We start from the raw sequence: 56167 nt of genomic DNA on the forward strand, positions 1-56167 counted from the left end.
GCTTCGCTCCTACAGAAGCAGATTGCGGTGAATGAATCTTGCGGGCACAAAAAAGCCCCTGCAGTGAGGGGCTTTTTTCGAGCGCTGTCAGCCAGCCATTATCAGGTCATCTGAATAATGGTCTGCATGATGGTGCTCTGGGTGGAGATGGTCTTGGCGTTCGCCTGGTAGTTGCTCTGGGCCTTGATCAGGTCCACCAGCTCGTTGGTCAGGTTGACGTTCGACTCTTCCAGGGAGTTGGACACAATCGAACCCAGGGTGCCGGTTTCAGGAGCATCGTAACCCGGTACGCCCGAGGCGTAGGTTTCTCTCCAGCTGGTGCCGCCTACCGGCTGCAAACCTTGTTCATTGGTGAAGCTGGCCAGGGATATCTGGCCGATGGCCTTATTCTGGCTGTTGCTGAAGTTAGCGAACAGGGTACCGGTGCCGTCGATGGTCAGGTTGGTGATCTGGCCAGTGGCGTAGCCGTCCTGCACCGGCAGCGAACGCGCGGTATCGGCGTTGAACTGCGTGGTGCTGGTCATGGAGATGGTTACGCCGCCGGGATTGGCGCTGGCACCGTTGGCCTTCCACGTACCGTTGGTCACAGTGCCAGGCACCCAACCCGCCAGGGTCAGGTTGTTGCCCGGATTAGGTGTAGTGGCAGGCGGAGTGATGACCGAAACCAGTTTGCCAGCGGAGTCGAAATTCATGGTCGATGCGACTGGAGCCGTAGCGCCGGTGGTGGTCGGAGCGGAGCCATCGAGGTTACGACCATCGACCAGGGTGTAGGTCTTCCAGGTGTTGGCACCGGTTTTCACCATGTACTGGTCCAGCTTGTGCTCGTTGCCCTGGCTGTCATAGATCGGTGTGCTGAACTGCTTGGTGTAGGTTTCCACCTTGGTCGGATCGAAGGCAAAACCTGTCACGCTCTGGTCAATGACCGGCGCGGTGGAGTTCAGGTTGATGGTCGAGGACACCGAGCTGGTGGCCTTCGGCGACAGGTTCGAGGTGTCGATACGCAAGTCGGTCAGCACGCCGTTGACGATCTTGCCATTGGCATCGACCGCATAGCCTTGCAGGCGGGCAGTGCCATCGGTGTTGGTGATGTAGCCGTCCTTGTCGGTCTTGAAGGTACCGGCGCGGGTGTAGGTCAGCGAGCCGTTGTCGCTCAGCACGAAGAAACCTGAACCCTGGATACCCATGTCCAGTACGTTGCCGGTGTTGTTCACGTCGCCCTGGCCGAACTGCTGGGAAACGTTGGCCAGGCGCACGCCATTACCTATGGTCTTGCTACCGGTGCCCAATTTGGTGGCCGAGTAGACGTCGGCGAACTCGGCACGGGACGATTTGAAGCCGGTGGTTGCCACGTTGGCGATGTTGTTGCCGGTCACGTCCAGTTGCTTGTTGGCAGCATAGAGACCGCTAAGGCCGATATTAAAAGACATATTCCACTCCTTGTGCCGCGTTAGTCGGCTCTAGATACCAATGGTTTGAACTTTGGAGAGCGCCACGGGGCTGCTCAGTCCCGCGAGGTTCAACATCAGCTCACCGCCGGTCTGGCTGATGGTGACGCTGTTGACCGTCGCCGGCAGGTAGGTGACCAGGTCGGTCGCCTTGCCATCGATCTTTGTGCTGGCCTTGAAGGTGTAATTGCCCGGATCGGCCTTGGTGCCGTCGGTCTTGGTGCCGTCCCAGACAAAGCTGGTACTGCCGGCCTTCTGGCTTCCCAGGTCGAGGGTCTTGACCGTCTTGCCATCCTTGTCGGTGATGGTCACGGTGACGCCGCTGACTCCGGTAGGCACTGTCACCGAACCGGTCATGCTCTTGGTGGTGTCGACCTGAGTGGTACCGGTCTGGACGATCACCGAACGCCCCACCAGGGACGAAGCCTGCAGGGCCTGGGACGACTTGTAGTTGCCAGTGATGGAGTTCACCGAGGTATTGAGGGTGGTGATCCCTTCCAGGGTGGAGAACTGCGCCAACTGGGCAACGAACGCGCTGTTGTCCTGAGGGTCCAGCGGGTTCTGGTTTTTCAGCTGGGTCACCAGCAACTTCAGGAACGCGTCCTTGCCCAGCTCATTTTTCCCCTTGACGCTATTGGTGGCCGCGGCCAAGCCGTCATTGCTGGTGGTCGGGGTTTTCTTCGAGGAGTTCGCAAGGATCTCCTTGAGCGTCAGGCTACTGGTGGTATCGGTAACACTCATCTGAGTCGCCCCTTATCACTGACCGAGGGTCAGGACCTTCTGCATCATGGTTTTGGCGGTGTTCATCATTTCCGCGTTGGTCTGGAACGAGCGGCTGGCGGAAATCATGTCGGCCATTTCTTCCACCACGTTGACGTTGGGGTAGTAGACATACCCCTTGGCGTCGGCGGCCGGATGGTTAGGCTCGTAACGCGCTTCTAGGTTGCTCTGGTCCTCGACCACACCCAGCACCTGAACGCCCTGACCGGCCGCGTCCTGATTCTGGAACAGCGACTCGCTGCCGCCGCTTTGCGCGCCCTGGAACATGGTGGCGAACACCGGGTGGCGCGCACGGTAGGTCTGGTCGATGCTCGAGGAGACTGTCTCGGCGTTGGCGATGTTACTGGCGACGGTGTTCAAGCGAGTGGTCTGGGCACTCATGCCACTACCGGCAATATTGAAAACACTGGCGAGGGACATGGATTACTCTCCGCGCAGGGCTGACACCAGCCCTTTGAATTTGCTGTTGAGCAGCGTGAAGCTGGCCTGGAAGTTCACCGAGTTCTCGGCGTAGTTCGACTGTTCCAGTTGGGCATCCACGGTGTTCTGGTCGATCGACGGCTGCATCGGTGTGCGGTACAGCAGCGACTCGTCACCGCTGCCCAGGCCTTCAGCTTCGATGTGCCGACTGTTGGTCATGTTCAGGGCAAAGGTGCCGTTCTTGGCTTTCTCGTTCTGCTCGGCGAGCACGGCAGAGAAGTCCAGATCCCGAGCCTTGTAGTTCGGGGTGTCGGCGTTGGCGATGTTGTTGGCCAGCACCTCGGCACGCTTGGCGCGAAAACCAAGAGCCTGCTCATGAATGCCGAGCGCTTTATCGAAGCTGATGCTCATGTCGGGAAACCTTCGACCAGATTTTTCGTAAACGGGATATAGCAAGCCGCGTGCCAAGTGCTAAAAGCCCGTAAATCAAGGCTTTGCCGGCAGCGGCAAAGCGGCAATGCCAGAAAAGCGGCAAGGCATTTCCGCGAAACGTCAGCAAAGCGGCAATGCGGCCATTGCCGCCCCTCCTGCACTGGCGCAATTGCGGGCACAAAAAAAGAGGCCCGAAGGCCTCTCTTTTTCAACAACGACAATCTTACTTCGCCTGGTAAATGATCCCAGGGCTGCACTGAACCATCTGGTAGTGGTCGGGCAATCCATTGAGCGCCTCGGAAGCCCCGAGAAACAGGTAACCACCCGGCTTCAGGGTGCTGTGAATGCGCATCAGGATGTCCTTCTTCACCTCGGCGGAGAAGTAGATCAACACATTGCGGCAGAACACGACATCGAATTTGCCCAGGCTGGCATAGCTGTCCAGCAGGTTGAACGAGCGGAACTCGACCCGGCTCTTGATCGGCGCCTTGACCACCCAGCGCCCCGGCCCCTTGGGGTCGAAATAGCGCTGCAAGCGATCGGCCGACAAACCGCGACCGATCGCCAGGCTGTCGTACTCGCCGGTCTTGCAGTTGTTCAGCATGGTCCCGGACAGGTCGGTGGCAACGATCTGCACCCCCATCTTCAATTGCCCCATGTTGGTCTTCTCGAACTCGTCGATCGACATGGACAACGAATAGGGTTCCTGCCCCGAGGAACAGGCCGCCGACCAGATGCGCAAGCGCTGGTTGGGGCTGGCCTTGATCGCCTCCGGCAAGACCTTGTTCTTCAACACCTCGAATGGATAGGTATCGCGAAACCACAGGGTTTCGTTGGTGGTCATGGCGTCGACCACCATCTCTCGCAAACCGCTGCGCGGCTGGGACTGAATGCGCTGAACCAGCTCCCCGAGGGACTTGATGCCTTGCTGTTCCATCAGTTTGTTGAGACGGCTCGACACCAGATATTGCTTGTTCTCACCCAGCAAGATCCCACAGGCTTTTTCCAGGAACACCCGGAACTGTTCGAAATCCAAATTACCCGTAGACAATGATGCCGCCTCTTAAATCGTGTGACCGCCAGGGATGGATATCCCTAGCTGTTATCTGCTGCTTTGATCCGGTCGACAACCCGGGATGCCAGGTCATCAGGACGAAACTTGGCAAGGAAGTCATCGGCACCGACCTTCTTCACCATCGCCTGATTGAATACACCTGACAACGAAGTATGCAGGATGATATGCAGCTTTTGCATGCGTGGATCGTTGCGTATTTCAGCCGTGAGGGTGTAGCCGTCCATCTCCGGCATCTCGATGTCGGAGATCATCATCAGAAACTCTTCTTCAGGTTTCTTGCCCTCGTCGACCAGCTTGCGCAGGTAATCCAGCGCCTGTCGGCCGTCGTTCAAGGCCACCACCTCGACCCCCACTGTCTGCAGGCAACGCGTGACCTGCTTGCGCGCCACCGACGAGTCATCGACCGTCAGTACCCGCAGTGAAACAGCCTTGTGCTGAGTCTCGACATCCACCACGCCGACCGAAATGGTCTCGGGCGTCGGCGCGACCTCGGCCAGCACCTTCTCGACGTCGATGATTTCCACCAACTGATTGTCGACCCGCGTCACCGCTGTCAGGTAGTGATCGCGCCCCGTCCCCTTGGGTGGCGGATGGATCTCCTCCCAGTTCATGTTGACGATGCGCTCGACCGACCGCACCAGAAACCCCTGGGTCTTGGTGTTGTACTCAGTGATGATGACAAAGGGGTTGCTCAGATCCTGCAACCCGCCTGAACCGGTGGCCATCGCCAGGTCCAGGATCGGAATGGTCGCCCCTCGAATATTCGCGACACCGCACACCACAGGACTGGATTTGGGCATCAACGTCAGTTTGGGGCATTGCAGCACCTCCCGAACCTTGAACACGTTGATCCCATAGAGCTGCTGCCCGTCGAGACGGAACAACAACAGCTCAAGGCGATTCTGCCCTACCAGTTGCGTGCGCTGGTTCACCGAATCCATTACACCAGCCATGCCCAGACTCCCCAAAGCTTAAGTTCCGACGCGCGCTCATCGCTAAACGGCACGGCGCTTGCTTTTTAACTGTTATGAACGCCAAAACGACATTTTCCCGACGCCTGACATCAAACTACCGCAGATTGCTGTACGGGCTGTCGGCTTTGTTTTTTTTAAACCCTGGCCATCCTGCCGTTGCTGACTCGGTAACCCTGCCTGATCTACTTATCGGCGTCACTCAGGGGTTTCTTGAATTCACCGTAGAAGACTATTTAGCCACCAGTCAAACGCCTGGGCGCTACGAGATCCAAGTCAATCAACTCGACCCGCGGCTGCGCATGCCGCACTGCGACAAGGAATTGACAGCGACCCTGGAAAGCCCGGCGCAACCGCTGGGACGCGTGACCGTTCGCGTCCGTTGCGACGGCGCCTCGCCCTGGACCGTATTCGTGCCCGCCCAGGTCAAGCTGTTCCGCGAGGTGGTGACCACCACGCGGCCACTCAAGCGCGCCGGCATCATCAGCCCCGAAGACGTGATGCTGCGCGAGCGCGATATCGGCCAGATCAACCAGGGCTATCTGACTTCAGTGGACCAGGCCATTGGGCAGAAGCTTGTCCGACCAATGGTCGCCGACCAGCTCGTCACCCTGGTTCACCTGGAACAGGCGGAAGTGGTACGCAAGGGCGATCAGGTGGTGATCTCTGCCCGTAGCGGCACGCTGAACGTGAAAATGCCTGGCGAAGCCTTGTCCAATGGCGGCATGAGCGAGCAGATACGGGTCAAGAACCTCAATTCACAACGGGTCATCAAAGCGCGGATCACCGCGCCGGGACAGGTGGAAGTCGCCATGTAGACGACTGGCGCTGTGCACTGTTGCCCCCTAAACTGTGGCCCATGCAGGGCAACAGCGGCGCGTGCGGGCTTATCGATATTTGAGCCTAAAGTTTTCCGGCGTATTGCCGAAAACAAGTCAAGCGTCCAAATACCCAGAGGTTTTTTTACCATGGTCATCGATTTCAGCCGTTTAAACAGCTCTCCCTCACTCACCGGCAGCACGCGCACCAGCGCCAGCAAGGAAACCGGCGACGCCGACAAATCCGCGCCGCTGAACGCTCCGGCCGAACAGGCCAGCACCAGCGGGGAGTCGGTACACCTCAGTAATGAGGCTCAACAGTTGCAGAAGATCACTGACAAGCTGCGCGACCAGCCTGCCGTCGACAACGCCCGCGTGGCCGAGCTGAAGCAAGCGATTGCCGATGGCAGCTATAAAGTCGACAGCAACCGTGTAGCCAGCAAACTGCTTAATTTCGAAGCCCAGCGCTAGCCAATAAGGCCTGCGCCAGTTTTTTGGACGCTTAAAACCCAAGGCCATACATGCACGACACTAATTTGCTGCAACTGATCACCGACGACTTTGCTCCAGCTCAACAATTGCTGGAATTGCTGCGCACCGAATCCCTAGCCCTGCACGGTCGCGACATGCCGCTGCTGGAAGAGATTCTCGCACAGAAGCAAGCCCTGATCATTTTGCTCGAGCAGCATGGCCGCAAACGCAGCGAACTCCTCGCCAGCCTGAACCTTCCTGCCAGCCGCGCCGGCTTGGAACAGTTGGCCAGCCACTCCTCGATCGGCGACCAGTTACTGGCCCAGAGTGACGTGCTGACCCAAATGCTTGCCGATTGCCAGGCGGCGAACGAACTCAACGGTCGCTCGATCCAGGTTCAACAGGCCACCACCGCCAATCAATTGAAAATCCTCACCGGTGGCGAGCCTCCAGCCCTCTATGATGCCCGTGGCTCAACCGCCAAGCTTGCTAAGCCTCGCCCGCTTAGCCAGGCTTGACCCCAGAGATGAGCGCGCCCTATCAAGTCGCGGAACATGCTGGCAAAATGCTGGCTCTTGCGTGTAGTCGTATTTTGTCTGGAGATTGATGAACCGTGTTCAATGCCGTAAACGCAGAAGATGCGCCGCAGCCACCCAAGGTGCTGACCACCCCCTTGGAAATCAACTCCACGCTGCGCTTGCTGCAAGACAGCCATGACCCGCTGATCATCACTTTCCATGAACGCAGCCAGCGCTTTCAAAGCTATCTGGTCGAGGTCGATCGTGACAGCAACATGATTGCCCTGGACGAAATGATCCCCCGCGATGGCGAACGCTTCATGCTCGCCGGCGAACCGTTTCGCGTCGAAGGCTTTCACGAAGGCGTGCGCATCGCCTGGGAAAGCAATGGCATCCCGACTATCGACGAATCCAATGGTGGGCGATGCTACCGCGGCACCCTGCCAGACGAAGTGGTCTATCACCAGCGCCGCAATGCCTTTCGCGCAGCCCTGAAGCTGGCCCAACTGGTCAACATCGAACTGGGTGGCGAAAAACTCAAGGCACCGATCGCCGGCAAGCTGCTGGATATCTCCGCCACCGGCTGCAAGCTGCGCTTCGAGGGCGACATCTCCGGCCGCCTGCAACTGGGCCAGGTCTACGAGCGTTTTATCGCCGCCCTGCCCTTCGGCAGCATGACTGCGCCAGTGGAACTGCGTTACCTGCACCACGAAGAGAAGATCGACACGACTTTCGCCGGTGTGCGCTTTCACAACATGAGCGGCCTGGTTCAACGCCAGGTCGAGCGCTTTGTCTATCAGTTGCAACGCGAAGCCCGGCGCTTCGACAAAGACGACCTCTGAGATTCGAGCGTCGATAAAAAACGGGCAGTCCCTTGCGGGGCTGCCCGTTTTGCGTTTCTAGGGCCTGGCCCCACTGAACTGATCCGGCCCAGGCTCATCCGGCTTCACTACCGGCTCCTCAGCCTCAACCTCATCCGTGGCTGGCGTCTCGACCGGAGGCTCGGCTTCCGGTGCGCTGGTCTGTTGCATCTGATCTTGCACCACTTGCTCATCGACCCGCGGATCGAGCGCGGCCACCAATGGCGAACTGGACATGCTGTCCGGCATCGCCACGTGATGCAGCGGCGCATCATCGACCTGATGCAGGTTGGTCACGGCTTTCGGCCGGATGCGCCAGACCAGTACCAGGGCAAAGAAACTGAAGAACGCATAGAGCATCTGGCTGCCGAACAACTTCATCAGCACCCCCGCCACCAAAGGCCCGACACTGGCCCCGACGCCATAGGTCACCAGCAGCATCGCGGTCAGCGAAACCCGCCGATCGCCTTCGACATGGTCGTTGGAGAACGCCACCGCCAGCGGGTACAGGCAGAACTGCACCAGCGAACAGAGGAACCCCAGGGCGAACAGCACCTCCAGTGGCACCTGGGGCAGAATCGCCAACGGCAAGGCCACGACCGCCAGGAAGCAGGCAAAGCAGCGAATCAGCAGGGCCCGGTCATAACGGTCGGACAGCCATCCCAATGGCCACTGCACCACCAGCCCGGCAAAAATGCAGCTCCCCATGAACAGGCCGACCTGCTCGGTACTCAAGCCCTGCTGGGAGGCATACAGCGGTGCCAGACCATAGAACGAACCGACAATCAGCCCCGACCCGAGCACCGTGCTCAGCGACTGCGGAACGCGCTTGATAAAGAAGCGCGGTTCCATGGGCGCCGGATGCAAAGGCGCCGGGTGAATACGCCGGGTCATGGCCACCGGTACCAGGCACAGGGCAAAACACAGGGCCACCAGCATCAGCAACTCAAGCCCGAGGGCCGGATGCATGACCAGAATCAACTGCCCCAGGACCAGCCCCAGATACGAGGCGATCATGTAGCCGCTGAACACCAGCCCGCGCTGCTTGGCATCGGCCTGCTCGTTGAGCCAGCTTTCGATGACCATGTACTGGCACATCATGCCCAGGCCGACGATCATCCGCAGCACCAGCCAGGCCGGCAACCAGTCCACCAGGCCATGCCCCAGCACCGCCGCACCGACGATCCCGGCACAGGTGGCGTACGCACGGATATGGCCGACCCGGGCAATCAGGCGGTGGCCGATTTTCCCGCCCAGCACCAGACCGAAATAGTTGGCCGCCATCAAGGCCCCCACCCATAACCCGTCGACATGATCGGCGGCCAGGCGCAACGCCAGGTAGGTACTGAGTAAGCCCGAACCGATCAACATCATCAGCGAGGCGAAATAAAGCGCTCGAAAGGATTTCCAGATTTGGCGCATCGGCGTTCCGAGCGGCTCCTTGAATTGAGTGTCGGGCCATCTGGACGATAGCCCGACTGCGATGGTTCGGTTAAGCCTGGGCCGCTAAGACGCGCCGCTCCCAGGGAGTTATTTCATCAAAGAAACTGGTCAACTCCATGGTCTTCGAAGCGACGTAACCTTCGACGAACTCATTGCCGAACAATTCCTTGGCCAACTGGCTACGTTTCAGACGCTCAAGAGCGGCATGCAAGGTACAAGGCAGAGATAAACTGTCCGGCACGGCAAACTCACCCTGAATCGCCGGCGTCGGTTCCAGCTCGTTTTCGATACCGTGCAAACCTGCCGCCAGGCTCGCGGCGATCGCCAGATACGGGTTGGCATCGGCGCCCGGCAAGCGATTCTCGACCCGCCGCGCCACCGGCGAACTGGCCGGAATACGCAGGCCTGCCGCCCGATTGTCATGGGACCAGCAGGCATTGTTCGGCGAAGCGTAAGGATGGCACAGGCGCTGGTAGGAATTGACGTTCGGTGCGAACAGCGCAGTGAAATCCGCCATCCCCGCCTGCAGCCCGCCAATGAAGTGGCGGAACATCGCGGTCGGTTCTCCGGCCTCATCACTGAACACGTTACGGCCGCTGGCCGACTCCACCAGGCTCTGGTGAATATGCATCGAACTGCCCGGCGTGTGCGCCAGCGGCTTGGCCATGCACACCACGGTCAGGCCATGCTTGAGCGCCACTTCCTTGAGCAGGTGCTTGAACAGGAATGTCTGATCGGCCAGCAACAGCGGATCGCCGTGCAGCAGATTGATCTCGAACTGGCTGACGCCCATTTCATGCATGAAGGTATCGCGCGGCAAGCCCAATGCCGCCATGCAGGCATAGACCTCACTGAAGAACGGCCGCAAACCGTTGTTGGAACTGACGCTGAACGCCGAATGCCCATCCTCGCGACGACCGTCCAGGCCAAGGGGCGGCTGGAAGGGTTGGGTCGGATCGGTATTGGGTGCAAACACGAAGAACTCCAGCTCGGTCGCCACCACTGGCGCCAGGCCGCGAGCGGCGTACCGCGCGATGACCTCTTTGAGCTGGCCCCGGGTGGAAAGACGCGAGCTTTCACCGCTCAACTCGTCCGCATCGCAAATCGCCAGCGCACGTGGCTGCGAACTCCAGGGTAGGCGATGAATCTGTTGCGGGTCGGCAGTGAGCGCCAGGTCGCCGTCGTCACTGCCGTAAAAACGCGCGGGTGGATAGCCACCCATGATGCATTGCAACAGCACCCCACGGGCCATCTGCAGACGCCGCCCTTCGAGGAAACCCTCGGCGGTCATCACCTTGCCCCGTGGCACGCCGTTCAGATCCGGAGTGACACATTCAATCTCGTCAATGCCCGTCAATCGCTGAGCGAGTGAACTGCGGCCATCGGTTGTCATGACTCAATCCTTGTTGTTGTACGAGCCGAGAACGGCGACCCGTACAAAATAGGCTCCGGCTGTTCGGAATATCAAGCAGGGACACTCGAAATACCCGGATAGACAACCATCATCCGGCATGCCTTCGCAAGGAACGCTCTCAAGGAACTTGTCACAAAACACAAGCCAGCTTGCCGAGCTGATGATTTATCGGCCCGCCACTCCCGCCCTATGATTTTTTCGCCCCGCCAACTCGCTTGGCCGGGCTCGGCTGGTGAGGCATGCGTAAGGCCCCTGCTGACCAACCCGGTCGCCGCGCCGCCCATCGAAACCCATTGACAGCGCTTACCCAGGGAGCAGCCACATGCCGCTCCCATTCGCCACAGGAGCTCCACCATGCCCAATGATTTTCCCCAACCCGTGGACGCAGCGCTGGTGCCACGCTTCGCCGGGATTCCGAGCTTCATGCGCCTGCCGGTCTTTGATGACCCGGCCCAGGTGCAGATCGCCCTGGTCGGAGTGCCCTGGGACGGCGGCACCACCAACCGCGCCGGCGCCAGGCATGGCCCGCGAGAAGTGCGCAACCTCTCCAGCCTGATGCGCAAGGTGCACCATGTCAGCCGTATCGCCCCCTATGACCTGGTGCGCATCGGCGATCACGGCGACGCTCCCGTCAACCCCATCGACCTGCTGGACTCGCTGTCGCGCATAGAAGCCTTTTTCCGCGACTTGCACGAAGCCGGTGCCGTGCCCCTGGCCGTTGGCGGCGACCATCTGGTGACCTTGCCGATCTTTCGCGCCCTCGCCCGCCAGCGGCCAATCGGCATGGTGCATTTCGACGCTCACTCCGATACCAACGACCGCTATTTCGGCAACAATCCCTACACCCACGGCACACCGTTCCGGCGTGCCGTGGAGGAAGGCCTGCTGGACCCGCGACGCACCGTGCAGATCGGTATCCGTGGCTCGGTCTATTCGGCCGATGACGAGGCCTTCGCTGCCGAGACCGGCATCCGCGTGATCCATATGGAAGAGTTTGCCGAGATCGGCGTCGCCGCCACCCTGGCCGAGGTCCGACGCGTGGTCGGTGACGGCCCGACCTATGTCAGCTTCGATGTCGACGTGCTGGATCCGGCCTTCGCCCCCGGCACCGGTACCCCGGAAATAGGCGGTATGACCACCCTGGAGGCCCAGCAGTTGATCCGTGGCCTGCGCGGCCTGAACCTGATCGGAGCCGATGTGGTGGAAGTGTCGCCGCCCTTCGACGTCGGCGGCGCCACGGCGCTGGTAGGGGCGACCATGATGTTCGAGCTGATGTGCCTGCTGGCCGAATCCATCGCCTCTCGCCGCTGACTCGGAGATCCGCACCGGTGTAGGCTTTGCCCATCCCCTTGCCGCGCCTGATGGAGGCCAATGTGCTGGGCAGCCTATCCGATATCGACCTGCGCATGCTGCGGGTCTTTTGCACCATAGTCGACGCCGGCGGCTTCACCGCGGCCCAGGCCAGGCTCAATACCAGCCTGTCGCGCCTGAGCGTGGTGGTACGCGATCTCGAGGAGCGCCTGGGCTGCTCGCTGTGCCGACGTGGTAGCAGTGGCTTCCAATTGACCGAGGAAGGCCTGGAACTGTTCGATGCTGCGCAGTTGCTGTTTCGCGACATCGAGCGCTTTCGGCAGCAGGCCAACCAACTCGGCGGGCCGGCACGCGACCATCTGCAGATCGGTAATGTCGACAGCATGCTCAGCCTGTCCTATGCGCCATTGCCCCTGGCCATCAACCTGTTCCGCCAGCGCCTGCCGGAAGTCCGCCTGGGCCTGCACATACTGCGTCCCGACGAGCTTGAACAGGCCGTGCTCGACGAGCGCCTGCACCTGGCCATCGGAGCCTTCCACCACCAGCTCTCCGGGCTGCGCTACCAGCCGCTGTTCGAGGAGGAACAAAACCTCTATTGCGCTGCTGGGCACCCGCTGTTTCAACGCAGCGACACTGACCTGACCCTGGAAGAAATATGCAACACACCCTATGTCGGCCGTGGCTACATGGCTGAAAACCAACGCCCCCATGGCCTGTATTTTTTGCAGAGCGCCACCGTCTACACCATGGAAGCGATTGCCACCCTGGTGTTTTCCGACAGCTATCTGGGTTACCTGCCCAGCCACTATGCCGCCAACTGGGTGGCCAGGGGCCAAATGCGCGCCCTGTTACCGCAGCGCCTGGCCTATCGTTCGACCTTTCACTGCATCACCCGTCAGGGCCAGGAGCCGAAAGCCGCCCTGACCTGCTTTCTACAGGCCCTGGAGCAAGCGCAACAGCAGCTGGCTCAGGGCAGGTAGAGACTGAACACACCGCCGCCCAAAGGCCCGCCGTTGCGAATCTCGGTACGTCCGCAGACACCGTTGCGCTGATGCAGCGCGGCAATGCGCCCGGCGAAGTACAACCCCAGGCCGGTGCTGCCGCTGCTGTGATTGATGCCTTGCACGTAGTCGGCCTGGTTATCGATCATCGGCTGCGGATAACCCTCGCCATCGTCATTGATCGTCAGCACCGTCTGCCCGCCTTCATCGTGCACGCTGACCAGCAACGCATGGCGCGCATAACGAATGGCGTTGTTGATGCAGTTGTCCAGCACCGAGGCGATCAATTCCCGATCGAAGAACCCCAGGGGGGTCAAGGGATCGACTTCATAGGTCGCGGCAATGCCACGACTGGCGAACACATCCTGATGGCTGACCAGTTGCGCCTCGATGAAGTCATCCAGTTCGTGGTAACCCGGCTGCACCGGCAACTGGTTGACCCCCAGTTTGTAGAGCCCCAGCAGTTGCACCAGCATGCCGTTGAGATGGGCAAACTCGAACTCCATCACGCCCTGCTCCGGCGTGCCCTGGTGCGCCTGCGGCAGTGCCGCCAGCCACTGGGCATGGGCCTGCATGAGCAGGGTCAGGGAGTTCTTCATGTCGTGCACGGTAGAGGCGATCACCGTGGAAAAGTCGAGAGCCTGTTCGTGGGTATTCATTCGCCAAACGCCTTGCTTCGCAGCTTCTGATAACGCGGATAACGCGCGTCGGTATCGGGCATCAGGCCGACCATTTTCAGGCAGGTCCGGCACTCATCCAGCAGTGCCGTGTCCTGGGTGATGTCGGTGCCGTGCAATAGCGACTGCGCCATGTTCAGGGCAATACTGATGTTCTTCGGTTGCATGGCCAGGGCCCGACGGAACAGATCCCGGGCTTCGCCCAACGCGCCGGCCTTGTAGCTGCGCACGCCTTGACGGTTCATGTCCGCCGCCGCGTTGGCAGAGTTGAGGATCGCCGGGTCATCGGTGAGCTTGGCAATGCCCTCCATCACCTTCGGGTCGTCGCCGTAGATTTCCGCACAGTTTTTCAGCATCGATGCACCGGCATCGGCCTGTCCCAGCATCTGCAGTTGCTTGGCCACCAGCAACGCCGCTTCCGGGCTCATGAACTGCTCCATCCCGTCCAGACGCAGCATCGCCTGCTCGGTGAGTTTTTCCGCCGTTTCAGCATCGTTGAGCAACAGGCTGGTGGCCTTCATCAGGCGCGCGCGAATCTGCAGCCCCGGATCGCTGGGGTTTTCCTTGGCCACCGCACTCAGGGTGCTGTTGATTTCCAGGCGCGTACGGGTATCCAGGCCCCTCTCGCTGCCCTTGCTGATCAACGCATGGGCCAGGCCAAGATTGCTTTCCGGATCCTTGAAGCGCGATTGCGCGCCTTGCGACACCGCCTGGCGATAGGCCTTGGATGCGGTCTCGAAGTCTTCGTTGGTCATCGCCAGCTTGCCCAGCAGCGCTTGCCGGCGCACGGCCAGCGGCGACAGGCGCACCGCCTCCTCCAGCACACTCTGGGCGCGCTTGGAATCACCCTCGGCGAGCAGCACATCGGCCATGCCATCGTAGAGCGCCGGCATCATCGGAAACGCCTTCAAGGCCTTTTCATAGATGGCCTTGGCCTGGGTCACCTGGCCACGCTTGAACAGCAGACGCCCCAGGCCGACATAGGCCCACGGCAACGGGCGATCCGCCAGGATGCTCTCGTACAACCGCTCCAGCGCCTCGTTCTGATTCATGTCACGCAAGGCATCGGCCCGGTAGCGCAGGCACAACGGCGCATAACGCGGATCCTGCTTGCACAGGGCGATGCAGGCATTGAGCACCTCGAGTGGCTTGCCGCGATCGAGCGCCTGCAGGATCGGCTTGAGCAACGACTTGCGCTGCTGCAGCCGCTCCAGCCGCTGAGCCAGACTGGAGCGGTTGAAAGGCTTGGTCAGATAGGCGTCCGGCTCGTGCTCGAGGGCGCTGAGCACCATTGACTGGCTGGTCTCGGCGGTGACCATGAGAAACACGCTTTCATGGCTGATCAGCTTGTCGGTCATCAGGTCTTCGAGCACCTGCTGACCATTCTTCTTGCCGTCGCCCAGGTGGTAATCCTGCAGGATGAAGTCATAACGCTTTTGCGCGCACATGCGCAGCGCCTGCTCGCCTGTATCGGCAGTGTCTACGTCCTTGACGCCCAGCTCACGCAGCATGGACCGGACAGAACTGCGGAAATCCGAGAAATCATCGACGATCAAAAAGCTTTTTTGGTGGTACGCCAGCATCGAAGATTCCAGACCCGTAAAAAGATGAAGCCCGCGGCAACAGCAGGACACGCTCAAGGTCGTCACCCTTGTTGCCCCCGGACAACGACAATGGCCACAGGCCATCAGTGCATTCTACATCAAGCCACAATGGCGCCCGCCCGCTCTCGCCGGACACTCGGTCCATGGCCCCGCCATTTGACCTGCAACAACATCCATGGGGTTATCGGCCGATTCTGGCGTTCCCTTATAGATAGTTGCCAAAAGCATTCGATATCCTTGCTCGCGCCGCCCGCCAGCTCCGGTTGCGGCAAACTCCATCGGGAATATCAGCCGCGCGGCATCAACTTTAAGCCAGCCACGCCGATACCTTGCAGACAGACAGCAACAGTCAAAACGAGCGCAACATGCAAACCTGTATCCAAAACCTCATCGACCAGGGCGCCCATATCTTCGGCGAGATCCTGGACGCTGACCGCACGCAGGCGCTGTACCGCGAAATGATCGCCGCACGGGCCTTCGGGGCCGGGCTGTTCATGGACGAGGCTGAATACCTGGCCCAGGAAAACCACCTCAACGCCAACCCGAACAAGACCTTCAACTTCCTCAATGGCTTCGAGTCGCAATTGCAGTTCATCGAGCAGGATCCGCGCCTCACTGCGGTCCTCGATGAAGTGCTAGGCGCCGACTATGAGGTGGTGATCAAGAAAGCGGTGTGCGGCGTACCGGATTCGTGGCTGCCGGACTGGGTGCGGGAAAAGATCCGCGATGTGAATGTGGCGAACCTGGGGCCCTATATCAAAAAACCCTTTCGCGACATCACCTACTTTCGCGGGATCGACTTCCACCAGGACATCATCGATTGGCCCCAGGGCCGGGTGGAACTCGACCCCTCGACCTTTCTGACCCTGTATGTTTACCTGCACGACGTCACCGAAAACGACTCGCCCCTGCACCTGATGCCCGGCACTCACCGCTTTGGCGCCACGCTGTTCCCGCATCGACTGGAACATCAGGAGCACGATCAATGGACCTACGCCGACGATCATGGACAGCAGATGCCCTGCCAGGATTACCGGCTGACCGGCGGGCCGGGTTACGTCGGGCTCTGGCATAACTGCACCTTGCATGGCACACGGCCGGTGGCCAACGAGTCGGAGCAGTTCCGCCTGTCGCTGCGTTATCTGCTGGGCAAGTCCCGAGGCAATACCGGCAAGACCGCGATCGACACCATCAACGGTGCGATCCAGGGTGAGTTGCAACCGGTAAGGACCCGACGCGACCTGAACGCCAAGGGTATCGCCCAGATCAAGGGCAACATCATCAATAACAATGGCTAGCATCACCGTTTGAAACGAACGGGCGAACCGCTCGGGTGACGATTTACCAGCGGCTGCACCAGTAAGACGAGGTCAATGTGTCGACAGGGTTTGGACAAAAAGCGCGGGTGCTGATATTCGGCACCGGCGCCGGCGGCATCAATTTCTACAAGTACAACCGCCGCCGCTACCGGGTGATCGGCTTCGTCGATAACAACCAGCAGAAGCAGGGCCAGCGCCTGTTCGGCAAGTTGATTCACGCCCCTCAACAATTGAGTTCGCTGGCTTTCGACAAGATCATCATCGCCAGTGATTACTACCGCGAGATCCATCCGCAGCTCACTGAGAAACTGGCCATCAACGAGCAAAAAGTCGAAGTGTTCCATGGCGCGCAGATCAGCTCGCAGCTCCCATGGTTCCAGCGTATTGGCAAACGCCTCGAGCAACTGGGCTATGAACGACTGTGCAGAAAGCCGGGACTGATCAGCGACCTGCTGTATCGACTGTTTTTTCGACGCCAGGATACCCGGCGCCTGGCCTTGCGCTGGCTGGATGAAAGCGCCGAGCACAAGGTCCATGTGTTTCGCCCGAGCCAACCGGGCACCAGCCAGCCCCCACGGTTCGTCCATCAATCGACACAGGCGATCACCCTGGAATTACCCGAGGTCGCCCTCTACCACTTCCGTCATGGACAGGTCTGTTCGGTGTCCCGTTCGGTGATACTGCCAAATGGGCAATTGGTGCTGGAGCGAGTGCCCACGGCAAAATCCTCGCAGGCCGACTATAGTGCTGCGCACCTGCTCTACCACGGCCAGCGCCTGGCCCTGGTCAGGACCGGCAAACCTGTAGAGCTGGAAAAAGGCCTGCTGATCAGCGGCTGCAACGAGCAGAACTATTACCACTGGACGGTAGAAGTCTTGTCGCAACTGCAATTCGTGGCCGAACTGCCGCCGCAATATGCGGACTATCCTCTGCTGATCTCCAAGAGCAGCCAGAACATTCCTTCGATCAAGGCCCTGATCGAGGCGATTGGCGTTGACCGCCCGCTGGTACTCCTGGACAACATCACCAGCTATCAGGTGGCCGACCTGCTGCTGATCAGCGCGCCCAACAACATGATCCCGAACTTCAAAGGCGTGGCACAGAACAGTGCCAGCAGCGGCTTCGCACGCCCGGAATCGATCAATTTCCTGCGGGAAAAAGCCCTGTGCCTGGCCCATGACATCCCCACCGGCGAACTCCCCAAGCGAGTATTCCTGGCCCGCAAAGGTTTTCTCCGGCACTACAACCAGGCCGAAATCCTCAAGCTGCTGGAACCCTATGGGTTTACCTGCGTGTACATGGAGGAACAGGACATCAGCCATCAGGTGGCGATCATGGCCAATGCCGAAGTCATAGTCGGCCCCACCGGCGCGGCCTGGACCAATCTGATTTTCGCCTCGAAAAACGCCCGCGCGCTGTGCTGGATGGCCGAGGAATATGGGCAGCTGTCGTGTTTTTCCAACCTGGCGGCGATCGTCGGCGTGGAAATGGACTACATCGCTTACCGGGTGGGCTCGACCGACTCCCGAGAACTGTATTACCGAAATTATCGGGTCGACGCCAAGAGCGTTGAAAACTGGCTGCAACAGCATTTGTCGAAACGGCTCGAAGAGGAGACGCGATGAAGATTCACATTCTGCCGCTGCAGACCCACGGCGATGACCGTGGTTCGCTGATCGCCCTGGAAGAAGGGAAAAACATCCCCTTCCCGGTGAAGCGGGTGTACTACATGTTCAATACCGGTGAAGGGGTTCGCCGCGGCTACCACGCCCATAAGACCCTCAAGCAGGTGGCCATCGCCGTACGCGGCTCGTGCCGTTTCCTGCTGGACGACGGTCGGGAAAAAATCGACATCACCCTGGACAATCCTTGCCAGGGCCTGCTGATCGAATCCTTTATCTGGCGTGAGATGTATGACTTCTCTCCAGACTGTGTGCTGATGGTCCTGGCCGATCAACTCTACGAAGAAGGCGACTATGTTCGAGACTATGCCCAGTTCATGGACATGGTCGGACAATGACCCAAATGATGAATATTCCGTTTCTGGATTTGAAAGGCATCAATCACGAATATGCTGATCAGCTCAAAGCCGCTTGTAGCCGTGTGATCGACTCCGGCTGGTACCTGATGGGGCGTGAGCTTGAGCAATTCGAGGCCGCGTTCGCCGATTACTGCGGCAGCCGGCATGCCATCGGCGTCGCTAACGGCCTGGATGCCCTGACCCTGATCCTGCGCGCCTGGAAAGAGCAAGGCCGGCTGCAGGCCGGTGATGAAGTGATAGTGCAGAGCAACACCTTTATCGCCACCATCTCGGCCATTCTGGAAAACGATCTGGCGCCGATCCTGGTGGATGTGGACCCGACTACCCACAATCTGGAAGTCGAAGCCGTCGAACGGGCCATCTCGGAAAAAACCCGGGTGATCCTGCCGGTGCATCTTTATGGGCAGCTGTCGCCGATGCCGCAGATCATGGCGCTGGCCCACAAGCATGGCCTGCTGGTGCTCGAAGATGCCGCTCAGGCCCATGGCGCCGAGCTGGCCGGGCGCAAGGCCGGCAACTGGGGCGATGCCGCGGCGTTCAGCTTCTACCCCGGGAAGAACCTCGGAGCCCTGGGCGACGGCGGAGCCATCACTACCAACGACGCCGAGCTGGCAACCCTGGTCCGGGCGCTGGGCAACTACGGTTCGCGCGTCAAATACCAGCACGATCATCAGGGGGTGAACAGCCGCCTCGATGAAATCCAGGCCGCGATGCTGGGAGTGAAGCTGGCGCATCTGGACAACGATACTGCCCGTCGACGCAGCATCGCCCACTACTACGGCGAACACATCCGGCACCCGGGAATCACCCTGCCCTCGGTGACGACTGCGAGCGCCCATGTCTGGCACCTGTATGTCATTACCTGCCCATGGCGCGATCAGCTGAAGGCGCATCTGGCCGAGCGTGGCATCCAATGCCTGGTTCACTACCCACTGGCGATCACCGAGCAGCGGGCCTACCGCGATCTGGCCAGGACCTCCCAGGCATCCCGGGCGCCGCTGCATGACTCGATCCTGTCATTGCCGATCTACCCGACATTGGACCTGGAACAACAGCAACACATTGTCACCGCCATCAACCAGTTCACCGCCCACTGATGCGCCTGTTGCGAGGTGCCTAGAAAGCACCTCGCAACTGAGCAAACTGCTCGTCAGTCACATAGTCGGCGAGTGCCCGACCGCAATGGTCGGCAGCCTCCAGCCTAGCGCCCTTGCGCAACAACAACGGAAAGGTTCTACGACAACGCCCGGCCAGGTAGGCATCCTTGGCATACATCAAGGGCGTCGTGCCTTTGTTGTTGGACCGCTCCGGGTCGGCACCTTGCTGCAACAGCCAGTCAACCACCTCATAGGCACCCGCATAACTGGCGACGATCAGCGGCGTCCAGCCTTGCGGGTTGGCATCGTTGTAACCGGCAATATTGGCCTGCAGTGCCACCACCGCCTCCAGATCGCCTCGTTCACAAGCCTTGAGCATCTCCGGCAACCGATCAAAATTCAGCCGGACGTCATAGTCGATGGTGCAGAGCTCGACATAATCGTCAGTTGTGCTGATCAGGGTCCCGGCCTTGAATTGCGAACGCCCAGGCAGAATCGTCGCCGAGACCACCGGTTTCCCATCCCAGCGCAAGAATTGATATTCACGAAAGGCGAACGCCCTGATCTGGTTGCGTAGCGCCCAGGCCGTCGACAGCGGATCGATCTTCAACGCCCCATAGTCGATGGCGTCCTTTGAAAAGTAGCTGGATCCCACCGCACTCTGTGGCTGCGCTCTGACGCCATCATCGACCAACCTGGCAAACCACTGCTCCAGCAACTGGCCGGCATGCTGATTAAAGGCGAAATAGAGATCGCGGCAGGTCCACCAGGATGGGATCGGGAATACCTGTTGCGCGACGATGTCCCCGGTATCGATACCCCGGTCAATGAAATGCAGGGTCACGCCCGCCTCGGCCCTGGACTCCAGCAACGGCCAGACCGAGGTAAACATACCCTTGTATTCGGGCAGCCTTGAGAAATGAATGTTGAACACACGACTGATGGAGAAGCGCCCAGGCACGACGATCCGGTCGAACTCCAGGGAAATGAACGCGATGGACGCTACTTCATAAGCCGCCTCCAGGCTGATCTCACGCACACCATACTTTTGCGCGGCCGCCCGCAACGAACGTTGCCAACCATCGACGCCCGTATCGTTACGGTTGCAGACCACGGCAATTTCGTCGGGCGAAAATTGTCGCAGAGCCCGTTCCAGGCCAAATACCGAAATATTGTTTTTTCCAGCAATGACAATCATGGGTGACTCCACAGCATCGAGAACTGCGTGTACCAAACGTAGCCGTTACCAGGAAATAAAGACGAAAACCACGTTTGGCCTGAAAGCCCGGAAATAGATGGTGTCCCAGGGCAGGTTCGAACTGCCAACCTTCCCCTTAGGAGGGGGATGCTCTATCCAATTGAGCTACTGGGACAAATTGACCACCGCGTGTACTGCCGCGGCGCAAAGGACGGCGTGCATGTTAACGGTCAGCCCTGCTTTTGTCATGTTGTGAGTAGGGCTTTTTAACCGGTGGCGGCCTCTGATCATCAGGCAACTTGCCAGAGCTGCCGTGCAAATTGCATCACTGCAAAAAGCCATCATTGCAGAATGCAATCCGCCATCGTCTAAAAATCCTATCAAATCATTGTTTTTAAAGGGTTTATTAGAGGTTAGACTCTTGGCATGAGCGCTGCTTCCTCTCTATGAAAGAACAATGGAGATCAAGCCCATGAACAGCGCCCTTCTTCTATCGAATACCATTGCCATCGCCGTACTGGTGATCTTCCACTTTCAGCCTGATGGCCGCGCGGATCAGAGCCCCCAGTACAGGGCCCACTACGCGCAACACCAGGCCCCGCAATTGGCTGTGATGAGCAGCGCATCGGAGAATCCTGGCATGGCACAGGTCGCCGATGCCCCAGAAGCCGTTGTTCTACCTGCCAATCCAAGACCCGAAAGCTGGGTATTTTGAATATCACCCCATCAGGAGCCTGTTAATGTCCCGACTTGCCAAAGGCCTTCTCATCCTGGCAATACTCAGTGCCACACTGGGTTGCTTCACCACTGAAAATACTCTGGGTGATGCGCCCCTGGTTGCCTGTGGTGTTTTTTCCGGCCTGTTCCTGCTGGCGCTGGTGTTGGGACGTAAAATCAAATTCGACCCTGTATTGCGCTGATCCCCTGCGACCTCAATAGCTTCAGAAAACGCTCAAGCGTCACGGACAGCTCGCTCGAGTTGTCCAGAAAAAACACGGACTCTCCCAGCACAGGCCCGCCCTCAGCAGAAAAAAGAGCACTTCTCTTGAGTCTCGCCTCGATCTGCGCCGCACTTTCGCGACCGCGGTTCATCAGTCTTTGCCGCAGCACGTCGATGTCCACCGTTAACAGAATCGCCAAAAGCTCCGGATAACGCTGGCGAGCCTGATCCAGGTGAGCCCTGGAGCCATTGATCAGGACATGACGCCCACTGGCCAGCCATTCGTCGATCTGCACGGGAATTCCGTAGGCCAGGCCATTGGCCCGCCAGCACAAGGCAAAGGCGCCCTGCAGCTCAAGACGCTCGAACTCGTCAGCACTTACCCCATGGGCCGCTTCCCCCACGGATTCCGCGGAACGGGTGATCACCCGCCGCACCACATCACAGCCGAGTTGCGCCAGAGGACGGCGCGCAGCCTCGATCAGGCTGTCCTTTCCCGATCCGGAAGGCCCCATCAAATAAATCAATCTGCCTGGCATTCGAAGACTCCATGGCACTCGCAGCCTAGTAAATCGGCAATTTGCCACTATCCTGTAGAAGGTAGGAAACAATGATCGGATCCGCATGCATGCCCGTCTGGCGACGCACAAGCGCACTACCATCGGACATCAGGACGCGGGCAGATAGGCGGACCAGGCAATCTTTTCAAACCAGTCCGCATTTCTGATAATTGGTGCTGGCATAACGCCTTTACCCAGTTCAATATTTGTCACAGAATTGACGCCAAGGATCTGGCTATTTTGAGGCATGATGCGGGCCTCTTAACAATTCAGGTTGAACATTTGGCAGCAACGCTTGTCCTAACTGACATCCCGCGGCCAATTCCGAGAACCGCTCCCCTGAACTAACCGGTTAAATATATGCGCCCATTGAAACAGGCAATTTATTCCAGCCGTACGGCTGACAAGTTCGTCGTACGTCTACCCGACGGGATGCGTGAACGCATTGCCGAGGTGGCTCGCAATCATCACCGCAGCATGAACTCCGAAATCATCGCGCGCCTGGAACAGAGTCTTATTCAGGAAGGCGCCTTGGGTGAAGAGTTGAGCATGCGCCTGGACAGCCCAGAACTCTCCTTGCATGAACGCGAACTGCTTCAACGTTTCCGTCAACTTTCCCACCGCCAGCAGAACGCTCTTGTTTCGCTGATCGCCCATGACGCCGAAATGGCCGCAGACGCTTCCTGATTCGACCTCGAAAGCTAGAGCCAGCCTTGTGCTGGCTTTTTTTTGCGCGAAATTTGCTGCTCGAACGCTACAAACACAGAAGCCTGGATGGCAAGGGGCTGGAGAAAACGATACAGCCCCATTAGAGGGGCCGTATGCGGGATCAAAGCAGGAAGATGGTGGCCAGCCCAAGGAAGATAAAGAAGCCGCCACTGTCGGTCATGGCCGTGATCATGACGCTGGCTCCCATGGCCGGGTCGCGCCCCAGGCGCGCCAGCGTCATCGGAATCAGAACCCCCATCAGCGCCGCCAGCAACAGGTTGAGCGTCATGGCCGCCGTCATCACCACACCCAACGACCAGCTGCCGTAGAGCAGGTAAGCCACCACACCGATGACTCCGCCCCAGACCAGGCCGTTGATCAACGCCACCGCCAATTCCTTGCGCATCAGACGCGAGGTATTGCCGGTGCTGACCTGGTCCAGCGCCATGGCGCGAACGATCATGGTGATGGTCTGGTTACCCGAGTTGCCGCCAATACCCGCCACGATCGGCATCAGGGCCGCCAGGGCCACCAGCTTTTCGATGGAGCCTTCAAACAGACCGATCACTCGCGAAGCGACAAATGCGGTGATCAGGTTGATTGCCAGCCAGGCCCAGCGGTTGCGCAGGGAACGCCAGACCGAGGCAAAAATATCTTCTTCTTCACGCAGACCGGCCATGTTGAGGACTTCGGTCTCGCTCTCCTCACGAATCAGGTCGACCATTTCATCGATGGTCAGACGGCCGATCAATTTGCCGTTCTTGTCGACCACCGGCGCCGAAATCAAGTCGTAGCGCTCGAATGCCTGCGCAGCGTCGTAGGCATCTTCGTCCGGATGGAAACTTACCGGGTCGCTGGCCATGACTTCCGAAACCTGTTTCTCCGGATCATTCACCAGCAACCGCTTGATGGGCAGCACACCTTTGAGCACGCCGTCATAGTCGACGACGAACAACTTGTCGGTATGGCCTGGCAACTCTTTGAGGCGGCGCAGATAACGCAGAACCACTTCAAGGCTGACATCCTCACGGATGGTCACCATCTCGAAGTCCATCAACGCACCGACCTGCTCCTCGTCATACGACAAGGCGGAGCGAACGCGCTCCCGCTGCTGGCCGTCCAACGCTTCCATCAGCTCATGGACAACGTCTCGCGGCAGCTCGGGAGCCAGGTCAGCAAGTTCGTCGGCGTCCATCTCCTTGGCAGCAGCCAGGAGCTCATGATCGTCCATGTCGGCGATCAGGGTTTCACGTACGGAATCGGATACTTCGAGCAGGATGTCGCCGTCACGCTCGGCCTTGACCAACTGCCAGACAGTCAGACGCTCGTCGAGCGGCAAGGCTTCAAGGATGTAGGCAACGTCGGCAGAGTGCAGATCGTCGAGCTTGCGTTGCAGCTCGACAAGGTTTTGCCGGTGGACCAGGTTCTCGACCCGATCCTGATGATGACCTTCCTGACGATGAGTCAGGTCTTCGACCACCCGTTGGCGCTGCAGCAGCTCAACGACTTGAGCGAGGCGATCCTGCAGGCTGTCTTGTGTTTTCTTTACTTCTACTTCGGTCATAGGCGAACTCCACTCCCAGCAGAGGAGCACGCCGGAAGGATCAATCAGTCAATTCATGATTGTAAAAACGGGATACTGAGTAACTACTGGGTAAGTCCATGGAGGTATTCCACAAGCCCCGGCGGGGCTGACGGGCGCAATCATACACCGCTTGACGGCTTTAAACGTTAAAAAATCATGGCAAGAACAAGCGCTTGCGGCGCAAAGCTGAAGAAGCGCTGAATCTATAAAGCTGCGACGCACCGTCCGAAAAAGAAAACACACCCCAGACGAAAAAACTGCGCCCGGAACTCGCTCCCGTTATCGATTCACAATTGCCGGGAGCTTTCGAAAGGCCACATCAAAAGGACAGGCACACGCTGAATACGACGCCAGAATGATCGCGACGTTCAAACAGAGGAACCAATAAAGAAGGGAGAAAACCCAAACGGCAGAAAGCAAAAAGCCCGCAATAAATGCGGGCTTCTTGGTATATGGTGCACTCGACAGGATTCGAACCTGTGACCGCTCGGTTCGTAGCCGAGTACTCTATCCAGCTGAGCTACGAGTGCAATTTGTGTTTTTAGACCAGGCCACAACTGGCTGAAGCCAAGTTATTCACATTACTGCAAACAACCCTTAAATGGTGCACTCGACAGGATTCGAACCTGTGACCGCTCGGTTCGTAGCCGAGTACTCTATCCAGCTGAGCTACGAGTGCATTTGTTGCCGCGCATTATAGGCCGTTAAATCTTTTTGTAAAGCACTTTTTCTAGTATTTTCAACAACTTACAGAAGAAGCCAGATTACAACGAACTAAGTAAATAATGGCGGAGAACGGGGGATTCGAACCCCCGACACCCTTTTGAGGTGTACTCCCTTAGCAGGGGAGCGCCTTCGGCCACTCGGCCAGCTCTCCGCAACACGGGGCGTATATTAACCAGCTTTCTCCCCGTTTGCAAACAAAAAAAACGATAAAAATTAATGGCTTGGTTCTTCGTCCTTCTCTTTCTTTATCCGCAGGTAAATTTCTTCCCGGTGCACCGCTACCTCTTTAGGGGCGTTGACACCGATACGCACTTGATTTCCTTTGACGCCAAGCACGGTCACGGTGATTTCGCCATCACCAATAATCAGGCTTTCTGCGCACCGACGAGTCAGAATCAGCATACCTTTCTCCTCACGCATTTCATTTCAGGGACAACAGTCTGCAAAAAAAAGGGTATCGACCTACAACCAGGACGGCCGTAGCCCTACACGCCTAAGTATTGACTAGCGCGAGCAAAAGAACAGTTTTCTGTCACGCCGATCAAAAAAACAAAGGGCGCGGTAAACCGCGCCCTTCGGGCAACGCATCACTCGCCCTGTCGGGCCGGAGCGTCCAGTTCGAAAGCCGTGTGCAGAGCGCGCACAGCCAGTTCCAGGTACTTCTCTTCGATCACCACGGAAACCTTGATTTCCGAGGTCGAGATCATCTGGATGTTGATGCTTTCCTTGGCCAGTGCTTCGAACATGCGGCTGGCAACACCCGCGTGGGAACGCATGCCGACGCCAACGATCGAGACCTTGGCGATCTTGGTATCGCCTACCACTTCCCGGGCGCCGATTTCACGGGCAGTGTTTTCCAGCACTTGCTGGGCTGCCAGGTAATCGTTGCGGTGCACGGTGAAGGTGAAGTCGGTGGTGTTATCGTGCGAAACGTTCTGCACGATCATGTCGACTTCAATATTCGCGGCACTGATCGGGCCGAGAATCTTGAAGGCCACGCCGGGAGTGTCTGGCACGCCACGGATGGTCAGCTTGGCTTCATCGCGGTTAAAAGCGATGCCGGAAATGATCGGCTGTTCCATGGATTCCTCTTCATCAATAGTAATGAGGGTACCCGGACCCTCCTTGAAGCTGTGCAGTACGCGCAGCGGAACGTTGTACTTGCCGGCGAACTCGACCGCGCGGATCTGCAGCACCTTGGAACCCAGGCTGGCCATTTCCAGCATTTCTTCGAAGGTGATCTTGTCCAGGCGCTGGGCCACGGACACCACGCGCGGATCGGTGGTGTAGACGCCGTCGACATCGGTGTAGATCTGGCATTCGTCAGCCTTCAGGGCTGCCGCCAGTGCCACGCCGGTGGTGTCGGAACCGCCACGACCGAGGGTAGTGATGTTGCCGTGCTCGTCGACGCCCTGGAAACCTGCGACCACAACCACGCGACCAGCCTTCAGGTCACCGCGAATTTTCTGATCGTCGATCTGCAAAATGCGTGCTTTATTGTGCGCGCTATCGGTCAGAATCCGCACCTGGTTGCCGGTATAGGAGACTGCCGGCACGCCGCGCTTGATCAGCGCCATGGCCAGCAGTGCGATCGTCACCTGCTCACCGGTGGAAACGATCACGTCCAGCTCGCGAGGAACCGGCTGACCGTCGCCGCTGATTTGCTTGGCAAGGTCGATCAGACGGTTGGTTTCGCCGCTCATGGCCGACAGCACAACCACCAGGTCGTCACCGGCTTCGCGGAATTTTTTCACCTTGTCGGCGACCTGCTCGATTCTTTCGACGGAACCGACCGAGGTACCTCCAAATTTCTGTACGATCAAAGCCATTTCTAAGCCGCCTCAGCCCGTAAAGGGGCGCCCATTAATCAATCAAACTGCGCAGCTCCAAAGCCCGCCACTAGACGACGGGCTCGGCTTGGAACCTTAAATCCCCTGCTCGACAAACGGAACGGTCAGGGCCAGCGCGGCATCCAGCGCAGCGGCATCGACACCGCCGCCCTGCGCCATGTCCGGACGACCACCGCCCTTCCCGCCCACTGCTGCAGCGGCTTGCTTCATCAAATCACCGGCTTTGAGTTGGCCAGTCAGGTCCTTGGTTACGCCCGCAACCAGCACGACCTTTTCCTCATGGACACTGCCGAGCAGGATCACTGCGCGACCGAGTTTGTTTTTCAACTGATCGACCAGCGCCAACAGCGCCTTGCCGTCCTGACCGTCCAGGCGCGCCGCCAGCACTTTCGCGCCTTTGACATCCAGCGCCTGCGCCGACAGGTCGTCGCCAGCGGCACTGGCGGCCTTGGCCTGCAGCTGCTCGAGTTGTTTCTCCAGCAGGCGGTTGCGCTCCAGCACGGCCGACAGCTTGTCGATCAGGTTGTCACGGCTGCCCTTGACCAGGGTCGCCGCTTCCTTGAGTTGCTCTTCCGCAGCGTTCAGGTACGCCAGTGCCGCGGCACCGGTGACCGCTTCAATACGGCGTACACCCGAAGCGACGCCACCTTCGCTGATGATTTTCAAAAGGCCGATATCACCGGTGCGGTTGGCGTGGATACCGCCACACAGTTCAACGGAGAAATCGCCGCCCATGCTCAGGACACGCACGCTGTCGCCATACTTCTCGCCGAACAGCGCCATGGCGCCCTTCTGCTTGGCGGTGTCGATATCGGTTTCTTCGGTTTCCACCGCGGTGTTCTTGCGAATCTCGGCGTTGACGATGTCTTCCAGGGCCTTGATCTGCTCTGGCTTGATCGCTTCGAAGTGGCTGAAGTCGAAACGCAGGCGCTGACTGTCGACCAGCGAACCCTTCTGCTGTACATGCTCGCCCAGCACCTGGCGCAGAGCGGCGTGCAGCAAGTGGGTGGCCGAATGGTTCAACGAAGTGGCGTGACGCACTTCGGCATCCACCTGGGTTTGCACCGGTGCACCAACGGTCAGGCTGCCGCTGGCCAAGACGCCGTGGTGCAGGAAAGCACCGCCGGTCTTGGTGGTATCGCGCACGTCGAAACGCGCGTTACCCGCTTGCAGGTAACCGCAGTCGCCGACCTGGCCGCCCGACTCGGCGTAGAAAGGCGTCTGGTCGAGAACGACCACGCCCTCTTCGCCTTCACTCAGCACGTCGACCGATTGCCCTTCCTTATAAAGAGCAACCACCTTGGCCGAACCACTGGTGGCGTGATAACCGTTGAATTCGGTGGCCACATCGACCTTGACCAGGCTGTTGTAGTCCATGCCGAAGGAGCTGGCGGAACGGGCACGTACGCGCTGGGCTTCCATCTCGCGCTCGAAACCCTCCTCGTCGAGGGTCAGTTCGCGCTCACGGGCGATGTCGCCAGTCAGGTCCATCGGGAAACCGTAGGTGTCATACAGCTTGAACACCACGTCGCCCGGCACCACCGTGCCTTTGAGTTCGGCCAGGTCCTGCTCGAGGATCTTCAGGCCCTGCTCCAGGGTCTTGGCGAACTGCTCTTCTTCGGCTTTCAGCACACGCTCGATGTGTGCCTGTTGGGATTTCAGCTCTGGGAAGGCTTCGCCCATCTCGGCGACCAGCGCGGCCACGATCTGATAGAAGAAGCTGCCCTTGGCGCCCAGCTTGTTGCCGTGACGGCAAGCGCGGCGAATGATGCGACGCAGGACATAACCGCGGCCTTCGTTGGAAGGCAGCACGCCGTCGGCGATCAGGAAGCCGCAGGAACGGATGTGGTCGGCCACGACTTTCAAAGACGCCTGGGCATCGTTGGTGCAACCGATGGCCTTGGCCGCCGCGTTCAGCAGGCTCTGGAACAGATCGATTTCATAGTTCGAGTGAACGTGCTGCAGGACCGCACTGATCCGCTCCAGGCCCATGCCGGTGTCCACCGACGGCGCTGGCAACGGATGCAACACGCCATCGGCGGTGCGGTTGAACTGCATGAATACGTTGTTCCAGATCTCGATGTAACGGTCGCCGTCCTCTTCCGGCGAGCCCGGTGGGCCACCCCAGATGTCGGCGCCGTGATCGTAGAAAATCTCGGTGCAAGGACCGCACGGGCCGGTATCGCCCATGGTCCAGAAGTTGTCGGAGGCGTATGGCGCACCCTTGTTGTCGCCGATACGGACCATGCGCTCGGCCGGAACCCCGACTTCCTTGGTCCAGATGTCATAGGCCTCGTCATCGCTGGCGTAGACGGTGACCCAGAGCTTTTCTTTCGGCAGGTTCAGCCACTTGTCGGAGGTCAGGAAAGTCCAGGCGAAAGTGATGGCGTCGCGCTTGAAGTAATCGCCGAAACTGAAGTTGCCCAGCATTTCGAAGAAAGTGTGGTGACGGGCGGTGTAACCGACGTTTTCCAGGTCGTTGTGCTTGCCGCCGGCGCGTACGCATTTCTGGCTGCTTACGGCGCGGGTATAGGCGCGCTTTTCCTGGCCCAGGAAGCAGTCCTTGAACTGGTTCATCCCCGCGTTGGTGAACAGCAGGGTTGGGTCGTTGCCCGGAATCAAAGAGCTGGAGGCTACACGGGTGTGGCCTTGCTCTTCGAAGAAGCGAAGGAAGGCTTCACGGATTTCTGCGCTTTTCATTAGGTTCTTCCACGGAGACTGCGGCCAAAGGCCTGTGCGAAACGTCATCAGACGAAACGACGGCAAAGGGCCGCATTATATCGGCCCTGAGCTTGGGGTACAGCGTGTTTATACGATAGAGACGGTCAATTGGACGGCTAACACTGTCAGTTGCGGGAAAAATCGATAAAAGTCCCGACGACCTGCTCGATTTGTGCACGACTGACGTCCATATGGGTGACCATCCGCAGCCGCGACGCGGCGCTCAGCCTGATCCCGCGTTCGCCGGCGAAGGCCTTGAGCGCTTCTGCCCTGTCGCCCATCGCGACATAGACCATGTTGGTCTGCACCGGCTCGACCTCATAGCCCGCCTCACGCAGCCCCTCCGCCAGCAACTGGGCATTGGTGTGGTCATCGGCCAGGCGCGCTACGTGATGATCGAGCGCATACAGGCCCGCCGCGGCCAGGATTCCAGCCTGGCGCATGCCTCCCCCGACCATCTTGCGCAAGCGCCTGGCCTTGCCGATCAGCTGCGCCGAACCGCACAGCACCGAGCCCACCGGCGCACCCAGCCCCTTGGACAGGCACACCGAAACCGAATCGAAGTGCTGGGTGATCTGCCGCGCATCGACACCCAGCTTGACCGCCGCGTTGTACAGTCGCGCGCCGTCCAGGTGCAGGGCCAGGCCATGCTCACGGGTGAAGGCCCGGGCCTGCGCCAGATAGCTCAATGGCAGCACCTTGCCCTGCATGGTGTTTTCCAGCGCCAGCAGGCGGGTACGGGCAAAGTGGAAATCATCCGGCTTGATCGCCGCGGCCACCTGGGCCAGGTCCAGCGAGCCGTCGGCCTGGACTTCCAATGGCTGTGGCTGGATCGAACCCAGCACCGCCGCGCCGCCGCCCTCGTACTTATAGGTATGCGCCTGCTGGCCGACGATGTATTCGTCGCCACGCCCACAATGGGCCATCAAGCCCAGCAGGTTGCTCATGGTCCCCGTTGGCACAAACAGCGCCTCGGCGAATCCGAGGCGCTGCGCCAATTCGGCTTCCAGGCGGTTGACCGTCGGATCTTCGCCGTAGACATCATCGCCCGTGGCCGCCGTGGCCATTGCTTCCAGCATGCCTGCCGTGGGTTGAGTAACGGTGTCACTGCGAAGATCGATAACGCTCATGAATCAGGCCTCGGCAAGGGGACGCGAACGTCGCTGCGGATAGGGAAATTCTTTCGAACTGAATTACTACGGGCACAACCGCGATTTATCAAGGCCCACCCGGGAAAAGCCCAGCGATGGACATGAAAAACCGATGTTTATCATCCAAACGCCGCAATGCACCGCCGAAAAATATGTGTTACAAACTCACCGCCACCGCAAAGCCCGGTGGCAACGTTCTCAGGGCGGGGTGCAATTCCCCACCGGCGGTAATTGCGCGCAATGCGCATAGCCCGCGAGCGCTTGGCGACAGGCACCGCTTCGGCGGCGAATGACGGCAAGGTCAGCAGACCCGGTGTGATCCCGGGGCCGACGGTCATAGTCCGGATGAAGAGAGAACGGGATTGGTGCCAAAGGGCCGTCCACAGACCTGCGCATGGCTGCTTGTGCGCCTGGCCTGTACGTACCCTTAAATCCCTTTCGATTCATAACGCCCTGTTTTTCACACAAACAGGAGTCAGAACCAATGCAACCCACCGCAATCGATAGCAAAAGCAAACAGCATCACGGCGAACGTTTGGCGTTTATCCAGGCCTGCTGGCACAAGGAAATCGTCGACCAGAGCCGCAAAGGGTTCGTCAGCGAAATGCTCGCCCAGGGTTATCAGGAAAGTGATATCGACTTCTTCGAAGTCGGCGGCGCCTTTGAAATTCCACTGCACGCCAAGCTGCTGGCCAAGTCCGGTCGTTATGCCGGCATCGTCGCCGCGGGCCTGGTGGTGGACGGCGGTATCTACCGCCACGAATTCGTCGCCCAGTCGGTGATCAGCGGCCTGATGCAGGTCCAGCTGGAAACCGAAGTGCCGGTGTTCTCGGTGGTCTTGACCCCGCATCACTTCCACGCCGGTGAAGAACATCAGAAGTTCTTCTTCGAGCATTTCGTGCACAAGGGCCAGGAAGCCGCGAAGACCTGCGCCGACACCCTGCACAAGACTCGCGCCCTGCGTCGTCATGAACAGCGGGTAGCGGTGTAAGCGTCAGACGCTGAAAGCAAAATCGCGAGCCAGCTCACTCCTACAGGGGCTGAGCTGGCTCGCGATGCTTTTTGTGGCCGCTGCCGCAGGCTGCGATAAGGCCCGCAGGACCTTCTAATCAACCTCAAAAGCGGCGTCCGCTACGCGGTCGATCGCAGCCTTCGGCAGCGGCTACAGATTGCCGTATCAGGCCAGGCCGTCAGCCGTGGTCGGCACGATCAGGATCCCGGCACGCAGTCCGTTCTTCACCTTGGGGTTGGGGAAAATGATCCGCGCGCCCTCCTCCTCGACTATCCAGCGGGTCTGGGCGATGTCGTCGGCCAGCAGGTAACCCACTTCCAATTCGGAGAAATTCTCGATGTCCGCCGGCAGATGCAGGTGGAAGGTATCGCTGTGCTTGATGATTTCCCGAGCGACGCTGAACAGCTGCAAGCCATCCAGCTTCTCCTCCGTCATGGGCGGTTCGCGGCCTTCGATGATCTGCTTGAGGCGGGTTTCCAGACGCTCGACATTCACCCCCTGGTTCTGCCCGAACGGCCGGGCCTTGCCCAGCTCCAGGGTGAAAGACTCGGCGTCCAGCTTGTCGTAGGTATAGGAGCTGAACACGATGGACGGTTTGTTCTGCAGCAGCACCGCCTGCATGCCCGCGGCCCGCAGGCGCGCCAGTTCCCGGCGCGAGTGCTGGCGACCTTCCTTCCACGGATACAGGGCGAACTGTTCGATCTTCGAACCGCGGATCGCCGTGTGCAGGTCGTAGTGCAGGCGGGTACGCTCCGGCAGGCTGAAGAAACTCGCCGCCAGGCGCTCCAGCTCGCAGGCGCGCAAGGCTTCGTTGCCGCTGCTTTGTTCATGACGGCCATTGAACAGCCGATTGATGTCCTGTTCGATGAAACGCTCGCCGCGGCGCATGGCCTCGGGGTTGCCGAACAGGAACAGAATGCGTGCGCACGGCTTGAGGTCGCCGCGGGCGATGTCATGCAACAGACGGTCGAGCAACTCGATCGGTGCCGTCTCATTGCCGTGGATGCCGGCCGACAACAGCACATCCATGCCATTGTCCCGCGCCTGGGGTGGCCGGACTTCCAGCGCACCTTCGCTCAGCCAGCGCATCCGCACGCCGTCGACAGTCAGTTGAGTCTTCTCCGCCGGTTCACGACCGGCGAGGGTCAGTTCAAGCAGTTTGCCGAGGGCGAGCATAGAACGTTATTCCTTAATGGTCGTGCTGGCAGTCAGGGCCGTGCACGTGATCGTCGTCACCAGCATCAGCCGGTTCCATTTCCAGTTGCAGACTTACCAGATTAGTCGCCAATGGGCGCAGCAGCAGGTTGGCGTATTCTTCGTCGCCTTCCTCGACGTCCACGCCGATCAGCAGCTGGCCACGGCCGTCCTGCTGGATCCACAGTTCCTTGCCTTGCCACATCACGGCAACGCGGGTGCAGGAAGTTTCCAGTTGAGTGCCGTCGGTGTCTTCAAGGATCAGCTGCAGGGTATCGCTCATTTATTACGCTCTCATCTGGAGGTAAAGCGGCGCGCCTGGATCAGCAGAAGCAGGCGCGGGCTTTTAATTGATCTGGAATGGATAAACCGCGCCCAGTTTAAGGATTTGCGTCAGTTCATCCAGTGCCGTCCGGCACTCAAGCAGCAATTGCGGGTCCGCCAGATCGTTTTCGCTCAGGCGGTCGCGGTAGTGCTTGTCGACCCATTGGGTCAGCGTGCCGTACAACGGCGCAGTCATGATAACCCCTGGGTTGACCGCCGCCAGCTCGGTTTGATTGAGCGCGACCCGTAGCCGCAGGCACGCCGGGCCACCGCCGTTCTGCATGCTCTGCTTGAGGTCGAAGACTTTCACTTCGCGGATCAGGCCGCCGGAGCTGGTCAGGCTTTGCAGGTACTGCCAGACACGCTCGTTGCCGCGGCACTCTTCCGGCACGATCAGCAGCATCGAGCCATCGGCGCGGGACAGCAGTTGGCTGTTGAACAGGTAGGAACGCACCGCGTCTTCCACCGTGACCTGCGAGCGCGGCACACAGATCGACTGGAAGTTGCCGCCGCGCTTGCCCAGCTTGGCCTGCAGCTCGGCGAGCATCTTGTCGGTCTCGAGGAACGCGTCCTCGTGATAGAACAGCACTTCGCCGTTACCCACCGCGATCACATCGTTGTGGAACACACCCTGGTCGATCACCGACGGGTTCTGCTGGGCATACACCACACCGTCGTCGCTCAGGCCGTGCAGGCGGGCGACGGCCTGCGAGGCTTCCAGGGTCTGGCGCGCCGGGTACTTCTGCGGTGCCGGGTAGCGGGTATCGAAGGCGCTGCGCCCGAAGACGAAGAACTCGACACCGGCCTGGCCGTAGTCACGGCAGAAACGGGTGTGGTTGGCCGCGCCCTCATCGCCGAACTGCGCCACCGCCGGCAACGCCGCGTGATGGGCGAAGTGTTTCTGGTCGGCGAACATCGCCCCCAGCACGCGACTGGTGGTCGGGTGCTCGATGCTGCGGTGATATTTGCAGTTCAGGTTGGCAGCGGTGAAATGCACGCGACCGTCAGCGGTGTCGGCGCTCGGGCTGACCGTGGCGGCGTTGGCCACCCACATGCTCGACGCCGAGCAGCTGGCGACCAGCAGCGGCATCGCATCCTTGGCGGCGCGCTCGATGACCTGCGCATCGCTGCCGGCAAAACCCAGCCGACGCAGGGCGGCCACGTCCGGGCGTTCCTGGGGTGCCAGCACGCCTTGCTGGAAACCCATTTCCATCAGCGCTTTCATTTTCGCCAGGCCCTGCAGCGCGGCCTCCTTGGGATTGGAAGACTGCTGGCTGTTGCTCTGGGACGCGACGTTGCCGTAGGACAGGCCGCCGTAGTTATGGGTAGGCCCCACTAGACCGTCGAAATTGACTTCATAGGATTTCATCAGCGAGGCTCCACGAGAATCTGTTGTTATAGGCATCTGTATCAGTACATGTCTTGAGGCCGTCGGCGCCCGCTTCGCGGGACGATCGCAGCCTGCGGCAGCGGCTACAGGGTTACCACAACCACCGACGCCCCGCCGCTCTCTGTAGCCGCTTCGCAGGCTGCGATAAGGTCCACAAGACCTTCCGGCAATCTGCGGCGCAACCCATCACCCCAGGCGTACACCCGGCGTCAGCGCGCTCGGCAAGGTCAGGCTCGAGGCTTCCAGCGACGCCACCGGGTACGCGCAGTAATCCGCCGCGTAATAGGCACTGGCGCGATGGTTGCCCGAGGCACCCACACCACCGAACGGCGCGCTGCTCGCGGCACCGGTCAGCTGCTTGTTCCAGTTGACGATACCGGCCCGGCTTTCCAGCCAGAACTGCTGGTAACGCGCCTCGGAATCCGACAGCAGGCCCGCTGCCAGGCCGTATTGGGTGTCGTTGGCCTCGGCGATCGCCGCTGAGAAATCGGCGTAGCGAATCACTTGCAGCAAGGGCCCGAACAGTTCTTCGTCCGGGCGCTCGGCCACCGCGGTCACGTCGAGAATGCCCGGGGTCAACAGCGCGGCCTGGGCCTGCGGCTGGGTCATTTCCAGCAGCGCCACGGCGCCATTGGCCAACAGGTTTTCCTGGGCCTGCATCAGCGCGCGGGCCGCGCCAAGGGAAATCACCGAGCCCATGAACGGTGCCGGCTGCTGGTCGAACGCACCGACCTCGATGGTCGAGCTGACCGCCACCAGGCGCTCCAGCAACTTATCGCCCCAGGCGCCTTGCGGCACCAGCAGGCGGCGCGCGCAGGTGCAACGCTGGCCGGCGGAAATGAAGGCCGACTGGATAATGGTGTAGACCGCCGCGTCCAGGTCCGCGACCTGGTCCACCACCAGCGGATTGTTACCGCCCATCTCCAGCGCGAGGATCTTGTCCGGGCGGCCGGCGAACTGCTGGTGCAGGTGATTGCCGGTGCGACTGGAACCGGTGAAGAACAGACCGTCGATCCCCGGGTTGGCAGCCAGGGCGATACCGGTTTCCCGCGCGCCTTGCAGCAGGTTCAACACACCCGCCGGCAGGCCGGCTTCGATCCAGCACTTGACGGTCAGCTCGGCGACTTTCGGGGTCAGCTCGCTGGGTTTGAACAGCACGCTGTTACCCGCCAGCAGCGCAGGAACGATATGCCCGTTAGGCAGATGGCCTGGGAAGTTGTAAGGGCCGAACACCGCCACCACGCCATGGGGCTTGTGGCGCAATACCGCGGTGGCGTCGCCCAGCGGGCCGCTCTTCTCACCGGTGCGTTCACGGTAGCTCTGCACCGAAATCGCGATCTTGTTGACCATGCTGGTCACTTCGGTGGCGGCTTCCCACAGCGGCTTGCCGGTTTCCTCGCCGATGCAGCGCGCCAGTTCGTCGGTATGGCTTTTCAGGCTGGCGGCAAAGGCTTCCAGCACCGCGATCCGCTCGTCCAGCGACCGCTTGGCCCAGGCCGGGAATGCCTGGCGCGCGGCCTGCACCGCACTTTCAACCTGGGCGACGGTGGCGCCGTTGCCCGACCACAGCACCTGCTGGGTCACCGGATTCAAGGATTCAAAGGCTTCGCCCTGGCCTGGCAACCATTGGCCTGCGATGTACAGCGTGTTCATTATTTCGACTCCCGGGAAGCAGACAGCGCAACGGCACGGACCTGATCGCCCGCATTGAGTTGCAGGCGTTTGGCGGTCAGTGCATCAACCACCAGGGTGCCCGACGCGAAGCGCGCGGGTGCGGCGGTGATCCGGCAATCCTCGCGCTTGCGGTTATGAATCAGGAAAGGCGTGGCGTCGTCGCCCGGCGTGCCGATGGCCAACACCAGCGCCTGGCTGTCGCGCACCGCGCGGATCTTGGCGGTTTCGCACTCCACCGCCGGGCCGGCGTCGAAGATGTCGACGTAACCCTGGTAGCTGAAGCCCTCGCTCTTGAGCATGGCCAGCGCCGGCTCGGTATCGGTGTGCACCTTGCCGATCACGTTGCGCGCCCCCTCGGAGAGGAAGCAGGTGTACAGCGGGAACTTCGGCATCAGTTCGGCGATGAACGCCTTGTTACCCACGCCGGTCAGGTAGTCGGCCTGGCTGAACTCCATCTTGAAGAAGTGCCGGCCCAGGCTTTCCCAGAATGGCGAGCGCCCGGCTTCATCGGACATGCCGCGCATCTCGGCGATGATCTTGTTGCCGAACAGCTGCGGGAATTCGGCGATGAACAGCATGCGTGCCTTGGCCAGCATGCGGCCGTTGAGGCCGGTGCGGTAATCGGCATGCAGGAACAGCGAGCACAGCTCGGAATTGCCGGTCAGGTCATTGGCCAGGAACAGCGTCGGAATCTCGCGGTAGATGTTCAGCTCCTGGGAGGCGCTGACGGTCAGGCCGACCCGGAAGTTGTACCAAGGCTCGCGCAAGCCAACGGCGCCGGCGATCGCGGAAATCCCCACCACGCGGCCGTTGTCGTCCTCGAGCACGAACAGGTAATCCGCATCGCCCCGCTCGGCTTCGCCACGGAAGGTCTTTTCCGCCCAGCCCACGCGGTGTTTCAGGCGTTCTTCGTTGGCCGGCAAGGTGGTAAGGCCAGTACCGGTGCTGCGGGCCAGGTCGATCAGAGCGGGTAAGTCGCTGCTGCGTACGGGACGAACGATCATGCTATCTCCTCAGACGGGCGCCGCTGACGGCCCCCGCGAAACTCGCTGCTTTCCAGGATTCTTCCGGCATTTGCCGCAGCCGTTAAACCGCCACCAGGCGCACGCTGGCACCTTCGCCGACGCCCAGGGCTTCGGCCGCTTGCAGATCCAGGGTCACCGGCTTGCCCGGCGCGTAATCCAGCTCCAGCATCACCGCGCGGTAATCCTGCAACTGCGCATTGGCGACCAGGTACTGGCGGCCGCCGCCCTTGGCGACCTCGCCGATCTTCACCGGCACCACGCGGCTCTGGGCGATCGAGCGGATCCCCGAGACCCGGGCGTGCAGGGTCGGGCCACCGTCGAAGATGTCGATGTAATGGTCGGTCTCGAAGCCTTCGCGCATCAGGATGTCGAAGGTGATCTGCGCCCGCGGGTGCACCTGGCCCATGGCTTCCTGCGCGGCATCCGGCAGCAGCGGCACATAGATCGGGTAATGCGGCATCAGCTCGGCGAGGAAGGTGCGGCTTTTCAGCCCGCACAGACGCTCGGCGGCGGCGTAGTTGAGGTCGAAGAAGTTGCGACCGATGGCATCCCAGAACGGCGAGTCGCCATTCTCATCGCTGTAGCCAACGATCTCGGTCACCACCGAATCGGCGAAACGCTCCGGGTGGCTGGCGACGAACAGCAGGCGACCGCGAGAGTTGAGTTCCGACCACGGCGAACCCACCAGTTCCGGGACCACATAGAAGCTGGTCAGCAGGCTGTTCCCGGTCAGGTCGTGGCACTGGGAGAGCACGTGGATCTTGTTGTGGATCTTCAGCTCGCGGGAGGCGTGCACGAAGGTCTCGTTACGGAAGCTGTAGAACGGCTCGGAATAACCGGCCGAGGCGACGATGGCCGAGCAACCGACCAGCTTGCCGGTTTCGGTATCCTCAAGGACGAAGAAATAGCTCTCCTCGCCATTGAAGCTCACCTCGGCGGCGAACGAAGCCTCGCTTGCGGCGATCTTGTCGCTCAGGCGTTCCACGTCATCCGGCAAGGAAGTGACACCAATCGGGCTGTCCGCAGCCAGACGCTGTACCTCGCCCAGATCAGCCATTTGCGCGGGGCGCATCACCAGCATGGTGTCACTCCTTACTCGAAACAGGCCGGCCAGGAGGCCGACTCAGGGAAAAAAATGCCGGGACAGCCCGGCACCGAAAATGAGGCTCGACGCTTGCCCTGCAGACAAGCGCCGAGAAGTACCGCGGCCCGAATCAGGCCTGGGTCAGCTTGGCGACCGCGCGCTCGAAGCGCTGCAGGCCTTCTTCGATGTCCGCTTCCTCGACCACCAGGCTCGGGGCGAAACGCACCACGTCCGGGCCGGCCTGGAGGATCATCAGGTTTTCTTTTTCAGCGGCGTTGAACACGTCCTTGGCCTTGCCTTTCCAGGCATCGCTGAGCACGCAACCGAGCAGCAGGCCCAGGCCACGCACTTCGGTGAACAGGCCGTACTTCTCGCCGATCTGCAGCAGACGGGTCTTGAAGCGATCGTGCTTGGCCTTCACGCCGTTCAGCACTTCGGGCGTGTTGATCACGTCGATCACCGCACCAGCCACCGCGCATGCCAGCGGGTTGCCGCCGTAGGTGGTGCCGTGGGTACCGACCACCAGGTGCTTGGCCAGCGCCTCGGTGGTCAGCATCGCAGCAATCGGGAAACCGCCGCCCAGGCTCTTGGCGCTGGTCAGGATGTCCGGGGTCACGCCGTAGTGCATATAGGCGAACAGCTCGCCGCTGCGGCCCATGCCGGTCTGCACTTCGTCGAACACCAGCAGCGCGTTGTGCGCGTCGCACAGCTCGCGGGCGCCTTGCAGGTAAGCCTGCTCGGCCGGCAACACACCGCCTTCGCCCTGGATCGGCTCCAGTACCACCGCGCAGGTCTTGTCCGAAATCGCCGCTTTCAATGCCGCCAGATCGTTGTAAGGAACGTGGGTGATACCGGTGATTTTAGGACCGAAGCCATCGGAGTATTTCGACTGGCCGCCGACGTTCACGGTGAACAGGGTACGACCGTGGAAGCTGTTGAGGGCCGCGATGATTTCGTATTTTTCCGCGCCGAAACGGTCGAAAGCGACACGACGGGCCAGCTTGAAGGCGGCCTCGTTGGCCTCGGCCCCGGAGTTGCAGAAGAACGCGCGCTCGGCAAAGGTGGCGTCGACCAGCTTGTGGGCCAGGCGCAGGGCCGGCTCGTTGGTAAAGACGTTGGATACATGCCACAGCTTGTTGGCCTGCTCGGTCAGAGCAGCGACCAGCGCCGGATGGGCGTGGCCCAGTACGTTGACCGCGATCCCGCCGGCAAAGTCGATCAGCTCTCGGCCCGACTGATCCCAGACTCGGGAACCCGCGCCACGCACAGGAATGAAAGCCGCAGGTGCATAGTTGGGAACCATGACCTGATCGAAATCGGCGCGTTGCACCGGAGCTTGCTCAACGGACATCGGAGTCTCCTGAAGAGGAACGCCTGCCTGAAACTGGCGAGCGATGGGGGGGATTGTAAGGACAGTTTTCTGCCCGACCTTGTCGCCAAGCGACAACTTCTTATAGCGCCAACCCCGGTTTTACGCGGGTTTACGGCAATGCGACAAATAGCGTCGCAAAGGCGCAGTTTAAACTGCTAGAGGCTTTAACGGCAGGATTGTCCAACGATTTGCGCCACACAATACGGCGCCAGCGCGAGCAAGCTTCGCTCCTACAAAAGGAAGTGATCTTCTGTAGGAGCAGCCGGTCGACGCTCGATTGCTCGCGATAGCAATTTGACAGGTAAAACGAAGAGGTGGATCAACCGCGCTCGGAAGGCACCGAAGACAGTTCGAACGGGCTGCTGCTGCGCCGCTGGTTGCGGTCCTCCCGCGGCGTGGCGCCGAAGAAGTTGCGGTAGGCGCTGGAGAAATGCGGCCCCGAGGAGAAACCGCAGGACAGGCCGATCTGGATGATCGATTTGCTGGTCTGCATCAGCATCTGCCGCGCCTTGTTCAGGCGCAATTCCAGGTAGTACTGGCTCGGCACACGATTGAGGTATTGCTTGAAAATCCGCTCCAACTGTCGACGCGAGACGCACACATGCTGGGCGATTTCGTCGGTGGTCAGCGGCTCCTCGATATTGGCCTCCATCAGCAGCACCGCCTGGGTCAGCTTCGGGTGACTGGAGCCCAGGCGGTTCTGCAACGGAATGCGTTGGCGCTCGCCGCCTTCGCGGATCCGCTCGACCACCAGTTCTTCCGAGACCGCGCCGGCCAGTTCCGCGCCGTGGTCACGGGCCAGCACCGCCAGCAACAGATCCAGCACCGACATTCCGCCGCAGGCCGTCAGGCGATCGCGATCCCAATCGAACAGATGGCTGGTGGCGATGACCTTGGGGAAGCGCTCGGCGAAATCGTCCTGCCAGCGCCAGTGCACCGCCGCCCGATAACCGTCGAGGAACCCCAGCTGCGCCAAAGGATACACACCGGCGGACAAGCCGCCGATCACACAGCCGGCACGCACCAGTTGCTTGAGCGCGCTGCTCAGGGCCGGCGCCAGGGTGGCAGGCGGCTCATCGGCCAGCAGGAACAGTTTCTGGCAGCCTTCGAGCTTGCCCGACCAGGGCTCACCGGGCAGTTGCCAGGCGCCGTCGGCCGGAGCCTCGGCCTGCAGGAAGGCCAGTTCGTAGACCACTTCCGGATGCACGCGCTGAGCGACACGCAAGGCCTCCTCGGCCAGCGCCAGCGTCAAGGCTTTAGTGCTGGGCCAAATCAGGAAACCAATTCGATGGGCAGTCATGGCGGGCAATCCGAAACGAAAACAGTGTTAGAGGCCAAAGGCGGCTGCAACCAAATTAGACCATCTGGCGCGCGGTGCGCAGCATGACCTAATTTGGTGCATTACGGGAGCGATTTACTTCAGGCTGCCCGAGAGGAATTGTTGCAAACGTTCCGATTGCGGATTGACCAGCACTTCGCGCGGGTTGCCGCTCTCTTCCACCAGGCCCTTGTGCAGGAATATCAGCTGGTTCGAGACTTCACGGGCAAAGCCCATTTCGTGGGTCACCACCACCATGGTCCGGCCTTCCTGGGCCAGGGCCTGCATCACTTTCAGCACGTCGCCCACCAGCTCGGGGTCGAGCGCCGAAGTCGGCTCGTCGAACAGCATGACCTCAGGCTCCATCGCCAGCGCCCGGGCGATCGCCACGCGCTGCTGCTCACCGCCGGACATGTGGCCCGGGTAGGCATCCTTGCGATGCGCCACACCGACCTTGGCCAGGTAGTGCTCGGCCTTTTCACGGGCTTCGGCCTTGGGTACGCCGAGCACATGCACCGGCGCTTCCATGATGTTTTCGATGGCGGTCATGTGCGACCACAGGTTGAAGTGCTGGAACACCATCGACAGGCGCGAACGCATGCGCTGCAACTGTTTTGGATCGGCCGCCTTCAGGGCGCCGTCCTTGTTCGCCACCAGCTTCAACTCTTCGTTGTTCAGCAGGATCTTGCCGGCGTGCGGCTGCTCCAGCAGGTTGATGCAACGCAGGAAGGTGGATTTGCCGGAGCCACTGGAGCCGATGATGCTGATCACATCGCCAGCCGCCGCTTTCAGGGACACGCCCTTGAGCACTTCGTGACTGCCATAGCGTTTATGCAGGTCTTGGACTTCAAGTTTGTACATGCTGTCGGTTCTCACAAAAGCAGTCAGTCGTTGAGCAAGCGCCCGTGCCGCAGCGCTTCGCGCCCCGCCACCTTGGCCAGCCAGAAACCGGGTTGGGCGTAACGCAGCCGCTCAACGGCGAACAACACGCCGCTGGTGCCAGCACACAGGGTGCTGACCCGATCGGATAAGGGATCAATCACTTCAAAAATCGGCTCGCCCTTCTCCACCCAGCTACCGGCCGGACGCAGAAAACTCACCACGCCGGGATGCGGCGCAAACAACAATTCGGTGCCTTCGAAAGGCATGGCCTCACACGCTTCATGCTGCGGCGCCGGCCATTCGCCCGTGATCAGCCCCTGCTCGGCGAGAAACGCCAGGATGCCTTCGGCGTGCGCCTCGGCTTGCGAGCGACCGGTGTCGGCCTGACCGCCCAGCTCGAGGGTGGTCGCCAGGCAGGCCAGCGGAATCTGCGCCTGCGGGAACTGGCGCGACAGGCGCAGCCAGGGCAGCGAACAGGCCTCGTCGAACGAACTGCCGCCAGAGTCTTCCGCCAGCAGGCCGACCCGCACGTTCAGATGGGCTGCCAGCGAACGCCACTGCGGCCAATGCTGCGGCAAGGCGTACATATGCAGCGCCGCTTCCGTATCACAGTGCAGGTCCAGAACCACATCCGCAGTGCAGGCATGGCTCAGGAGAATGCGTTGCATGCCTTGCAGCTGGCTCGACGGCGCCGGCAGTTCGGCCAGCACATCGCTCATGGCCTGGCGAATCACCTGGATATTGGCGTGCGGATCATCTCCCAGACAGCCTTCCAGGCGGGCCGCGACCGGCGCGCTCAGCTCGACGAAATCGCGATTGAAGTTCTTGCCGCTGCCAGCCTCGAACCGCCCCTGGTGATTGCCCTGCAACAGCTGCCCCAAACCCATCGGGTTGGCCACCGGCACCAGTTCGATCACGCCATTCAGCGCGCCCTGGGCTTCCAGCTCGGCCAGGCGCTTTTTCAGCTCCCAGGCGGTGCGCATCCCGGGCAGTTCGTCCGCATGCAGACTGGCCTGGATATAGGCCTTGCGCTCGCCGTGGCCGAAACGGAACACCGAGATCTGCCGCTCGCTGCCCAAGTGGCTCCATGGCAATGCGTGGTCAATGCGTTCCATATCAGTGCTTCCGCGGCGCCAGGTAACGCAGCCAGCGGCCTTCGGCCAGCTTGAACAGGCGCACCAGGATAAAGGTCAGGCACAGGTAGAACACGCCGGCGGTGATGTAGGCCTCGAACGGCAGGTAGTACTGCGCGTTGACCGTACGGGCCGCACCGGTGATGTCGATCAGGGTCACGATGGAGGCCAGGCTGGTGGTCTGCAGCATCATGATCACTTCATTGCTGTACTGCGGCAGTGCCCGGCGCAAGGCCGACGGCAGCAGGATGCGGGCATACATTTTGTAGCGCGACATGCCCATGGCCTTGGCCGCTTCAATCTCGCCGTTCGGCGTGGCCTTGAGGCTGCCGGCGATGATTTCGGCGGTGTAGGCGCTGGTGTTGATGGCAAATGCCAGGCACGCACAGAAGGTCGCACTGGACAGCCAAGGCCAGAGGAAGCTCTGGCGCACCACATCGAACTGCGCCAGTCCGTAATAGATCAGGAACAACTGCACCAGCATCGGCGTGCCGCGGATCACATAGGTGTAGAGCCAGGCGCTGAGGTTGACGATCGGCTGCTTGGACACCCGCATCAACCCCAGAGGCAGCGCCGCCAGCAGGCCGAAGAACAGCGACAGGGCCAAGAGTTTCAGGGTGGTCAGCAGGCCGCTGAAATACAGCGGCAAGGCCTCATAAATGACGTTGTAGTCGAAGATCATAGATCAGCCGCCCTTACGCCTACCGAGTAGCGCTTCTCAAGGTGACGCAATGCCAGCAACGAGACACTGGTGATCACCAGGTACATCGCCGCCACCGCGAGGAAGAAGGTGAAAGGCTCGCGGGTGGCGTCAGCCGCCTGCTTGGCCTTGAACATCATGTCTTGCAGGCCTACCACCGAAATCAGCGCGGTGGCCTTGGTCAGTACCAGCCAGTTGTTGGTAAAGCCCGGAATCGCCAGACGGATCATCTGCGGCACCAGCACCCGGAAGAACACCTGGAAGCTGTTCATGCCATAGGCCATGCCCGCTTCCGCCTGCCCCTTGGGAATCGCCATGAAGGCGCCACGGAAGGTCTCCGACAGGTAGGCACCGAAGATGAAGCCCAGGGTGCCGATACCGGCAGCCAGCGGGTTCAGGTCGATGTAGTCGTCGTAACCCAGCATTGGCGCGACACGGTTGAGCAGGTCCTGGCCGCCGTAGAAGATCAGCAGGATCAGCACCAGGTCGGGAATCCCGCGGATCACCGTGGAATACAGGTCGCCCAGCCACGCTAGCCAGCGCACCGGCGAGAGACGCAGTGCGACCCCGATCAGACCCAGAACGATGGCCAGGGCCATGGACGACAAGGCAAGCTGAAGCGTCAGCCAAGCGCCATCGAGGATGACAGCCCCGTAGCCTTTCAACATGATTCAGGTCCTCGAAAATTGGGATGAAAAAATGGCGCAAACTTCAGAGATTCTGCTGCTTGCGCCATCTCGGACTTGCTGATTCGACGATTTACTGGCCGTAAATGTCGAAGTCGAAGTACTTGTCCTGGATTTGCTTGTACTTGCCGTTCTCGCGAATGGCGGCGATCGCACCGGTGATCTTGTCTTTCAGCGCATCGCCTTTGCGTACGGCGATACCCACGCCGTCGCCGAAGTATTTGCTGTCGGTGAACGCCGGGCCGACGAACGCGAAGCCTTTGCCGGCGTCGGTTTTCAGGAAGCCGTCATTCAGCAGGGTAGCGTCTGCCACGGTGCCGTCGAGGCGACCGGCCGCCACGTCCAGGTAGATCTCGTTCTGCGAGCCATATGGCTTGATCTCGGCACCCAGCGGAGCCAGCACTTCACGGGCGAAACGCTCGTGGATCGAACCGCGCTGCACGCCGATGTTCTTGCCCTTGAGCTCGGTCAGGCCATCGCTGACCTGGGTACCGGCCTTCATGACCAGGCGCGCAGGAGTGTTGTAGTACTTGCCGGTGAAGTCCACGGACTTCTTGCGGTCGTCGGTGATCGACATGGACGACAGGATCGCATCGATCTTGCGTACCTTGAGCGCGGGGATCAGGCCGTCGAACTCCTGCTCGACCCACACGCACTTGACCTTCATTTCTTCGCACAGGGCGTTGCCGATGTCGTAGTCGAAACCGACGATGCTGCCGTCCGGCGCCTTGGAGGCGAATGGAGGGTAAGCCGCTTCGATACCAATTTTCAGAGGCTTTTCATCGGCGAACGTCGGCAGGGAAAGTACGGAGGACAGTGCCAGGGCGCCAAGAAGCACGAGTTTCTTCATCTTAGGACTCCATCGGTAAAGGGCGAAAACGGCAGAGTGAGCGACAGCCCAATATGCGAATGGGTGGAACCTGATAGCGGTGCTGCGTCCTTGAGGACCTGGCCACGAACCTCATGCGGGTTCCCGGGCAGGCAACGACGAGCGAGTGATCGGCATTCTAACGACAGGCCCGAAGCCGATATTTCCTCAATGCGACAACAAATTACAGAAGCACCGAGAAACCAGGCCGAGCACATTGACAGCTCTTCAGATTTATGCAAGAGCAAAAGACGGTAAACCAATCTCTGTTGCAAATTGCGGGCCTATTATTCGCAAAGCCTTCTATTCCGGCAAGCGCAGCGTTATGACTTATTTCTTACCGGCCCCGCACAGGCCCTGAAACAGGGCTTGGCGTTTCTCATTGCCCCGAATCCGGGCAGCGGGTTACACATTCCCTCCCGCCGGTAACATTCAGATACGCCTGATGGACATACCGATATTTATTCGATCGAAAAGCCGCTGCCTGTAGCCGCTGCCGCAGGCTGCGATAAGACCCGAAGGGCCTTTCAGGGCCTTCAAGAGCGCGTCTCCTGCGGAGCCGATCGCAGCCTTCGGCAGCGGCTACAGAAGCCCCCCCGATAGCGCTCACAAAAAAGCCCCGCCCGGCACAAGGCCGGACGGGGCTTTCACTGAGACCGATTCGCCTTAGGCGACGTTCATGGTCTTGTGGGTATCGACCAGATGCTGCACCACGCCCGGGTCCGCCAGGGTGGAGATATCCCCCAGGCTGTCGTACTCCGCCGTGGCGATCTTGCGCAGGATACGGCGCATGATCTTCCCGGAACGGGTCTTCGGCAGGCCAGGCGCCCACTGGATGACATCCGGCGAGGCGATCGGACCGATCTCCTTGCGCACCCAGTTCTTCAGCTCCAGGCGCAATGCTTCGCTCGGTTCTTCGCCACCGTTGAGGGTGACGTAGACATAGATGCCCTGCCCCTTGATGTCGTGGGGCACACCGACCACCGCCGCTTCGGCGACTTTCGGGTGAGCGACCATCGCGCTTTCGATCTCGGCGGTCCCCATGCGGTGGCCGGAGACGTTGAGCACATCGTCCACCCGCCCGGTGATCCACCAGTAGCCGTCTTCATCGCGACGGGCACCGTCACCGGTGAAGTACATGCCACGGAACGTCTTGAAGTAGGTATCGACGAAACGATCGTGGTCGCCATACAGGGTGCGCGCCTGGCCTGGCCACGAATCGAGGATCACCAGGTTGCCTTCGGCGGCGCCCTCGATAATGTTGCCCAGGTTGTCCACCAGCGCCGGCACCACGCCAAAGAACGGACGCGCCGCCGAACCCGGCTTGAGGGCATGGGCGCCCGGCAGCGGGCTCATCAGGGTGGCGCCGGTCTCGGTCTGCCACCAGGTATCGACGATCGGGCAACGGGATTGACCGACGTTCTTGTAGTACCAGTCCCAGGCTTCCGGGTTGATCGGTTCACCCACCGAACCCAGCAGGCGCAGGCTGCTGCCATCGGCGCCTGCGCAGGCGGCGTTACCCGAGGCCATCATGGCGCGGATCGCGGTCGGCGCGGTGTAGAGGATATTGACCTTGTGCTTGTCGACGATCTTCGCCACGCGCGTCACGTCCGGGTAGTTCGGCACGCCCTCGAACAGCACGGTGGTCGCGCCATTGGCCAGCGGGCCATAGACGATATAAGTGTGGCCGGTGACCCAGCCGACGTCGGCGGTGCACCAGTAGATTTCCCCCGGACGATAATCGAATACGCGCTCGTGGGTCAGGGCCGCGTACAACAGGTAGCCGCCAGTGGTGTGCTGCACGCCTTTGGGCTTACCGGTGGAGCCGGAGGTATAAAGGATGAACAGCGCTTCCTCGGCACCCATTTCTTTTGGCGCACAGACGGTACCGGCCACTTTCATCAAGTCTTCGTACCAGATGTCGCGATGCTGGTTCCACTTGATCTGGCCATTGGTGCGCTTGCACACGATGACCTTCTGGATGCTGCTGGTTTCCGGGTTGGTCAGCGCATCGTCGACATTGGCCTTGAGCGGAATCTTCTTGCCCGCGCGAATGCCTTCGTCGGCGGTGATCACCACCTTGGATTTGCAGTCGATGATCCGCCCGGCCAGCGCTTCCGGTGAAAAGCCGCCGAACACCACCGAGTGAATTGCGCCGATCCGGGTACAGGCCAGCATGGCGACCACGGCTTCGGGAATCATCGGCATATAGATAGTCACCACGTCGCCGCGGTGCACGTCCTGGCCACGCAGGGCGTTGGCGAACTTGCAGACTTGTTCGTGCAGCTCGCGGTAGGTGATGTTGCGGCTTTCGGAAGGATCGTCGCCTTCCCAGATGATCGCGATCTGATCGCCGCGCTCGGCCAGATGGCGATCCAGGCAGTTGTAGGAAACGTTGAGGGTGCCGTCGGCAAACCATTTGATATCGACATGGTGATCGTCGAAGGAGGTCTGCTTCACCGTGGTGAAAGGCTTGATCCAGTCGAGGCGCTTGGCTTGCTCGCGCCAGAAGCCGTCCGGGTTGACGACCGACTGCTGGTACATGGCCTTGTAGGTCGCCTCGTCAGTCAGCGTGTTGGCCGCAACCTCGGGACGAACGGGATACAGAGAAGCCGCACTCATCTTTCTTACCTCGGTGACATAGTTGTTGTTGTATGGCCCCGTTGTAGCCGGGGCGGGCCTATAGAACCATTCGACGATGGTAGTAACAACCCCCAGCCGATCCCCCTGAAAAGTGCTTTACCCCCTCTATTACGGGACTTGCGGTAGTTTCTGCGGTAAGTAGAAGACCGCTGCCAGGCCGCTGGGGGTCGTTTTTACCGGGATTGTTACAAAAACCGTCAATAGTGTTTATCAAAAGCAAGCCTGTATAGCGCCTACTCAGGCGCCTAAAATCAACCTCGCCAACAAGGCAATGTGATTAACCAAGTTACAGCCCCCACGAAGGCAGTTAATCCAGACTTCTACTCAAGTTCCACACGCAGCCCCACAAAGGCTGCGTGACCCTACACGACCTTAGAAAGGTGAAATCAAAATGAAAGCTTTATTAGTTCTGGCCTTCAGCAGTCTTTGCGTTACAGCAATGGCCGACGAGATCCCGACTGATGTCGCAAGCCAGCAACCAGCAGTAGAGGAATACTCTTACTCGTCCGACCTGGACATCGCCAAAGTTATATCCATGAGCGAAGTTCCAAATGTATGCGAAGTTGTACCTGCACGTATGGAATATGAAGACTCGAAAGGTCTGCGGCACATTCTTCAATACCGCGTCATGGGTAACGGCTGCTCTAACGGCTGATACTAAAGTTGCTCTTCAAGTTCCAACAATTGTCGGCCGCAAGAGATCTTTCTTGCGGCAAAGATGGCCAGATGCACAACTGAATCCAGACTGGTTGCAAGCCATCGCCCAATGCAGTGCGACCACGGCTTTCGCACTCCCCTTTTTCATCTGTCGAGCCACCTTGCAGGGAGCGTTTCCGTATCGCCCCAAGGGGCTTGATGATGGTCCGAAAATGCCTTCTCGAGCATCAAGAACGACCTCGGGTGGCAACCCGGGACAGTAGTGTTTCAAAGGTCAAAAATTGATCATCCAACACAAGATGTAGTGGCAAAAGCGTTTTTTTGCTTATTTTTTGAGCAAAATATACGACTGACAATTTGCACCATGAATTGAACACAATCCTGTCTACCAAAGCCCGCGACCTTCCCTGTAAGCCATGTACTACGGGGCTTGCAGAGCATTGCGCGAAAAAGCCAAGGTCTCGGATCGCTTCCAGGCGGCAAAAAACCGCAAAACCGGGTGAAAAAAAATCTTTGCCGGCCAAAGCCTTGTAAACCCTCGCTCCGCCGCGATCACGCCCCTCGCCAACCGAATCGTGAGCCACTTCGTCGCACCACAGCGGCAAAAAAATCCCTATAATGCGGCCTTAAAACGGGCCTGCAATATTCCCTTACAGGGATAAACAGCCAATCCGAAGCCAGCGCAGGAGTCGACTCGGTCCTCTGTGCCCATAACCGCCTCGGAACTCCCGTACATATTTTTGTTTATTGCCTGCGTTAGCTGCCGCAACAAACGATTCCTTAAGATCCAACGCGGCCAGTTCGGCCGTGTGAAAAGCCAACCATCAGTTTTCACACGGGCATCTGGCCCTCACGCAGGAGACGACACGTCATGCTGAGCTGGGACGAATTCGACAAAGAAGAAGGCGAAGTCGCCGTTAAAGGCGCCAACGCCGGCCACGCTGCCGAAGCTGCCATGGACAAACTCGACAGCGCCGGTGGTGCCGCCGCTCTCGAAGCCCGCGCCGTAACCGCCAGTGATTCCGCTGCCGTTGCCCGTGCCAAGGCCTCTCTGGACCAGCTCGACATCGCCGAAGGCCTGGCCGAGTTGGAAGGCGCTTCCGCCCGTGTCGCCGTCGATGAAAAGCGCATGATCAACTGCCGCGCCGACCTCAACCAGCTCGTGCCATTCAAATACGACTGGGCCTGGCAGAAGTACCTGGACGGTTGCGCAAACCACTGGATGCCGCAAGAAGTCAACATGACCGCCGACATCGCCCTCTGGAAAAACCCGGAAGGCCTGACCGACGACGAGCGCCGCATCGTGATGCGCAACCTGGGCTTCTTCTCCACCGCCGACTCCCTGGTTGCCAACAACCTGGTACTGGCCGTGTACCGCCTGATCACCAACCCGGAATGCCGCCAGTACATCCTGCGCCAGGCGTTCGAAGAGGCGATCCACACCCACGCCTACCAGTACTGCATCGAATCGTTGGCCATGGATGAAGGCGAGATCTTCAACATGTACCACGAGATTCCATCGGTCGCCAAGAAAGCGGCCTGGGGCCTGAAGTACACCCGTTCGATCTCCGATCCGAAGTTCGAAACCGGCACCGTCGACACCGACAAGGAGCTGCTGCGCAACCTGATCGCCTACTACTGCGTTCTGGAAGGCATCTTCTTCTACTGCGGCTTCACCCAGATCCTGTCCATGGGCCGCCGCAACAAAATGACCGGTGTAGCCGAGCAGTTCCAGTACATCCTGCGCGACGAATCCATGCACCTGAACTTCGGTATCGACGTGATCAACCAGATCAAGATCGAAAACCCGCACCTGTGGGATGCCGAGATGAAGGAAGAAGCCACCCAGATGATCCTCCAGGGTACCCAACTGGAAATCGAATACGCTCGCGACACCATGCCGCGCGGCGTACTGGGCATGAACGCGGCGATGATGGAGGACTACCTCAAGTTCATCGCCAACCGTCGCCTGTCGCAGATCGGCCTGAAAGAAGAATACCCGGGCACCACCAACCCGTTCCCATGGATGAGCGAAATCATGGACTTGAAGAAAGAGAAGAACTTCTTCGAGACTCGCGTGATCGAGTATCAGACTGGCGGCGCGCTGAGCTGGGATTGATTCCGAGCTCCAGCCCTGTGCCGATCTCGATCTGAATCGGCACAACGAAAGATCAAAAAAGCCCTGACTTGCTCAGGGCTTTTTTATTGGGACCCGGTATCCCCGACTCCAGGCAAATCATCCAACGCGGAACTCAATCGACGGAGGCCAGGGCACCACGAATCTCCTGTTTCACCGCCTCGAAATCCGCCGCCGCGCGGGGATCGTCCAGCAGCCGGGCCGTCAACACCGCGGCACTGATCTTTCCGCCCTCCAGGTCGCTGGGGAAATGCACACCGGCGATGACCCGGCTGTCGGCATTGATCTGTGCGCGGCTGAACAACTCGCTGCGTTTCTCCGGCAGCGCCATGCTCAGCAAGGTGGCATTGAGATAACCATTCATCGAATGACCGCTGGGGTAGGAATCGCCCTCCGGTGGCGGCAATACCGGTTTCACCAGTGCCGAGGCCTCGTAAGGGCGCGGCCGACCATAGCTGTGCTTGGCCGGCATCAGGAATTGCACCAGGTCTTCCTGAGCCCGCCGGAAGAAGGCCCGAGTCAGGGGCAGGCGCTCAATGCTGAAACCGGCGCCGAGGGATTCCCTGGCGAAGTGGAACACGCTGTCTTCCCATTCATCATCCTGCTGGACCCGGCTCACCTGAGCGCTACTGCGTGCTGCCTGGGCCGCCAGCACGGCTGTCAAATCGCTTTGTTGCAACGATGAATCAACAGTTGGAGGCGGTGGCAGGTAGTCAGCCAGCCGGAACTGATTGGCCGGCAGATAAGGCAAGGCTGCCTGCTCCGCCAGGACGGCCCCGGTGCCGGACAGGGCCAGACAAAACAACAATGAACGCGCAAGAACAGGCATATGGAGGTCCTCGTTATTGTGAGGGGAAAAGCCGTCTGGCTGGTTCCCACCGGGCCTTCATTCATGAGGCCGGCGCCTTCTTATCGGCCATTTATTCGAGGCTTACTTGTCCCTCCTTGCCAAAGGTGTGACGTTCTCTGCCAGGACTATTCAAGATACCTAAGCTTTTGTTTTTACAAGCTTTAACGCGTAGGACTCGTCTCTATATGGTGAGAGTTTTGTTAATTAGAACTGTAGGAAATTTCATGCCCCTCATGCAGCCGCAATGACCTGGAAAGACTCAGGAAGGCTGTCAGTTTGATTGGTCCCGACGGGGGATTTTTCGTGAGCACACCCGTCCTACCAAGGGCGTGGTTGGAACGGGGTCATGGCTTGTTCTGTTCCAGCGGACGCCAGTCGAAATGCTGCCGTTCGCCGACGCCATTGAAGTCGACGCGATAGGTGTGTTGCTTGCCGCCGATATCGCAGACGCCGATCAGATCGTGGTTATGCTGTTCGCGCGGCGGTGGCGTCTGGATACGCACGGTACCGTGGCAGTTTTCGTAATTGCAGGGCGCGGTATTGCGATACAGCAGGTAATCGCCACTTTCATCACGCTCGACCCAACGCCCATCGATGAATCGGGCCTGGTCGGGCGCAATGCTGGCGGTGGCCATCTTGCGCTTGCTGTTGCACAGCATCACCCCGCCCATGGCGGCGGCCATGATGAGGTAGGCCAGGATCCGCGACTCCACATTGAAGTAGGAAAGGATGCCCAACGCGTCGGCCAGGATCGACATGACCGAAAGCGCCAGCGCCGGCAGCGACAGGAAAAACGCCACCGCGCCTTTGATGACGCTGCCCCGGCTCACCCGCTCGACACTCCTGGGGTCGATGACGAACTGAATGCTGGTGCGTTCAGGCGCCTGATTCTGGGCAATGTTGATGTGGTTGGCATCACCAATGGAGCCGATATTGATGCGGTTACCGTCAGACATGAACCTGAGCCTTTTCCAGTGATGAGTGGAACGTGCTACCTACAAGGTTATGCCGAGATCAGCGCCCATGCTTGAAAAGATCAGTGCACTCCCCTGCGCCACCCGCTATTAATAGCCTTCTTCACTCAAGGACCCGAGCCCCCCATGAAATTCGACACCGCCTACTGCATCAGCCTCGACGACAAGCTGTCGATCTATGACGTGCGCGATCTGAATTTCGACGAGACCATGGCCTTCGACTCAGCCAAGGAACAATTCCAGTGCCCCAACGATGCCTGTCGCGCCACCTTTGCCTCTGACAATCAGTTGGGGACCTTCAATGCCAAGAACGTCAATTACATCCGCACCCCGCATTTCAAGAACCTGCCTGGCACCCGGCATATCGAAGGCTGCCCGTATGGCACCAGCAGGACGCTGGCAGCCGGGGTGGAGGGTACGCCGGACGAGGATGATCGGGAGGAGCATTTCCCATCGGAATTGCTGCTGGCCCGCCGCGAATATGTGCGCAAGCCCGCCAGCCCGGCAGCGGATGGCGATACGCCAGGAACTGCCGCGCCAGCCCCCTCCTCCGCCCTGCGCACGCCGGCTCCGGCTCAGGCCGGCACCCCAGACAAGACCAGTGTCTTCGCTCATCCGGTGGAGTGTTTTGTGTCGAATATCGACGACAAGGAACTGCTCAAGCGCATGCCGCTGAAGATCGGCGAACACACGGCGTCCTATGCCTCGTTCTTCAAGAAGATCGAATACCTGCTGGACAACAAGGGGTTGATCTACTGGGGCAAGATCAAGGAGATCAAGGACTACACCCAGAGCTTTCGCATCGACTTCGAACAGAAGGTCTGGTTCAAACAGGCGGACGAGACAAAAAAGAAGCCCTACTCGGTCAACGTCTACCTGAGCAAAAAACTGATCGAGAGCTACCGCAAGCGCAAAGCCTTCCTCGAAGAGATCAAGCATGCGATCGACAGCGAACAAGAGCTGTATTGCTTCTTTTATGGCGTGACCCCGGAGCTGAAACAGGTGCCAAGCAAAAAACACCCCGAACAGACGTTCGGGGTATTCAGCGCCAACATCGAGAACCTCGACCACTTCATCATTCGTGAAGCGCCGGGGTTGGCGCTGGGCTAACCCTTAGCGAACCAGCATGCCGAGCATTACCAACACCAGCAGGCCGATATACACCCGCGCATGCAGCCGGTCGGGAATGCGCCCGATCCACGGTGAGGCCAGGCGCATGCCCAGCAATGAGCCGAGGGTCAGCACGGCAAACGCCAGCAGGTCGATATAGCCGATAAACCAGGGGCCCAGATCGAAGCGACTGAAGCCGGCCATGGCCATATAGGTCAAGGTCCCGGCCAGGGCTACCGGCACGCTCAGCGGGTTGGCCATGGAGGTGGCCTGGGTCATGCTCAAGCCACAACGGCGCAGCAGGGGCACGGTCATCACACTGCCGCCGACACCCAGGAAGGTAGCAATGGCCCCGATGCCCAGGCCTCCGGTGTTTTCCAGTCGCCCCAGGCAGCGCGGCGCACGGGTGTCGCTCTGTTCAAGAAAGCCACGACGCATCAGGCAATCGGCAATGGTCAGCGCCAGGTAGGCGATAAAGGCGTAGCGCATCGCCTCACCACTCACCGCCATTGCCAGGACCGCCCCCGCTATAGCTCCCAGCCCGATGTAGCCACCCAGCGGCCACAGATAATGTCGAATCAGGTTGCCCGCGCGGCGGTGTTTGCCGGTGGCCATCAGCGCGTTGACGATCATCACGCAGGTCGAGGTGGCGACCGCTATATGCATGGCCGACTGAGCGACGGCATCGTCAGCGCCATGGCCGCTCAGCAACATGCGATACAGCAGCGGCACCACCACAAAGCCGCCGCCAAAACCGAACAGCACCGCGCTGATCCCGCTCATGCAGCCGAACACCGCCAGCCATAGATAAAACATCGAAGGGTTCTCCGTTAGCAGAAGACCTCGACGATAGAGCGCCAGGGCTTGGCCGGCTTTAGCAAGTCAGCCAATACTGTTTGCATTCACGCCAACCCCGCGGACGCCGACGCCATGCGTAACACTTCGATCGACCTGCTGGATCACACCCCACGCGCCGTGGTGGCGATCGGCACCGATTACCCCCAGGGCCACCTGTTGCCGAGCCACAGCCATCGTCGCGCGCAACTGTTGTATGGCGCCACCGGGGCGATGCAGGTCAGCACCACGAATGGCCGCTGGGTGGTGCCGCCACAGCGTGCGGTATGGATTCCGCCCCGGGTGGCCCATGAAGTGCTGATGCTCGGAGTCAGTACCCGCAGCCTGTACATCGAACCGGCGGCCATGCCGACCCTGGGCGATGAGTGCCAGGTGATCAGCGTGTCGCCACTGATGCGCCAGTTGCTGATGGAGGCGGTGGATCTGCCGCTGGCGTACGACGAGAACGGACGCGACGGTGTGCTGGTCAGCCTGTTGTTGCATGAACTGAACCGTACCACCCGCCTGCCCCTGCACATTCCCCTGCCCGAAATGCCACGCCTGCTCACCCTGTGCCAGGCCTTCCTGCAACAACCCGATGCCCACCAGTCTCCCGAGCAATGGGCGCAACAGCTGCACATCAGCCTGCGCACCTTCAACCGCCTGTTCCGCGAGCAGACCGGCATGAGTTTCGTCCAGTGGCGCCAGCGCGCCTGCGTGGTCAGGGCCTTGCCCCGACTGGCCGCAGGCGAGTCGGTGACGCGAATCGCCCTCGATTTCGGTTATGACAGCCCCGCCGCCTTTTCCACCATGTTCCGCCGGGTAGCGGGGCAACCGCCCAGCGCCTACCTGGAAACCGGGGCATAGCGCCGGGACAAGACTTGTCACGAAGACGTTGAGGCGATCGGCAAAATGAGTTTGATCCGGGAGCAAAACAACTGTACAAATAAACAGTACTTTATTGACTCATTTTCACCCGCTTCCGGAGAAATCCCATGGCCTCACTCGCGATGAAAGTCACCCTGGAACGTATCGCCCTCTTCCAGTTCACCCCAGAACACTGCATTCAGGCCCGCGCCATGCTGGGGTGGAGCCAGGAACAGCTGTCACAGGAATCCGGCGTCTCGATAGCCGCCATTCACCGCTTCGAGGCGGGCGGCGAAT

At 60.0% G+C, this 56167-nt stretch carries 53 protein-coding genes, 4 tRNA genes and 1 riboswitch (1 of these 58 cut by a window edge); of the genes, 19 read left to right on the plus strand and 38 right to left on the minus strand.

What is annotated here, in order from left to right; genetic code table 11:
* Positions 1-101 precede the first annotated feature (101 nt).
* From flgE to J4E58_RS25600, 6 genes are all read right to left on the minus strand, one after another.
* The gene (gene flgE, locus J4E58_RS25575) at positions 102-1427 is read right to left on the minus strand and encodes a flagellar hook protein FlgE (RefSeq protein ID WP_087090438.1); all 1326 of its coding nucleotides are present in this window, start codon (positions 1425-1427) and stop codon (positions 102-104) included.
* A gap of 30 nt (positions 1428-1457) precedes the next feature.
* On the minus strand, positions 1458-2186 hold the full coding sequence (gene flgD, locus J4E58_RS25580) for a flagellar hook assembly protein FlgD (protein WP_087090436.1): 729 nt from the start codon (positions 2184-2186) through the stop codon (positions 1458-1460).
* A gap of 15 nt (positions 2187-2201) precedes the next feature.
* Positions 2202-2645: a flagellar basal body rod protein FlgC gene (gene flgC, locus J4E58_RS25585; protein WP_007921629.1), complete on the minus strand. Its 444-nt coding sequence runs from the start codon at positions 2643-2645 to the stop codon at positions 2202-2204.
* Positions 2646-2648: 3 nt separating this feature from the next.
* Positions 2649-3056 (minus strand): flagellar basal body rod protein FlgB, encoded by a 408-nt coding sequence (gene flgB, locus J4E58_RS25590; RefSeq protein ID WP_007921628.1) that lies wholly within the window; start codon positions 3054-3056, stop codon positions 2649-2651.
* 244 nt (positions 3057-3300) lie between these two features.
* On the minus strand, positions 3301-4128 hold the full coding sequence (cheR, locus tag J4E58_RS25595; protein WP_007921627.1) for a protein-glutamate O-methyltransferase CheR: 828 nt from the start codon (positions 4126-4128) through the stop codon (positions 3301-3303).
* Between the two features lie 44 nt (positions 4129-4172).
* The gene (locus tag J4E58_RS25600) at positions 4173-5105 is read right to left on the minus strand and encodes a chemotaxis protein CheV (protein ID WP_007921626.1); all 933 of its coding nucleotides are present in this window, start codon (positions 5103-5105) and stop codon (positions 4173-4175) included.
* 74 nt (positions 5106-5179) lie between these two features.
* Between J4E58_RS25600 and flgA the strand changes: the two genes are divergently transcribed.
* From flgA to J4E58_RS25620, 4 genes are all read left to right on the plus strand, one after another.
* Positions 5180-5941, plus strand: a complete 762-nt coding sequence (gene flgA, locus J4E58_RS25605) for a flagellar basal body P-ring formation chaperone FlgA (RefSeq protein WP_009050304.1) — start codon at positions 5180-5182, stop codon at positions 5939-5941.
* A gap of 150 nt (positions 5942-6091) precedes the next feature.
* A complete protein-coding gene (gene flgM / locus J4E58_RS25610; protein WP_009045139.1) occupies positions 6092-6412 on the plus strand; it encodes a flagellar biosynthesis anti-sigma factor FlgM in 321 nt (106 codons plus the stop codon).
* Between the two features lie 50 nt (positions 6413-6462).
* The gene (locus J4E58_RS25615; RefSeq protein WP_007921623.1) at positions 6463-6930 is read left to right on the plus strand and encodes a flagella synthesis protein FlgN; all 468 of its coding nucleotides are present in this window, start codon (positions 6463-6465) and stop codon (positions 6928-6930) included.
* Between the two features lie 95 nt (positions 6931-7025).
* Positions 7026-7772 carry a flagellar brake protein gene (locus J4E58_RS25620; protein WP_087090434.1) on the plus strand — a complete coding sequence of 249 codons (747 nt, stop codon included), beginning with the start codon at positions 7026-7028 and terminating at the stop codon, positions 7770-7772.
* Between the two features lie 57 nt (positions 7773-7829).
* On the opposite strand, the gene J4E58_RS25625 is transcribed toward J4E58_RS25620, so the two are convergent.
* Positions 7830-9212, minus strand: coding sequence for an MFS transporter (locus J4E58_RS25625; protein ID WP_007921621.1), 1383 nt, complete (start codon positions 9210-9212; stop codon positions 7830-7832).
* 70 nt (positions 9213-9282) lie between these two features.
* On the minus strand, positions 9283-10524 hold the full coding sequence (locus tag J4E58_RS25630) for a glutamine synthetase family protein (protein ID WP_172963069.1): 1242 nt from the start codon (positions 10522-10524) through the stop codon (positions 9283-9285).
* A gap of 477 nt (positions 10525-11001) precedes the next feature.
* Between J4E58_RS25630 and speB the strand changes: the two genes are divergently transcribed.
* Together speB and J4E58_RS25640 are read left to right on the plus strand one after the other, a co-directional pair.
* Positions 11002-11958 (plus strand): agmatinase, encoded by a 957-nt coding sequence (speB, locus tag J4E58_RS25635; RefSeq protein ID WP_087090432.1) that lies wholly within the window; start codon positions 11002-11004, stop codon positions 11956-11958.
* Between the two features lie 50 nt (positions 11959-12008).
* Positions 12009-12938: a LysR family transcriptional regulator gene (locus J4E58_RS25640; protein ID WP_219735409.1), complete on the plus strand. Its 930-nt coding sequence runs from the start codon at positions 12009-12011 to the stop codon at positions 12936-12938.
* Here J4E58_RS25640 and J4E58_RS25645 read toward each other — a convergent pair.
* Together J4E58_RS25645 and J4E58_RS25650 are read right to left on the minus strand one after the other, a co-directional pair.
* Positions 12926-13618, minus strand: a complete 693-nt coding sequence (locus tag J4E58_RS25645; protein ID WP_053262282.1) for a sensor histidine kinase KdpD — start codon at positions 13616-13618, stop codon at positions 12926-12928. The two genes, J4E58_RS25640 and J4E58_RS25645, sit on opposite strands and share 13 nt — an antisense overlap.
* The gene (locus tag J4E58_RS25650) at positions 13615-15219 is read right to left on the minus strand and encodes a tetratricopeptide repeat-containing response regulator (RefSeq protein WP_007921613.1); all 1605 of its coding nucleotides are present in this window, start codon (positions 15217-15219) and stop codon (positions 13615-13617) included. The genes J4E58_RS25645 and J4E58_RS25650 overlap by 4 nt, the downstream gene beginning before the upstream one ends.
* A gap of 386 nt (positions 15220-15605) precedes the next feature.
* On the opposite strand from J4E58_RS25650, the gene J4E58_RS25655 reads away from it, so the two are divergent.
* The 4 genes from J4E58_RS25655 to J4E58_RS25670 all read left to right on the plus strand — a co-directional run bounded on the left by J4E58_RS25655 (position 15606) and on the right by J4E58_RS25670 (position 19697).
* Positions 15606-16538 carry a phytanoyl-CoA dioxygenase family protein gene (locus tag J4E58_RS25655; RefSeq protein ID WP_053262284.1) on the plus strand — a complete coding sequence of 311 codons (933 nt, stop codon included), beginning with the start codon at positions 15606-15608 and terminating at the stop codon, positions 16536-16538.
* A 77-nt stretch (positions 16539-16615) separates the two neighbouring features.
* On the plus strand, positions 16616-18184 hold the full coding sequence (locus J4E58_RS25660; protein WP_087090430.1) for a glycosyltransferase family 61 protein: 1569 nt from the start codon (positions 16616-16618) through the stop codon (positions 18182-18184).
* A complete protein-coding gene (locus tag J4E58_RS25665) occupies positions 18181-18579 on the plus strand; it encodes an FdtA/QdtA family cupin domain-containing protein (protein ID WP_009045148.1) in 399 nt (132 codons plus the stop codon). The genes J4E58_RS25660 and J4E58_RS25665 overlap by 4 nt, the downstream gene beginning before the upstream one ends.
* Entirely contained in the window at positions 18576-19697 is a 1122-nt protein-coding gene (locus J4E58_RS25670) for a DegT/DnrJ/EryC1/StrS aminotransferase family protein (RefSeq protein WP_087090428.1), read from the plus strand. The genes J4E58_RS25665 and J4E58_RS25670 overlap by 4 nt, the downstream gene beginning before the upstream one ends.
* Before the next feature lie 19 nt (positions 19698-19716).
* Here J4E58_RS25670 and J4E58_RS25675 read toward each other — a convergent pair whose 3' ends face one another.
* Both J4E58_RS25675 and J4E58_RS25680 read right to left on the minus strand, forming a co-directional pair.
* Positions 19717-20895: a formyltransferase family protein gene (locus J4E58_RS25675; RefSeq protein ID WP_087090426.1), complete on the minus strand. Its 1179-nt coding sequence runs from the start codon at positions 20893-20895 to the stop codon at positions 19717-19719.
* Between the two features lie 98 nt (positions 20896-20993).
* Positions 20994-21070 (minus strand) — tRNA-Arg (locus J4E58_RS25680).
* Between the two features lie 297 nt (positions 21071-21367).
* Between J4E58_RS25680 and J4E58_RS25685 the strand changes: the two genes are divergently transcribed.
* Both J4E58_RS25685 and J4E58_RS25690 read left to right on the plus strand, forming a co-directional pair.
* Entirely contained in the window at positions 21368-21610 is a 243-nt protein-coding gene (locus tag J4E58_RS25685; protein WP_087090461.1) for a hypothetical protein, read from the plus strand.
* Positions 21611-21635: 25 nt separating this feature from the next.
* Positions 21636-21815, plus strand: a complete 180-nt coding sequence (locus tag J4E58_RS25690; RefSeq protein WP_009045153.1) for a PA3371 family protein — start codon at positions 21636-21638, stop codon at positions 21813-21815.
* Here the strand turns inward: J4E58_RS25690 and phnN are convergent.
* Positions 21790-22374, minus strand: a complete 585-nt coding sequence (gene phnN / locus J4E58_RS25695) for a phosphonate metabolism protein/1,5-bisphosphokinase (PRPP-forming) PhnN (RefSeq protein WP_087090424.1) — start codon at positions 22372-22374, stop codon at positions 21790-21792. The two genes, J4E58_RS25690 and phnN, sit on opposite strands and share 26 nt — an antisense overlap.
* 381 nt (positions 22375-22755) lie before the next feature.
* On the opposite strand from phnN, the gene J4E58_RS25700 reads away from it, so the two are divergent.
* Complete coding sequence (locus tag J4E58_RS25700; RefSeq protein WP_003178899.1) at positions 22756-23082, plus strand: Arc family DNA-binding protein; 327 nt, start codon at positions 22756-22758, stop codon at positions 23080-23082.
* Positions 23083-23224: 142 nt separating this feature from the next.
* Here the strand turns inward: J4E58_RS25700 and mgtE are convergent, their stop codons facing one another.
* The 8 genes from mgtE to ltaE all read right to left on the minus strand — a co-directional run bounded on the left by mgtE (position 23225) and on the right by ltaE (position 31115).
* Positions 23225-24667, minus strand: coding sequence for a magnesium transporter (gene mgtE, locus J4E58_RS25705; protein WP_007921578.1), 1443 nt, complete (start codon positions 24665-24667; stop codon positions 23225-23227).
* Between the two features lie 474 nt (positions 24668-25141).
* Positions 25142-25218, minus strand: a tRNA-Arg gene (locus J4E58_RS25710).
* A gap of 72 nt (positions 25219-25290) precedes the next feature.
* Positions 25291-25367 (minus strand) — tRNA-Arg (locus J4E58_RS25715).
* A gap of 107 nt (positions 25368-25474) precedes the next feature.
* Positions 25475-25565 (minus strand) — tRNA-Ser (locus J4E58_RS25720).
* A 62-nt stretch (positions 25566-25627) separates the two neighbouring features.
* Positions 25628-25816, minus strand: coding sequence for a carbon storage regulator CsrA (gene csrA / locus J4E58_RS25725; RefSeq protein WP_002554426.1), 189 nt, complete (start codon positions 25814-25816; stop codon positions 25628-25630).
* A gap of 185 nt (positions 25817-26001) precedes the next feature.
* A complete protein-coding gene (locus J4E58_RS25730) occupies positions 26002-27243 on the minus strand; it encodes an aspartate kinase (RefSeq protein WP_007921569.1) in 1242 nt (413 codons plus the stop codon).
* A 96-nt stretch (positions 27244-27339) separates the two neighbouring features.
* Complete coding sequence (alaS, locus tag J4E58_RS25735) at positions 27340-29964, minus strand: alanine--tRNA ligase (RefSeq protein ID WP_087090421.1); 2625 nt, start codon at positions 29962-29964, stop codon at positions 27340-27342.
* A gap of 146 nt (positions 29965-30110) precedes the next feature.
* Entirely contained in the window at positions 30111-31115 is a 1005-nt protein-coding gene (ltaE, locus tag J4E58_RS25740) for a low-specificity L-threonine aldolase (protein ID WP_087090419.1), read from the minus strand.
* A 211-nt stretch (positions 31116-31326) separates the two neighbouring features.
* A riboswitch (FMN riboswitch) is annotated at positions 31327-31498 on the plus strand.
* 122 nt (positions 31499-31620) lie between these two features.
* Here ltaE and J4E58_RS25745 point away from each other — a divergent pair.
* Positions 31621-32127 (plus strand): 6,7-dimethyl-8-ribityllumazine synthase, encoded by a 507-nt coding sequence (locus J4E58_RS25745; RefSeq protein ID WP_087090417.1) that lies wholly within the window; start codon positions 31621-31623, stop codon positions 32125-32127.
* Positions 32128-32313: 186 nt separating this feature from the next.
* On the opposite strand, the gene astE is transcribed toward J4E58_RS25745, so the two are convergent.
* The 14 genes from astE to acs all read right to left on the minus strand — a co-directional run bounded on the left by astE (position 32314) and on the right by acs (position 48420).
* Positions 32314-33324, minus strand: coding sequence for a succinylglutamate desuccinylase (astE, locus tag J4E58_RS25750; RefSeq protein WP_053262293.1), 1011 nt, complete (start codon positions 33322-33324; stop codon positions 32314-32316).
* Between the two features lie 13 nt (positions 33325-33337).
* Complete coding sequence (locus tag J4E58_RS25755; protein ID WP_007921560.1) at positions 33338-33625, minus strand: hypothetical protein; 288 nt, start codon at positions 33623-33625, stop codon at positions 33338-33340.
* Positions 33626-33688: 63 nt separating this feature from the next.
* Positions 33689-35035 carry an N-succinylarginine dihydrolase gene (gene astB / locus J4E58_RS25760; protein ID WP_087090415.1) on the minus strand — a complete coding sequence of 449 codons (1347 nt, stop codon included), beginning with the start codon at positions 35033-35035 and terminating at the stop codon, positions 33689-33691.
* Positions 35036-35242: 207 nt separating this feature from the next.
* Complete coding sequence (gene astD / locus J4E58_RS25765) at positions 35243-36712, minus strand: succinylglutamate-semialdehyde dehydrogenase (protein WP_172963068.1); 1470 nt, start codon at positions 36710-36712, stop codon at positions 35243-35245.
* Positions 36709-37734: an arginine N-succinyltransferase gene (astA, locus tag J4E58_RS25770; RefSeq protein ID WP_007921553.1), complete on the minus strand. Its 1026-nt coding sequence runs from the start codon at positions 37732-37734 to the stop codon at positions 36709-36711. The genes astD and astA overlap by 4 nt, the downstream gene beginning before the upstream one ends.
* Before the next feature lie 82 nt (positions 37735-37816).
* Positions 37817-38836 (minus strand): arginine/ornithine succinyltransferase subunit alpha, encoded by a 1020-nt coding sequence (aruF, locus tag J4E58_RS25775; RefSeq protein WP_007921551.1) that lies wholly within the window; start codon positions 38834-38836, stop codon positions 37817-37819.
* Positions 38837-38969: 133 nt separating this feature from the next.
* Complete coding sequence (locus tag J4E58_RS25780; protein WP_007921549.1) at positions 38970-40190, minus strand: aspartate aminotransferase family protein; 1221 nt, start codon at positions 40188-40190, stop codon at positions 38970-38972.
* 340 nt (positions 40191-40530) lie between these two features.
* A complete protein-coding gene (gene argR, locus J4E58_RS25785; protein ID WP_007921547.1) occupies positions 40531-41511 on the minus strand; it encodes a transcriptional regulator ArgR in 981 nt (326 codons plus the stop codon).
* A 114-nt stretch (positions 41512-41625) separates the two neighbouring features.
* On the minus strand, positions 41626-42390 hold the full coding sequence (locus J4E58_RS25790) for an ABC transporter ATP-binding protein (RefSeq protein WP_007921545.1): 765 nt from the start codon (positions 42388-42390) through the stop codon (positions 41626-41628).
* A gap of 23 nt (positions 42391-42413) precedes the next feature.
* Positions 42414-43526 carry a succinylglutamate desuccinylase/aspartoacylase family protein gene (locus tag J4E58_RS25795; protein ID WP_087090411.1) on the minus strand — a complete coding sequence of 371 codons (1113 nt, stop codon included), beginning with the start codon at positions 43524-43526 and terminating at the stop codon, positions 42414-42416.
* Between the two features lies 1 nt (position 43527).
* On the minus strand, positions 43528-44226 hold the full coding sequence (locus J4E58_RS25800; protein ID WP_007921542.1) for an ABC transporter permease: 699 nt from the start codon (positions 44224-44226) through the stop codon (positions 43528-43530).
* Complete coding sequence (locus tag J4E58_RS25805; protein WP_007921541.1) at positions 44223-44912, minus strand: ABC transporter permease; 690 nt, start codon at positions 44910-44912, stop codon at positions 44223-44225. Before J4E58_RS25805 ends, J4E58_RS25800 begins: the two co-directional genes overlap by 4 nt.
* 91 nt (positions 44913-45003) lie before the next feature.
* Entirely contained in the window at positions 45004-45780 is a 777-nt protein-coding gene (locus tag J4E58_RS25810; RefSeq protein ID WP_007921537.1) for an ABC transporter substrate-binding protein, read from the minus strand.
* A 684-nt stretch (positions 45781-46464) separates the two neighbouring features.
* Entirely contained in the window at positions 46465-48420 is a 1956-nt protein-coding gene (gene acs, locus J4E58_RS25815) for an acetate--CoA ligase (protein ID WP_007925196.1), read from the minus strand.
* Positions 48421-48832: 412 nt separating this feature from the next.
* Here acs and J4E58_RS25820 point away from each other — a divergent pair, with 412 nt between their 5' ends.
* The gene (locus J4E58_RS25820) at positions 48833-49096 is read left to right on the plus strand and encodes a DUF2790 domain-containing protein (RefSeq protein ID WP_087090408.1); all 264 of its coding nucleotides are present in this window, start codon (positions 48833-48835) and stop codon (positions 49094-49096) included.
* 873 nt (positions 49097-49969) lie between these two features.
* Entirely contained in the window at positions 49970-51217 is a 1248-nt protein-coding gene (locus J4E58_RS25825) for a ribonucleotide-diphosphate reductase subunit beta (RefSeq protein WP_007925192.1), read from the plus strand.
* 133 nt (positions 51218-51350) lie between these two features.
* Here the strand turns inward: J4E58_RS25825 and J4E58_RS25830 are convergent, their stop codons facing one another.
* Positions 51351-52064, minus strand: coding sequence for a phosphatase PAP2 family protein (locus J4E58_RS25830; protein WP_087090406.1), 714 nt, complete (start codon positions 52062-52064; stop codon positions 51351-51353).
* Positions 52065-52429: 365 nt separating this feature from the next.
* Positions 52430-53041 carry a phage holin family protein gene (locus tag J4E58_RS25835; protein WP_087090404.1) on the minus strand — a complete coding sequence of 204 codons (612 nt, stop codon included), beginning with the start codon at positions 53039-53041 and terminating at the stop codon, positions 52430-52432.
* 144 nt (positions 53042-53185) lie between these two features.
* On the opposite strand from J4E58_RS25835, the gene J4E58_RS25840 reads away from it, so the two are divergent.
* On the plus strand, positions 53186-54169 hold the full coding sequence (locus J4E58_RS25840; RefSeq protein WP_087090402.1) for a hypothetical protein: 984 nt from the start codon (positions 53186-53188) through the stop codon (positions 54167-54169).
* Between the two features lie 3 nt (positions 54170-54172).
* Here J4E58_RS25840 and J4E58_RS25845 read toward each other — a convergent pair whose 3' ends face one another.
* Positions 54173-54985 (minus strand): sulfite exporter TauE/SafE family protein, encoded by an 813-nt coding sequence (locus tag J4E58_RS25845; protein WP_087090399.1) that lies wholly within the window; start codon positions 54983-54985, stop codon positions 54173-54175.
* A gap of 114 nt (positions 54986-55099) precedes the next feature.
* Here J4E58_RS25845 and J4E58_RS25850 point away from each other — a divergent pair, with 114 nt between their 5' ends.
* Together J4E58_RS25850 and J4E58_RS25855 are read left to right on the plus strand one after the other, a co-directional pair.
* Positions 55100-55870, plus strand: coding sequence for a helix-turn-helix domain-containing protein (locus J4E58_RS25850; RefSeq protein ID WP_087090459.1), 771 nt, complete (start codon positions 55100-55102; stop codon positions 55868-55870).
* Positions 55871-55998: 128 nt separating this feature from the next.
* A protein-coding gene (locus J4E58_RS25855) for a helix-turn-helix transcriptional regulator (RefSeq protein ID WP_007925185.1) crosses the window boundary here: on the plus strand, positions 55999-56167 show its 5' portion. The gene runs 149 nt beyond the window's last position; only the first 169 of its 318 coding nucleotides appear in the window; it begins with the start codon at positions 55999-56001; its stop codon lies off the right edge, out of view.

Source organism: Pseudomonas sp. FW305-25 (assembly GCF_017351415.1).
Classification (GTDB): domain Bacteria; phylum Pseudomonadota; class Gammaproteobacteria; order Pseudomonadales; family Pseudomonadaceae; genus Aquipseudomonas; species Aquipseudomonas chlororaphis.

What these genes read in the sequence shown, in the direction of transcription:
- J4E58_RS25640 (WP_219735409.1), top strand. Translation starts at nt 12,009, where the DNA reads ATGGAGGCCAATGTGCTGGGCAGCCTATCCGATATCGACCTGCGCATG.
- flgD (WP_087090436.1), bottom strand. Translation starts at nt 2,186, where the DNA reads ATGAGTGTTACCGATACCACCAGTAGCCTGACGCTCAAGGAGATCCTT.
- J4E58_RS25810 (WP_007921537.1), bottom strand. Translation starts at nt 45,780, where the DNA reads ATGAAGAAACTCGTGCTTCTTGGCGCCCTGGCACTGTCCTCCGTACTT.
- J4E58_RS25650 (WP_007921613.1), bottom strand. Translation starts at nt 15,219, where the DNA reads ATGCTGGCGTACCACCAAAAAAGCTTTTTGATCGTCGATGATTTCTCG.
- astB (WP_087090415.1), bottom strand. Translation starts at nt 35,035, where the DNA reads ATGAAATCCTATGAAGTCAATTTCGACGGTCTAGTGGGGCCTACCCAT.
- J4E58_RS25800 (WP_007921542.1), bottom strand. Translation starts at nt 44,226, where the DNA reads ATGATCTTCGACTACAACGTCATTTATGAGGCCTTGCCGCTGTATTTC.
- J4E58_RS25825 (WP_007925192.1), top strand. Translation starts at nt 49,970, where the DNA reads ATGCTGAGCTGGGACGAATTCGACAAAGAAGAAGGCGAAGTCGCCGTT.
- J4E58_RS25625 (WP_007921621.1), bottom strand. Translation starts at nt 9,212, where the DNA reads ATGCGCCAAATCTGGAAATCCTTTCGAGCGCTTTATTTCGCCTCGCTG.
- J4E58_RS25615 (WP_007921623.1), top strand. Translation starts at nt 6,463, where the DNA reads ATGCACGACACTAATTTGCTGCAACTGATCACCGACGACTTTGCTCCA.
- astE (WP_053262293.1), bottom strand. Translation starts at nt 33,324, where the DNA reads ATGCTCGCCCTCGGCAAACTGCTTGAACTGACCCTCGCCGGTCGTGAA.
- flgA (WP_009050304.1), top strand. Translation starts at nt 5,180, where the DNA reads ATGAACGCCAAAACGACATTTTCCCGACGCCTGACATCAAACTACCGC.
- J4E58_RS25630 (WP_172963069.1), bottom strand. Translation starts at nt 10,524, where the DNA reads ATGACCGCCGAGGGTTTCCTCGAAGGGCGGCGTCTGCAGATGGCCCGT.
- speB (WP_087090432.1), top strand. Translation starts at nt 11,002, where the DNA reads ATGCCCAATGATTTTCCCCAACCCGTGGACGCAGCGCTGGTGCCACGC.
- J4E58_RS25840 (WP_087090402.1), top strand. Translation starts at nt 53,186, where the DNA reads ATGAAATTCGACACCGCCTACTGCATCAGCCTCGACGACAAGCTGTCG.
- J4E58_RS25670 (WP_087090428.1), top strand. Translation starts at nt 18,576, where the DNA reads ATGACCCAAATGATGAATATTCCGTTTCTGGATTTGAAAGGCATCAAT.
- J4E58_RS25675 (WP_087090426.1), bottom strand. Translation starts at nt 20,895, where the DNA reads ATGATTGTCATTGCTGGAAAAAACAATATTTCGGTATTTGGCCTGGAA.
- J4E58_RS25645 (WP_053262282.1), bottom strand. Translation starts at nt 13,618, where the DNA reads ATGAATACCCACGAACAGGCTCTCGACTTTTCCACGGTGATCGCCTCT.
- J4E58_RS25665 (WP_009045148.1), top strand. Translation starts at nt 18,181, where the DNA reads ATGAAGATTCACATTCTGCCGCTGCAGACCCACGGCGATGACCGTGGT.
- J4E58_RS25850 (WP_087090459.1), top strand. Translation starts at nt 55,100, where the DNA reads ATGCGTAACACTTCGATCGACCTGCTGGATCACACCCCACGCGCCGTG.
- phnN (WP_087090424.1), bottom strand. Translation starts at nt 22,374, where the DNA reads ATGCCAGGCAGATTGATTTATTTGATGGGGCCTTCCGGATCGGGAAAG.
- J4E58_RS25790 (WP_007921545.1), bottom strand. Translation starts at nt 42,390, where the DNA reads ATGTACAAACTTGAAGTCCAAGACCTGCATAAACGCTATGGCAGTCAC.
- flgM (WP_009045139.1), top strand. Translation starts at nt 6,092, where the DNA reads ATGGTCATCGATTTCAGCCGTTTAAACAGCTCTCCCTCACTCACCGGC.
- J4E58_RS25820 (WP_087090408.1), top strand. Translation starts at nt 48,833, where the DNA reads ATGAAAGCTTTATTAGTTCTGGCCTTCAGCAGTCTTTGCGTTACAGCA.
- astA (WP_007921553.1), bottom strand. Translation starts at nt 37,734, where the DNA reads ATGATCGTTCGTCCCGTACGCAGCAGCGACTTACCCGCTCTGATCGAC.
- flgB (WP_007921628.1), bottom strand. Translation starts at nt 3,056, where the DNA reads ATGAGCATCAGCTTCGATAAAGCGCTCGGCATTCATGAGCAGGCTCTT.
- J4E58_RS25655 (WP_053262284.1), top strand. Translation starts at nt 15,606, where the DNA reads ATGCAAACCTGTATCCAAAACCTCATCGACCAGGGCGCCCATATCTTC.
- J4E58_RS25830 (WP_087090406.1), bottom strand. Translation starts at nt 52,064, where the DNA reads ATGCCTGTTCTTGCGCGTTCATTGTTGTTTTGTCTGGCCCTGTCCGGC.
- J4E58_RS25745 (WP_087090417.1), top strand. Translation starts at nt 31,621, where the DNA reads ATGCAACCCACCGCAATCGATAGCAAAAGCAAACAGCATCACGGCGAA.
- flgE (WP_087090438.1), bottom strand. Translation starts at nt 1,427, where the DNA reads ATGTCTTTTAATATCGGCCTTAGCGGTCTCTATGCTGCCAACAAGCAA.
- argR (WP_007921547.1), bottom strand. Translation starts at nt 41,511, where the DNA reads ATGACTGCCCATCGAATTGGTTTCCTGATTTGGCCCAGCACTAAAGCC.
- csrA (WP_002554426.1), bottom strand. Translation starts at nt 25,816, where the DNA reads ATGCTGATTCTGACTCGTCGGTGCGCAGAAAGCCTGATTATTGGTGAT.
- J4E58_RS25835 (WP_087090404.1), bottom strand. Translation starts at nt 53,041, where the DNA reads ATGTCTGACGGTAACCGCATCAATATCGGCTCCATTGGTGATGCCAAC.
- J4E58_RS25845 (WP_087090399.1), bottom strand. Translation starts at nt 54,985, where the DNA reads ATGTTTTATCTATGGCTGGCGGTGTTCGGCTGCATGAGCGGGATCAGC.
- J4E58_RS25700 (WP_003178899.1), top strand. Translation starts at nt 22,756, where the DNA reads ATGCGCCCATTGAAACAGGCAATTTATTCCAGCCGTACGGCTGACAAG.
- mgtE (WP_007921578.1), bottom strand. Translation starts at nt 24,667, where the DNA reads ATGACCGAAGTAGAAGTAAAGAAAACACAAGACAGCCTGCAGGATCGC.
- J4E58_RS25730 (WP_007921569.1), bottom strand. Translation starts at nt 27,243, where the DNA reads ATGGCTTTGATCGTACAGAAATTTGGAGGTACCTCGGTCGGTTCCGTC.
- J4E58_RS25780 (WP_007921549.1), bottom strand. Translation starts at nt 40,190, where the DNA reads ATGTCCGTTGAGCAAGCTCCGGTGCAACGCGCCGATTTCGATCAGGTC.
- J4E58_RS25795 (WP_087090411.1), bottom strand. Translation starts at nt 43,526, where the DNA reads ATGGAACGCATTGACCACGCATTGCCATGGAGCCACTTGGGCAGCGAG.
- J4E58_RS25685 (WP_087090461.1), top strand. Translation starts at nt 21,368, where the DNA reads ATGAACAGCGCCCTTCTTCTATCGAATACCATTGCCATCGCCGTACTG.
- aruF (WP_007921551.1), bottom strand. Translation starts at nt 38,836, where the DNA reads ATGCTGGTGATGCGCCCCGCGCAAATGGCTGATCTGGGCGAGGTACAG.
- alaS (WP_087090421.1), bottom strand. Translation starts at nt 29,964, where the DNA reads ATGAAAAGCGCAGAAATCCGTGAAGCCTTCCTTCGCTTCTTCGAAGAG.
- J4E58_RS25600 (WP_007921626.1), bottom strand. Translation starts at nt 5,105, where the DNA reads ATGGCTGGTGTAATGGATTCGGTGAACCAGCGCACGCAACTGGTAGGG.
- J4E58_RS25805 (WP_007921541.1), bottom strand. Translation starts at nt 44,912, where the DNA reads ATGTTGAAAGGCTACGGGGCTGTCATCCTCGATGGCGCTTGGCTGACG.
- flgC (WP_007921629.1), bottom strand. Translation starts at nt 2,645, where the DNA reads ATGTCCCTCGCCAGTGTTTTCAATATTGCCGGTAGTGGCATGAGTGCC.
- J4E58_RS25755 (WP_007921560.1), bottom strand. Translation starts at nt 33,625, where the DNA reads ATGAGCGATACCCTGCAGCTGATCCTTGAAGACACCGACGGCACTCAA.
- ltaE (WP_087090419.1), bottom strand. Translation starts at nt 31,115, where the DNA reads ATGAGCGTTATCGATCTTCGCAGTGACACCGTTACTCAACCCACGGCA.
- acs (WP_007925196.1), bottom strand. Translation starts at nt 48,420, where the DNA reads ATGAGTGCGGCTTCTCTGTATCCCGTTCGTCCCGAGGTTGCGGCCAAC.
- J4E58_RS25690 (WP_009045153.1), top strand. Translation starts at nt 21,636, where the DNA reads ATGTCCCGACTTGCCAAAGGCCTTCTCATCCTGGCAATACTCAGTGCC.